The organism is Pseudomonas sp. fls2-241-TYG-175, assembly GCF_030209155.1.
Taxonomy (GTDB): Bacteria; Pseudomonadota; Gammaproteobacteria; order Pseudomonadales; family Pseudomonadaceae; genus Aquipseudomonas; species Aquipseudomonas viridiflava.
Map to the genome: position 1 here is coordinate 1 of NZ_JARVSO010000023.1, position 56,682 is coordinate 56,682.

Here is a 56,682-nt window from a genome sequence, read left to right on the forward strand (position 1 = left end):
CTCAAGCACGCCGATCATGCCCATGCTTGTGCTCAGCGTTATACCCGAGTCTTGCCGCCTCCCACGGGGTATGCATACAGTCAGTCACTTTCGTCTTGGCGCCCGTTTTGCGCGTCTTGCGGACTTGTGTATAACGATGAGAGCTCTGCGTGGAAACGCCTTTCGAGACCCTCCGCGTCCAGCTGCGTCACGCCATACATAACCGTTTAAAACTATTACCCTTTTCCCGCTGTCTCTGAACTATCGCCCTTCAGAGCATCTTCAACCGCATGAGCAGACCCAACGATTTCGCTCAGCGATGGTTTCGGGCCCGAGGCTGGAAGGCGTTCGCGTTTCAAAAGGAAGTCTGGGCAGCCGTGAAACAGGGCGAGTCCGGCCTGCTGCATGCCAGCACCGGCTCGGGCAAGACTTACGCGGTGTGGTTCGCAGCCCTTAACCGCTTCGCCACTACCAAAACCCCGCCCGAAGACAAACCCCGCAAGAAAAAGCCGCCCGCCGCGCCATTGAGCGTCATGTGGATCACGCCCATGCGCGCACTGGCTGCGGACACCGCACGTGCACTGGAAGCTCCGTTGGGCGAGCTGGACATCAACTGGTCTGTGGGTCTGCGCACCGGCGACACCAGCAGCAGCGAACGCGCCCGGCAAGGACGTCGTCTGCCATCGGCCCTGATCACCACGCCTGAAAGCCTGACCCTCCTGTTGACCCGCGCCGACGCCCAGCCGACGCTTTCCACGTTGCGCATGGTCGTCGTGGACGAGTGGCATGAGCTCATCGGCAACAAGCGCGGCGTTCAGCTGCAACTGGCGCTCGCCCGTTTGCGCCAATGGAATCCGCAACTGATCGTGTGGGGCATTTCGGCCACGCTCGGTAATCAGCAGCACGCGCAGGAGGTGTTGCTGGGCGAAGGCGGCGTCACGGTTCAAGGCAAGGTCGTCAAACAGCTGCAGGTCGATACGCTCCTGCCGCCGTCCATTGAACGTTTCCCGTGGGCCGGACACATGGGCCTGCGCATGCTGCCGCAGGTGGTTGCAGAGGTAGAGAAAAGCGCCAGTTGCCTGCTGTTCACTAACACTCGCGCACAGTCGGAAGTCTGGTATCAGGCGCTGCTCGAAGCACGCCCGGACTGGGCAGGACTGATCGCCCTGCATCACGGCTCACTGGCCCGCGAAGTACGTGACTGGGTAGAACGGGCATTGAAAGAAGGCTCGCTCAAGGCTGTGGTATGCACTTCCAGCCTGGACCTGGGTGTGGACTTCCTGCCCGTAGAGCGCGTGCTGCAGATCGGCTCCCCCAAAGGTGTTGCACGTCTGATGCAACGTGCCGGCCGCTCGGGGCACGCGCCTGGCCGCCCTTCGCGCGTCACGCTGGTGCCAACCCACAGCCTCGAACTGGTGGAAGCGGCCGCCGCCCATGACGCCGTAGCGGCGCGAATGATCGAGCCAAGAGAATCGCCTCACCAACCGTTGGATGTGCTGGTGCAGCATCTGGTCAGCGTGGCGCTGGGCGGAGGCTTTGTGCCGGATGAGTTGTTGGCGGAAGTGCGCACCGCCTGGGCGTACCGGGACCTGAGCGACGAGCAGTGGCAGTGGGCGCTGGCCTTCGTGCGCAATGGCGGCCACTCACTCACCGCCTATCCAGACTACCGCCGCGCCGAGCCGGACGAACACGGCATCTGGCGCGTGCCCGATGCGCGACTCGCACGTCGCCACCGAATGAGCGTCGGCACCATCGTCAGCGACGCCACAATCAACCTCAAGTACTGGAAGAAAGGTGGCGGCGGCGGTTCGCTTGGCAGCGTCGAAGAAGGCTTCATCGCCCGCCTCAAGCCCGGCGATGGCTTTCTGTTCGCAGGTCGGCTGCTGGAGCTGGTCAGGGTCGAGAACATGACCGCCTACGTAAAACGCGCCACCGGCAAGAAAGCCGCCGTGCCGCGCTGGAATGGCGGGCGTATGCCGCTGTCCAGCGAGCTGGCGGACGCTGTGGTGGAGAAATTCGACGCTGCCGCGCATGGCCGTTTCGAAAGTCCCGAGATGCAGGCCGTCAAACCACTGCTGGAAGTGCAGCGCCAGTGGTCCGGATTGCCGCAACGCGACACGCTGCTGGCCGAGACGCTCAAGTCCCGCGAGGGCTGGCATCTGTTTCTCTATCCGTTCGCCGGGCGCCATGTGCACCTGGGGCTGGCGAGCCTGCTGGCCTGGCGTCTGAGCCGACACCAGCCGCTGACGTTTTCGATAGCCGTCAATGATTACGGGCTGGAACTGCTGAGTGCCAGCGAGCTTGATTGGGCGCAGGTGCTCGATGACGATCTGTTTTCGGAAGTCGATCTGATGGCTGACATCATCGCCAGCCTCAACGCGGGCGAACTGGCGCTGAGACGCTTTCGGGAAATCGCTCGCATCTCGGGCCTGGTGTTTTCAGGCTATCCCGGCGCGGCCAAGAGCAACCGTCAATTGCAGGCCTCCAGCGGGCTGTTTTTCGAGGTCTTCAAACAGTACGACGCCGGCAACATGCTGCTGACTCAAGCGGAGCAGGAAGTGCTGCGCCAGGAGCTGGATCTGGTCCGGCTGGAAGAGACCCTGCGCCAGATCAACAGCCGCAGGCTCGATCTGCATACGATCAAGCGTGCCACCCCGCTGGCGTTTCCGTTGCTGGTGGAGCGCTTTCGCGAAAGCCTCAGCTCGGAAAAACTGGCCGACCGCATTGCTCGCATGGTGCGCGACCTCGAAAAAGCCGCAGGGCCGGAGCCTGAACGATGAAACCCTGCATGGCCATCACGCTGGCAGACGAGGAGTTATGGTTGCTGGCAGACAAGGCCATCTATTACCCGGCCGAACACGCCCTGCTGATCGCCGACGCCCACTTTGGCAAGGCAGCGGCCTACCGCAAACTGGGCCAGCCTGTGCCGCATGGCACGACCCAGGAGAACCTGCGACGTCTGGATCAATTACTGGATGAGTATCGCTGCGAACACCTGATCTTTCTTGGCGATTTTCTGCACGCTCCCGAATCCCACGCGCTGAGTACGCTCAGTACGCTGCACGAGTGGAGAGAACGCAGGTCAGGACTGAAGATCACCTTGATCCGCGGCAACCACGACAAGCGCGCTGGAGATCCGCCATCCAGCCTGAACATCGATGTAGTACCGGAACCGCTGCTGCTCGGCCCGTTCGCCTTGCAGCATGAACCGGACCCGCATGCGACTCATCACGTTCTGGCCGGGCACGTTCACCCGGTCTACCGGTTGCACGGACGAGGGCGACAGAGCCTGCGGCTGGCGTGTTTCTACTTGGGCGAGCGAATCAGTCTGCTGCCAGCGTTCGGGGAGTTCACGGGCGGATTCAATATTCAGCCAGCCATCGGCACGACCATTTATGTGATCGGCGACGGCGCGATCTGGCGTGTGGCCTGAGGCGAGTCAAATGGCTTGAAAACGAAAAACGCCCGCTGCCTGTCGAAAGGCAGCGGGCGTTCAGGAATCAGGCTACAGGCGCGGGTGGCGGCTCATCCGGCAAGGTAGGTTCACCGGGCTCCGCAGGTTGCGGGAACGGAGTATCAGGATCCGGTTGCCCCGGAACACCGCCTCCCACCATGTTCAGCTCTGTGTGAGCCATCAGAGACCAGGCCAGCAGGCCGATCTCGTTGAGTGGAGGAGATGTTTCCTGTTCAGAGGTTTTGAACGTTGTCTTCATAGGTCACTCCTGATCAATGGCCTTCGCCTACAACTGTAAACGAATGCATGTGAGGCAATAGAGTGCGAAAACGAACATTAATTCCATTCAGGGCCAGGAAACAACGGCAAAATCAGGTGCGTGGCAGTGTGACGCCACGCTGGCCCTGGTACTTGCCGCCACGGTCCTTGTAGGAAACCTCACACTCTTCGTCCGACTCCAGAAACAGCATCTGTGCCACGCCTTCGTTGGCGTAGATCTTCGCGGGCAACGTCGTGGTGTTGGAGAACTCCAGCGTCACGTGGCCTTCCCACTCAGGCTCGAGCGGCGTCACGTTGACGATAATCCCGCAGCGCGCGTAGGTGCTTTTTCCCAGACAGATGGTCAGGACGTTGCGCGGAATCCGGAAATATTCGACGGTGCGAGCCAGTGCGAACGAGTTGGGCGGAATGATGCAGACGTCACTCTTGATGTCGACAAAACTTTTTTCATCGAAGTTTTTCGGATCGACAGTGGCCGAATTGATGTTGGTGAAGACCTTGAATTCGTCGGCGCAACGCACATCGTAGCCGTAGCTCGACACACCAAAGGAGATCAGCCGGTTGGCACCTTCGCCACGCATCTGACGCTCGACGAAGGGCTCGATCATGCCGTGTTCCTGCGCCATGCGGCGAATCCACTTGTCCGATTTGATGCTCATGGCGATGTCCTGATTTGCGAGGTGAAAAAGATGTTGGGCATCTTACCGGGCCTGCGCCACGTGTTCAAAGGCAACATATGCATAGCTGGCGAGACCTGGGCCGCCGTTTCGAAGCGAATGGAAATAATCATCAATAGACCATTGGCACGTCCGACAAAAAGGGTTAAGGTGGCGTCACTGTGTTGCTTGTGTCACTGAGAATCTCTACACGATGTTGAATTTCGATCCAACCATCTCCATGAATTTTCCAGCTCTTTGCACTCAGTCTCGGCCAGGGCTCTTCCTACGCCGCAGTTAACTTTGTCCAAGGAGATATACTATGTCCAATCGCCAAACTGGTACCGTTAAGTGGTTCAACGATGAAAAAGGCTTCGGCTTCATCACTCCACAATCCGGTGACGACCTGTTCGTGCACTTCAAAGCTATCCAATCCGACGGCTTCAAAAGCCTGAAAGAAGGCCAACAGGTTTCTTTCATCGCTACCCGCGGTCAGAAAGGCATGCAAGCTGAAGAAGTTCAAGTTATCTAACTTGTACTGATTCGCTTAAAAACCCCGCCCTCAAAAGCGGGGTTTTTTATTGCCTGCGATTCGAGCAAAGGCTTGGCTGCCGACTTGAATGGGGCCGAACAGGCCGACCCACACTCTATATTTTCTTACCGATCAGTCGTCACTGACAGAGATCGTCGGCATCGCCGGACTGGCCGCTTCCTGCAAAACGATCCGCGCGCCGACATGGCGAGCCAATTCCTGATACACCATCGCAATCTGACTCTCCGGCTCGGCAATCGCTGTCGGCTTGCCGCCATCGGCCTGCTCGCGAATCAGCATTGACAACGGCAATGAGGCCAGCAACTCGACGTCGTACTGCGACGCCAGCTTCTCTCCCCCACCCTCACCGAACAGATGCTCGGCGTGTCCGCAATTCGAGCAGATGTGCACTGCCATGTTTTCCACGACACCCAACACCGGAATATTGACCTTGCGGAACATCTCGACGCCCTTACGCGCATCCAGCAAGGCAAGATCCTGCGGCGTGGTAACGATGACGGCGCCAGCCACCGGGACTTTCTGCGCCAGCGTCAGCTGGATGTCACCGGTACCTGGCGGCATGTCGATAATCAGATAATCCAGGTCATTCCAGGCAGTCTGGGTAACGAGTTGCAGCAAGGCGCCCGAAACCATCGGACCGCGCCACACCATCGGCGTGTTGTCGTCTGTGAGGAACGCCATCGACATGACTTCGATACCGTGCGCCTCGATCGGCACGAACCATTTCTGGTCCTTGATCTTCGGCCGCGTACCTTCGGGGATACCGAACATCACGCCTTGGCTCGGGCCATAGATGTCCGCATCGAGAATGCCCACCCGCGCACCTTCGCGAGACAGCGCCAGCGCCAGGTTGGCTGCCGTGGTGGATTTACCGACACCGCCCTTGCCCGAGGCAACAGCCACAATATTCTTCACATTGGCCAGACCCGGGATCTGACTCTGCGCCTTGTGGGCGCTGATCACGGTATCGATTTCGACTTTCGCTGCCGAAACCCCGTCGATATTCTCGATCGCGGTCTTCAACACATGCGCCCAGCCGTTCTTGAACAGGTCAGCGGCATAGCCCAGCTCAAGCCGCAGGGTGACGTGTGATCCGTCGATGTCGATGGCCCGCACGCAACCAGCGCTGAGCGGGTCCTGATTCAGATAAGGGTCGGTGTACTGGCGAAGAATCGTCTCCACCGTCGCGCGATTGACAGCGCTCATGGGCTCGCTCCGAAAAAAGACTGACTAAAACAGGCGGCTATCCTACCTGTTCTGTCGTGTGCCGACATGGTTTCGCTGCACATCCGGGCGCATTCCCACAGCGGCACGAGGTGAAAAAAATTGCTCAGACCTTTATAGTGGCCGACCTCCGTTCCAATTCAAGTAGCCGAGCCCAATGTCCGAGCCACGCAAGATTCTCGTTACCAGCGCCCTGCCCTATGCCAATGGTTCCATCCACCTTGGCCACATGCTCGAGTACATCCAGACCGACATGTGGGTGCGGTTCCAGAAGCACCGCGGCAACCAGTGCACCTATGTTTGCGCAGACGATGCCCACGGCTCGGCAATCATGCTGCGCGCCGAAAAGGAAGGCATCACGCCTGAACAGCTGATCGCCAACGTCAAGGCCCAGCACAGCGCCGACTTCGCCGACTTCCTGGTGGATTTCGACAACTTCCACTCGACGCACTCGGACGAAAACCGCGAGCTGTCGAGCATGATCTACACCCGTCTGCGCGATGCCGGGCATATCGCAACGCGCTCGATCACGCAGTACTTCGATCCTGAAAAGAAGATGTTCCTGGCCGACCGCTTCATCAAGGGCACCTGTCCGAAATGTGGCACCGAAGACCAGTACGGCGACAATTGCGAAAAGTGCGGCGCCACCTATGCGCCCACCGACCTGAAAGACCCGAAATCGGCGATTTCCGGCGCGACGCCCGTGCTCAAGGATTCCAAGCACTTCTTCTTCGACCTGCCCGCCTTCGACGCCATGCTCAAGGGCTGGACACGCAGCGGAACACTGCAGGACGCCGTCGCCAACAAGATCGCCGAATGGCTGGACAGTGGCCTGCAACAGTGGGACATCTCCCGCGATGCGCCGTACTTCGGTTTCGAGATTCCTGACGAGCCGGGCAAATACTTCTATGTCTGGCTGGACGCACCGATCGGCTACATGGCCAGCTTCAAGAACCTGTGCGCACGCCGTCCGGATCTGGACTTCGATGCCTATTGGGCCAAGGACGCGACTACCGAGTTGTACCATTTCATCGGCAAGGACATCGTCAATTTCCACGCCCTGTTCTGGCCCGCCATGCTGGAAGGCGCAGGGCTGCGCAAGCCGACCGCCATCAATGTCCATGGCTACCTGACCGTCAATGGTCAGAAGATGTCCAAATCCCGTGGCACATTCATCAAGGCACGCACCTACCTTGATCACCTGTCCCCTGAGTACCTGCGCTATTACTACGCCTCGAAACTGGGCCGTGGCGTAGATGACCTGGACCTCAACCTGGAAGACTTCATCCAGAAGGTCAATTCGGACCTGATCGGCAAGGTCGTGAACATCGCCAGCCGTTGTGCCGGCTTCATTCACAAGGGCAATGCCGGTGTCATGGTGTCTGCCAATGCCGCGCCGGAACTGACCGACGCCTTCCTGGCTGCCGCGCCGAGCATCGCTGATGCTTACGAAGCCCGCGATTTCGCCCGCGCCATGCGCGAAACCATGGCCCTGGCCGACCGCGCCAATGCCTACATTGCCGAAAAGGCGCCCTGGGCGCTGGCCAAGCAGGAAGGCAAGCAGGACGAAGTGCAGGCCGTCTGCGCATTGGGCATCAACCTGTTCCGCCAGCTGGTGATCTTCCTCAAACCGGTGCTGCCGAAGCTGGCGGCCGACGCCGAGGCGTTCCTCAACGTCGCACCGCTGACCTGGGATGATCACAAGACACTGCTGGTCGACCATCAGCTCAATCCGTTCTCGGCCCTGATGACCCGGATCGATCCGGTCAAGGTGGAAGCCATGACAGCTGCATCCAAGGAAGATCTGACTGCGAGCGCGACTGATACAGCGCCCCAGGGTAACGGCGAACTGGCCAAGGATCCTCTTTGCGCGGAAATCGATTTCGATGCATTCGCGGCAGTGGACCTTCGCGTCGCATTAATCCTCAAGGCCGAACACGTGGAAGGCGCGGACAAACTGCTGCGTCTGACACTCGATATCGGTGACGAGCAGCGCAATGTGTTCTCCGGCATCAAGAGCGCTTACCCGAACCCGAGCGAGCTGGAAGGTCGCCTGACCATGATGATCGCCAACCTCAAGCCCCGCAAAATGCGCTTCGGCATTTCGGAAGGCATGGTGATGGCGGCAGGTCCCGGCGGCGAAGAAATCTACCTGCTCAGCCCGGACAGCGGCGCCAAGCCCGGCCAGCGCATCAAGTAACACCCCGCAAAGCCCGGTATCCGCTGATCGTTTACGGATGCCGGGCTTTTGCATATCCGCAAGAATGATCTCCTGACCTCTACTCGCTACAGTCTGGTCCTATCGGCAATCGCATGAACCTGATCCAGCACATTGACGCCCTTCTTCCGCAGACACAGTGCGGCAAGTGCGGGCACCCCGGTTGCAAGCCTTATGCGCAGGGCATCGCCAGTGGCGAAGCAATCAATAAATGCCCACCCGGTGGTGATGAGACCATTGCTCAGCTGGCCAGCCTGCTGGCGGTTCCGGTTTTGCCGCTGGACACCGAACGCGGATCGGCACCTGCCCAGGTCGCCTTCATTCGCGAAGCCGAATGCATTGGCTGCACGAAATGCATTCAGGCCTGCCCGGTCGACGCGATTGTCGGAGCCGCCAAACTGATGCACACGGTGATCGTCGACGAGTGCACAGGCTGCGATTTGTGCGTGGCGCCCTGCCCTGTGGACTGCATCGATATGCATCCATTGCCTTTGGCGCAGATCATCCCCATGGATGTCATTCCGATTGTGGGCGACGTGACGCTTGATGCGCAGCAGCAACAGGCTCGTTTGCGCAAGCGCGATCACGCCCGTCAGCGATTCGAATCGCGCAATGCACGGTTGCAGCGCGAGCAGGAGCGGCGGCATGCAGAGCGCCTGGCGCGCTCGCAAAAGTCTGCGTCAGGTTCAGAGGCATCCTCAGCCGCAATGCTGCGGGTGCAGACGGCCAAAACGGGTACGGGCGATGAAGCACTCAAAAAGGCGCGAGCCGCCGTTGCCATGAGCCGTGCTCAATTGAATAAATCCTTCAAGGCGTTTGGTCACCCGCCTATCGCCGAACAAGCCGCACGCCTCGTGGTGCTGCAGCAGGAATATGAAGCCGCAGAGCGGACACTGGAAAAGCTTTTGTCGACACAGGATGTGGAACCGACCCGGCCAATCGCGAAGCTCGATGCAAGTGCAGTGACGCGTGCCAGGATCCAACAGGCGATGGCGCACGCGAACCTCAAGAAAGCGCAGGCGGCCGACGCTCTGCCAGAACAACTGGCAAGCCTGGAACAAGCCTTGACGCTGGCCGCTCAGGCGCTTGCGTCAGCAGAACAGGCACTCGCACGGTCTCAGGACCCATCAACCTGAAATAACAGCGATGCTCAGGTTTGGCAACTTGAGCAATACAGTGACACATTACCGCGCCGACACCCGTGCTTACCTCATGACCTGCCCCAAGGAAACGCTTCGCCCATGAATGCCGCAAAACGCCTCGAAATTTTCCGCAGGCTTCACGAGGACAACCCGGACCCCAAAACCGAGTTGGCCTACACCACGCCGTTCGAGTTGCTGATATCGGTGATTCTGTCGGCACAGGCAACCGACGTGAGCGTCAACAAGGCGACCGCCCGGCTGTACCCTGTCGCCAACACACCCGAGGCAATTCATGCACTCGGTGTCGATGGACTGTCCGAATACATCAAGACCATTGGTCTGTATAACAGCAAGGCCAAGAACGTCATCGAAACCTGCCGCCTGCTCATGGAACGGCACAACGGTGAAGTCCCCGAGACCCGCGAAGCCCTTGAAGCGCTGCCCGGTGTAGGACGCAAGACCGCGAACGTAGTGCTCAACACTGCATTCCGTCAGGTGGCGATGGCCGTAGACACCCACATCTTTCGGGTCAGCAACCGAACCGGCATCGCGCCCGGCAAGAACGTTGTAGAGGTCGAAAAGCAACTGATGAAGTTTGTGCCCAGGCATTACCTGCTGGATGCGCATCACTGGCTTATCCTGCACGGCCGCTACGTATGCCAGGCGCGCAAGCCCCGCTGCGGGAGTTGCCGCATTGAAGACCTTTGCGACTACAAATTCAAAACCTCTGACGATTGATCCAGATAGATTCCAGCGAGTGAATCGATTGAAAAAATCTTTTTTACCCGCCACAGCTTTGTCGATATAAGGAGCGCCAATAGAGCCGAAGCCTGGAGTCACTTCATGAGTACTGGCAAAGAGCAATTAGACGTCGAGGATGATTTCGTCGCTGTTGATGCGGACGAAGTCGAGCAGGTAGCCGTGGAGCCAGCAAAGACCAATTTGAGCAAACGGCGCACCATCGACAATCTTCTGGAAGAACGTCGCTTGCAAAAACAGTTGGCGGACTACGATTTCGATCTGTAGCGCTCTCAGCGGGCAAGGCAGCCCACCGGGTTTAACGTGATGGCGTGAAAGCCCCTCGCGAAGAGAGGCTTTATTTCCGTGAATTCCCGATAGATGTCAACGCTCGATGTCCGCCAGCATTATTGGCTGGATACCCGCCCTGCGCCACCTCATACCAGTCCATTCCGCTGCGCCAGTTCGATCAGATCGACAAGCGAGTGCGCATTGAGCTTGAGCAGCAGTCGAGTCTTGTAGGTACTCACAGTCTTGTTGCTCAGAAACATGCCATCGGCAATTTCCTTGTTGGTCTTGCCTCTCGCCAATTGCTGCAGAACCATCATTTCACGCCCGGACAGGCGATCAACCATTTCCGACTCACTGGCGTTGCCCATGCTGGATCGAACCGTGTGCAGTGCCTGGTTGGGAAAATAGCTGTAGCCCGACAACACCGCCTTGATGGCACTCAATAACTCGGTCAGATCCTGCTGCTTGCAGACATAGCCGGCGGCACCTGCCTGCATGCAACGCATGGAAAAGTGACCGGGAGCCTGTGACGTCAGGATCAGGACCTTGAATGGCAGGGTCATGGCAGACAGCCGAGCGATGACTTCGAGGCCGTCGAGTTTGGGGATACCTATGTCGAGGATGACAATATCAGGCAGATGCTCACGGGCCAGTTGCAGTGCGTCCACTCCATTGTCTGTCTCCGCAATGACCTCATAGCCATGACGCTCCATCAGCATGCGTACAGCAAGGCGAATGACAGGATGATCATCCACGATCAGCACTTTATTCATGGGCAGTCCAATTTTCGCTATTCGAATTTTCAGAGTCAGCACAATAGCTTAGTCGTTTAGTGCTTTGCATGGCGCTCCCCCCCGAGTACCAACACCCAAAGACCGTTCATACATTTACTGCGGAATATTCCTACAAAACTCGAGACGAACGAGCTCTTTCTTATCTTTTTCACAGAGCCTTCCTTATCGGAATTCGATAACAGTATGACTAGCCGGAGCAGCGGAATAGAGCACCTGCGTACCGGACAGGATGTATAGCGAACCCGACCGTTAATCGATTACTGACTGATTTGAGCGTCACTTCAATTAAAACCAATCCGTACGGGTCGCCGTAAGATGCCCCTGAACCAGCGCAGTGCCATCATCCAGGGGCAGATGCATTTCTCCTTAGATTTTTGTCTTCTGAAAACGCTTGCGCTTGCAACGTGCCGAACCCTTTTACGGCCGTCGATTTCAAGCATGACGATAGCATCTGTTCCCGGCTTCCGAGCCAGAGTGTCTTTCGGTTGAAAGCAGTGAGACTGGATGTAACAGAACACTACTCTTCGAACCCTGCTCCGCCAGGCCTACCCTCATCTCCAGGGCAATGTCCTGACTCTGTTGAAAATCACACAAAAAAATGATCTTTTTGTATATATATATGTTTAGAGGGAGAGCCTACATTAAATCCAGAAACGTCCTACACACTCCTACTACCTCTACCCAGGCCTCCCTGACCCGTCTCCTCTAACGTCACATGCCTTTACCGATAGCCGACAGTAAATCACATAAACAGATGCCATCGCCATTTCTTACAAAAACTTTAGTACTTCTCTTGCCTTTCACATCGAAAATGGCTCATTCGACAGAAAGCTAATACTATATTTTTGCTCAACGCCATAGCAAAAGCATCGAAGAGGAAAAATACTACAAAACTCACAGACGGCATCAGAACGCATGTAAGACACTGACTGAATGCCCAATTGGATTCATGTAAAGCGCCGCTTTTTCACTTGCAAATCTTATTACCAGTCGTTACTTTTTTAAGAGCAAACTCATTAAAAGGATGATGAAGCCCCTGCACTACTACTGCAGACGTCACACAATTCCTCATTAATGACACTTCACACTACATATATAAATTCCGTTTATTGAAAGTTGAAGACAACTGAGCGACATGGATAGGGCCTATCCGCAACATCAGCGCCTTGACGACACCCACACGCGTCTTGTAACTCGCTGAGTGCGGTCATGTGTATAACCATGTTCAAAAAGGATTTGCCATGAACAAGAAATTTTCACGAGCCACGTCAAAAGACCCGACCGGTCTCGACTTGATTTCGGCAGTGGAGGCATTCGTCGCCAACGGCGGTGTGATCGCGATAATACCTGACGATGAAACGGCAGACACCACGCGTGGCGTGAAGGCTGACAACAATCCCGTCGTAGAGACTGAAGCAGACGTCGTGTCCAAAGTGGCGCTGTTGAAAAGTCTGGTCGCCAAAGGTGCCGGGTTTTCTTCTCTTCAGTATTCACTCAGGATGAACAGGAAAGACATACGCAAGTTGGCCATTGATCATGGCGTTAAAATAAACTGCAGCCGCCCCGTCGAACACAGGGAACGTGAAAGGCGACATGAGGCAACAGACATTGACGACGTGGTAGCCGGTCATGTCATGCACTATTACAGCCTTGGCTATACCGTGTCCGAGATTGCGCACGTTCTTGATTTGAGTCTGCGCCAGGTCTTGAACATCGGTAAAGCGTATCGACTTGAATTGAGGCAGGAGCGAAACCCGGACATACCCTAGACGCCGCTGGCCACGCGACAGGCGCCCGCCCGCGGTGGATCGAAACGCCTTCATTGTCAGGAGTCCATCCACGCCATCATCCGGGTGATAGCGGACATAGACATTAACAATACATAGGTAACGCACCCGACGGGCCGAACCGAGTAGAAAATACTTAAAGTGCATCAATTTGAATGGCGCAAAAACCGATTGCTCATCCCCGAAAAGAAAGTGATTGCCATGATGCAATTATCCATTTGCGTACACCTCTTTTTACAGGAGACTGTCCATGCCCCACCTTGCCCGAATCATGAACCCTATCAGCATCATCGCATTGTTTGCCGGTCTATCGGAAGCCTCGGCTACTGCCGTACTGCCTTACCTGAATAATGAAGACCGACACGTTTATGTCTGGTTTTTGATTGTCTTTCCGTCGTCACTGGTTGTCATGTTCTTTCTGACCATCAACTTCAACCGCAAGGCGCTTTATCCTCCCTACCGCTCAGTCAATCCCGACTTCCCGATTGTTGGAGCGCTGTTCTGCAGGCGTTGTAACGAACCTGTCGGCACTGCGTGTACACCGTACAACCCCACTGATGACTTTGACAGACCGCACAGCGAATCGCAAAGGAGGCGAAACGGACACCGGACTTCAAACAGGTTTCGCATTGTCGGCAAGCTTGTTCAAGAAAGTCATATCTCGTCTGTCTGGAAACGGCGCCATTAACTGAACGGCTACACGTGACAGTGGGACCCATTCGTCAGGCACTGGAAGCGATTTCGATTTAACACTTATGAGGCATAGACCATGTCGGAATTAAAAGAGTATCGATACATCGAAAAACAGCTCGACCAGCAACTGCAAAAACTTGAGCGTTTCAGAAAAGACGGTCGACTGGCAGACGAATTGGCATTGGAAAGAAAGCTTTCCCTATTGCTTAATCGTTACAGCCTGAAGAAAAAGGAGTTGATCAACTTTTTGAGCTCACCTTATGTGCTTTCGAAAAGCTGCGGAGGCGAACAAAAAGCGGCCAATGGAAACAAAGGTGGGAAATCGCCCAAGACAGGAGAAACCAGGCATTGAACGCCTGCACCGACTGAAGGTTCGGTAGACATATCAGAATGCAGCCCTCGAAAGGGCTGCATTTTCAAGCGAGAGACCGCATCAGAACAGCTTGCGGCCTTTGTTTGCGGCGATACGCATCCGCAGGGCGTTGAGCTTGATGAAGCCTGCAGCGTCAGCCTGATCGTAGGCACCAGCGTCGTCTTCAAACGTCGCGATGTTGGCGTCGAACAGGGAATCGTCGGACTTGCGGCCGGTAACGATCACATTGCCCTTGTACAGCTTCAGGCGCACAACACCGTTCACGTGAGCCTGGGACGCATCGATCATCTGTTGCAGCATCAGACGCTCAGGGCTCCACCAGTAGCCGGTGTAGATCAGGCTGGCGTACTTGGCCATCAGCTCATCCTTGAGGTGAGCGACTTCGCGGTCCAGGGTGATCGACTCGATCGCACGGTGGGCGCGCAACATGATGGTGCCGCCAGGCGTCTCGTAGCAGCCACGGGACTTCATGCCCACGTAACGGTTTTCCACGATGTCCAGACGACCGATACCATTTTCGCCGCCGATGCGGTTCAGGGTGGCCAGTACGGTCGCCGGGGTCATTTCAACGCCGTCCAGCGCGACGATGTCGCCGTTGCGGTAGGTCAGTTCCAGATAGGTCGCGACGTTCGGCGCGTCCTCTGGAGACTTGGTCCAACGCCACATGTCTTCTTCGTGCTCGGTCCAGGTGTCCTCCAGCACGCCACCTTCATAGGAGATGTGCAGCAGGTTGGCGTCCATGGAGTACGGGGACTTTTTCTTGCCGTGACGCTCGATTGGAATGCCATGCTTCTCGGCATAGTCCATCAGTTTCTCGCGCGACAGAAGATCCCATTCACGCCATGGAGCGATCACTTTCACGCCTGGCTTGAGTGCATAGGCACCCAGTTCGAAACGCACCTGGTCGTTGCCTTTGCCGGTTGCGCCGTGGGAAATGGCGTCAGCGCCGGTTTCGTTGGCGATCTCGATCAGACGCTTGGCGATCAGCGGACGGGCGATGGAAGTACCCAGCAGGTACTCGCCTTCATAGACGGTGTTGGCACGGAACATCGGGAACACGAAGTCGCGAACGAATTCTTCGCGCAGGTCGTCGATGTAGATTTCCTTGACGCCCATGGCCTGCGCCTTGGCGCGTGCAGGCTCAACTTCCTCGCCCTGACCCAGGTCAGCGGTGAAAGTCACCACTTCGCAGTTGTACGTGTCCTGCAGCCACTTGAGGATTACCGAAGTATCCAGACCACCGGAATACGCGAGAACTACCTTGTTTACGTCCGCCATGCCATCACTCCACCGCGTTGTACGGAAAACCGACGATTCTACCGTTCAAAGCAGGAAATTTACAGGGGCGCGACAGCTTCTGACGACGAGGCGACAGGTTTTGTCAGCCTCGCGACAGAAAGGAGAGGTCTCTCAGGAGGTATGCGCAGCGCTCGCCGACGCCACTGGAACCGGCCGTTCTTCAGGCGCTACGCGTTCAAGGTGCACGTTCACACGACGGTTACGGGCGCGGTTGGCATTGTTGGTGTTGGGGGCGAGTGGATACCGCTCGCCATGAAAGCGCAGAGTGATCTGCTGCTCTGGAATGCCCTGGGCTTTCAGGTAATCCATGACCGCCAGTGCGCGACGACGTGACAGGTCGCGGTTGGTCAGGCGATTGCCGCTGTTGTCAGAATGCCCGTCCAGTTCGACGTGGTTGACCGTCGGGTCTGCCTTCAGATAGGCAACCATGTTGTCCAGCCGGGCTTTCGCGGCAGCGTCCAGTTCGATCCCGCCACCGGGAAAGCCGACTTCGGCCTGTTTGACCTGATCGAAATTCATCGGCAGCAGCTTGGCAGTGCAGGCCTGATATTCAGTGAAGGCCTTGCTGAACTTGACCGGCAGCAGACGCACCTCCATCTGTCCGCCGTCACGGGAATAATGACGAATCAACGGCGTGCGCCCTTCCATCAGGCCGTTGATCAGACGTCCGGCCTGAGCGTGAGAGGTGTTGAACGGTATTTCGCCATTGCTGACGCGCACCGACCCTAGATTGATATCGCCACGGCCTGGCTGCCACGGTGCCGCAGCGGCCAACAGCGTGGCGGAACCGTTACCCAGCATATTGTAGGAAGCCTTGAGCCGGAATGTGGCCTGCTCACCCGCGCGGCGCACGAACTCACCCACACCGAAGTCGGTGATGGGTTGAGTCAGACGGCACTCGAACTGATCGCCTTCGACTTTCCATTCGATGCTTTCCAGACGCGTCTGGAAATTGACAGCCATCGCTGGAAGGCTGGCGAACACGCTGAGCAGGGCTAGATATCGCTGGCGCACGGGAGGCTCCACTTGAAATGATCGCGAAACGAAATACGGTTTCTATGTCGGGCTATCGGTAACTTCCTACAAAACTTGATAGCGAGTGCCTGAGAGAGTCTTTTCCGGTAGCATTCCCTGCGAGTTTGACCCGCCTGGAATCCCCAATGTCTGACCGCCTGACCCTTCTGCGTCCCGACGACTGGCACATCCATCTCCGTGACGGAGCTGTTTTGCCCCATACCGTCGCTGACGTAGCGCGCACCTTTGGCCGCGCAATCATCATGCCCAACCTCGTGCCGCCCGTTCGCAATGCGCAGCAGGCCGATGCCTATCGTCAGCGCATTCTCGCTGCACGCCCGGCCGGCAGCCGCTTCGAGCCGTTGATGGTGCTTTACCTCACCGACCAGACAACGCCCGAAGACATTCGCACGGCCAAGGCCAGCGGTTTCGTCCACGCCGCCAAGCTGTATCCGGCCGGCGCCACGACCAACTCCGATTCGGGCGTGACCAGCATCGACAGGATCTTCCCTGCCCTTGAAGCCATGGCCGAAGTCGGCATGCTGCTGCTGGTGCACGGCGAGGTCACACGTGGCGAGATCGACGTATTCGATCGCGAAAAAGTCTTTATCGACGAGCACCTGCGTCGCGTCGTCGAGCGTTTCCCGGCACTGAAAGTGGTGTTCGAACACATCACCACTGGCGAGGCCGTGCAGTTCGTCAACGAAGCATCGGCCAATGTTGCGGCGACCATCACCGCGCATCACCTGCTTTATAACCGCAATCACATGCTGGTCGGTGGCATTCGCCCGCACTTCTATTGCCTGCCGATCCTCAAGCGCAACACTCACCAGACGTCCCTGCTGGATGCTGCCACCAGTGGCAACGGCAAGTTCTTTCTGGGCACCGATTCCGCTCCGCATGCGCAACACGCCAAGGAAGCGGCATGTGGCTGCGCCGGTTGCTACACCGCTTACGCCGCTATCGAAATGTACGCAGAAGCCTTCGAGCAACGTAACGCGCTGGACAAACTGGAGGGCTTCGCCAGCCTTCACGGTCCGGCGTTCTACGGCCTGCCTGCCAACCAGGACACCATCACGCTGGTGCGTGAAGAGTGGACCGCCCCTGCCAGCCTGCCGTTTGGCGAGTTGTCCGTAATACCGCTGCGTGCAGGTGAAAAACTGCACTGGCGCCTGGAGGAAAACGCGTGAGTGAAGATCATTTCGACGACGAACCGGAAGGTCATGGTGGTGGCGGTGTTGGATCGCGTCACCCGATGGCGGCCCGCTTTCGCGGCTACCTGCCGGTCGTCATCGACGTAGAAACCGGCGGCTTCAATTCGGCCACCGATGCGCTGCTGGAAATTGCGGCAGTCACCATCGGCATGGATGAAAGAGGATTCGTGTTCCCGGAGCACACTCATTTCTTCCGCGTAGAGCCCTTCGAAGGCGCCAACATCGAAGCAGCTGCGCTGGAGTTCACCGGCATCAAGCTTGATCACCCGTTGCGCATGGCAGTCAGCGAAGAAACCGCCCTGAACGATATCTTCCGCGGCGTGCGCAAGGCCCTCAAGGCCAACGGCTGCAAGCGCGCGGTGCTGGTCGGCCACAACGCCAGCTTCGATCTGGGCTTCCTCAACGCAGCCGTCGCGCGCCTGGACATGAAACGCAATCCGTTTCACCCGTTCTCAAGCTTCGATACGGCAACGCTTGCGGGCCTGGCCTACGGTCAGACCGTGCTGGCCAAAGCCTGTCAGGCTGCCGGTATCGACTTCGACGGCCGCGAAGCTCACTCGGCCCGCTACGACACGGAAAAGACGGCAGAGCTGTTCTGCGGCATCGTCAACCGCTGGAAGGAAATGGGCGGCTGGGAAGACTTCGACGACTGAGTCACCCCGCTTATGAACAGACCGGCCCAGTGCCGGTTTTTTCATGCCTGTCGTGCAGAAAAACAGGCGATAAGCTTCCGGGATTTACCACTCATCGCCCTACCTGAATCGAACCTAAAACAGTTTTGACAAGCATTCTCATTACCATTAAGCTCCGGACCACCCAGCCATAAACCAGCGATGGTCCATAGCTTATGTATGTTTGTCTCTGCCAAGGTGTTACTGACGGTCAAATCCGGGAAGCAATTCTGGAGGGCTGCTGCAGTTATCGCGAAGTTCGCGAGACGCTGGGTGTTGCAAGTAAGTGTGGGAAATGTGCCTGCCTGGCGAAGGAAGTGGTGCGTGACACCCTGACCGAGCTTCAAAGCAGCCACGCTGCCCTGGCCTATACGACAGAATTTACTGCGGCCTGATTACCCTATTTCAAAGAACCGGACTCGATGTCCGGTTTTTTTATGCCTGTAATTCAATCGCTTAGCGTCAAGATGCGGAACTCAAACATTCTTATTCCTATTTAAATTCACTTATTATTCAATAACTTAGGTTTGACAGACATTCGCGTGCAGCTCACACTCGCGGCTTATATACACAAGCCATCGGCAGGACCACGAACATGAAAGGCGACATTACAGTCATCCAGCATCTCAACAAGATCCTCGGTAACGAGCTGGTCGCCATCAACCAGTACTTTCTGCATGCACGCATGTATGAAGACTGGGGTCTGAAAAAGCTCGGTGCGCATGAGTATCACGAGTCCATCGACGCGATGAAGCATGCTGACAAGGTCATCAAGCGCATCCTGTTTCTGGAAGGCCTGCCTAACCTGCAGGACCTGGGCAAGATCCTGATCGGCGAGCACACCAAGGAAATGCTGGAGTGTGACCTCAAGATCGAACAGAAAGGCCTGGCTGATCTGAAAGCCGCCATCGCTCACTTTGAAACCGTTGGCGACTTTGGCAGCCGTGAGCTGCTGGAAGACATCCTCGAGCCCAAGGAAGAGCACATCGACTGGCTGGAAACCCAGCTGGGTCTGATCGACAAAGTGGGTATCGAAAATTACCTGCAGTCGCAGATGGGCGACTGATACGTCGATCCGCTGATACGAAAAAAGCCCGCCTCCATTGGAGAGCGGGCTTTTTCTTGTCTGTAGAACGGCTTGATGAACCGGCGCGTAGTGCTACCGATCCATCAAATCACCGTCTTACTCGGCCTTGGCGGCCGACGCAGTCTTGACCAGCTCTTGAAGCGAGCCGTCAGCCATCATCTCGGTGATGATGTCGCTGCCGCCAACCAGTTCACCGGCAACCCACAGTTGTGGGAAGGTCGGCCAGTTGGCGTACTTGGGCAGATTGGCGCGGATTTCGGGGTTCTGCAGGATGTCGACGTAAGCGAATTTTTCGCCGCACGCCATCAACGCCTGGGAAGCCTTGGCCGAAAAGCCGCACTGTGGCGCGTTTGGAGCGCCTTTCATGTAAAGCAGAATGGTGTTGTTGGCAATCTGCTCTTTGATCGTTTCGATGATATCCATGAAGCACCTCGGCTGAATTTTCCGACTCAGTTGTCGGCACGGTGGCGCATTGTAACGGAATCCCGAGTCAGACGCTCTGTCTTGAACCTCAACACGCAGCGACCTGCACCGGTACGCCATTCAGCGCCGCGTTGCCGGAAAGCACATCCAGCTGACGCTCGTCAGTCAGGTCATTGGCGCTGACACCGGGCTGATTCCGCGCAATTTCCATGCGCACACCGGCACGTGCGTGGCCCCAGCCGTGAGGCAGGCTGACCACACCGGGCATCATGTCCAGACTGCCCACGACCTCAACCTCGATCATGCCGACCCGCGAGCTGACGCGCACCTGCTGCCCGTCGTTCAGACCTCGACGGCTCAAGTCGTCGGGATGCATCAGTAACTGATGACGCGGCTTGCCCTTCACCAACCGATGATAATTGTGCATCCAGGAATTGTTGCTGCGCACGTGGCGACGTCCGATCAACAACAATTGGTCCGGCTGCGGCACGGGGGCGGCTCTGAAGCGGGCCAGGTCGGCCATGATGACGTCGGGCGCTGCCTGAACATGGCCGTTGGCGGTCTTCAGGCGCTCGCTGAGGTTCGGTTGCAGCGCTCCCAGATCAAGACCGTGGGGATGATTGTCCAGCGTCGCCAGCGAAAGCTTGTGAACTGATGCATCGCCATAACGCCCGCTGCGCAGGCCATGATCGATCATCTGCGCGGGCGGCAGGGTCGGCTTCAGGTCTTTCTGCGTCCTGGCGGCAAATGCCCTGGCCAGGCCGACGAAGATTTCCCAGTCATGCAGTGCGCCTTCGGGCTTGTCGAAGATCGCTCGATTGAAGCGGGTGACGTTGCGCACCGCGAGAGTATTGAAGGTCGTGTCGTAGTGGTCATTCTCCAGCGCGGAGGTGGACGGCAGAATCAGATCGGCATAGCGAGTGGTTTCATTGATATACAGGTCGATGCTGACCATGAACTCCAGCCCTTCAAGGGCTCTTTCAAGCTGGCGCCCGTTCGGCGTCGACAACACCGGGTTGCCTGCAACCGTCACCAGCGCACGCACCCGCCCCTCCCCTTCATGCAGCATCTCCTCGGCCAGCGCCGAGACCGGCAGCTCGCCGCCGTATTCAGGCAGACCGGACACGCGGCTCTGCCAGCGATTGAAATGGCCACCCGACGTAGAGCCCACGATGTCCACCGCAGGCTGGGTGCAGAGCACGCCACCGACGCGGTCAAGGTTGCCGGTCACCAGATTGATGAGCTGCACCAGCCAATGGCACAGGGTCCCGAATGCCTGGGTCGAAACACCCATGCGTCCGTAGCAGACAGCTGTCTCGGCGGCTGCGAAATCCCTGGCCAGCTGACGGATCTGTTGCGCGTCGATGCCACAGCGCAGACTCATGGCCTCGGCACTGAAATCGGAAATGGCCTCCCGCACCTGATCGAGTCCATCGACAGGCAAATGGCTGTCACGGGTCAGACCTTCTTCGAACAGCGTATGAAGCAACCCGAACAGCAATCCAGCGTCGCCGCCGGGGCGCACGAACAGGTGCTGATCGGCAATGGCGGCGGTCTCGCTGCGTCGCGGGTCGACAACCACAACCTTTCCGCCGCGCTTCTGTATGGCCTTCAACCGTTTTTCAACGTCGGGGACGGTCATGATGCTGCCATTCGAAGCCAGCGGATTGCCGCCCAGGATCAGCATGAAATCGGTGTGATCGATGTCCGGAATCGGCAGCAGCATGCCGTGGCCGTACATCAGAAAACTGGTCAGGTGATGGGGCAACTGGTCCACAGACGTTGCGGAAAAGCGATTGCGCGTCTTGAGCAGACCGAGAAAGTAATTGCTGTGGGTCATCAACCCATAGTTATGAACGCTAGGGTTGCCCTGATAGACCGCCACGGCATTCTGACCATCGCGTTGCTGGATGGCTGCCAGTCGCTCGGCTACCAGCTCGAACGCGTCCTGCCAGGCAATCGGCTGCCATTGATCACCTGAACGCAGCATGGGCTGGCGCAGACGATCAGGGTCATTCTGGATGTCTTGCAGCGCAACGGCCTTGGGGCAAATGTGGCCGCGGCTGAAGCTGTCGAGCGGATCACCCTTGATCGAAGTGATTCTGCGCGTCGCGTCAGGCTCAAGCGTGGTTTCGATAGTCAGGCCGCAAATGGCCTCACACAGATGACAGGCACGGTGGTGTTCGGTCCGGGTCATCGCAGCCTCATAGTGGTGTCGTGGCAATCCGATCGATTGCGGAACAATCACTATGGTGCGTGTAGACGGCCTTCGCCACTCGGCTTCGCATCATGAATCAGGGGCCATCAGGCCGACGGATGCTTCGTCGGTCAACCGCCGATCGGTGTGACAACCTTGCGCTGCAGCTGGATTTCGGTCACGGTTTCGATCTGTTCCTGGGCCAGGTGCACGCCGGTCAGGTCGCCGATCAGACGCCAGTGCTCATCGAGCCCCGAGCTGATGGTCGCCATGCGATCGATCATGCGGCGTCCGGCGGTGCGCGTGACTTCGTCTTCGCTACGCAACAGTTCAAAGGACATGGAGGTCATGGATGCGGTGAGGTGGGTCAAGGTACGGGCAGTCAGCCCGAGCAATTCCGTTAGTTGACGCTCTTTAGAATCCATTCCCGATCTCCCAATCAATGATGATACCAACGAGGCTTTATAACCTACGGCCGTTGTTTAGGAAACGGTCATTATTCAAGGCGCGTGAAGCACGTCGCATTCGCTGCCGGACTGTTGCAGGATTGGTACTAATTGCCAATCCCGCTTTGGGCAGTGTACAAATGCTGCCTTTGGACAGCGAAGCGATGGCTAAAGGCCTGCTCCAGAGTAGTCCGTTTTCAGCGCGATGCAGGATTTAATATAAAGCCTGAAGCACGGCACCCCGATTCACACCGCTATCCAAAATAAAGCATGCTATTGGTAAGACGCGACATTTTTTTATACTATCGCGCCTCTCTTATTCGTCGCCTCGCGCGGCTTTCGCCGCAGTGTTCGCCCGTTTTCTCGATAAAACCCGGCTTTGAAACACTGCGGTCTGTTGCAAAAAAGGTAGTTAATCATGAACGCCAGGCACTTTCTCTCGATGATGGATTACACCCCAGACGAACTGCTGGGCCTGATCCGTCGTGGCGTAGAGCTCAAAGACCTGCGAAATCGCGGCGTGCTTTTTGAACCCCTGAAGAACCGGGTGCTGGGGATGATTTTTGAAAAATCCTCGACACGTACCCGTCTTTCCTTCGAAGCCGGCATGATCCAGCTAGGCGGCCAGGCCATCTTTTTGTCCCATCGCGACACGCAACTGGGCCGTGGCGAGCCGGTTGCCGACAGCGCAAAGGTCATGTCCCGCATGCTCGACGCGGTCATGATCCGTACCTATGCCCACAGCAATCTGGTGGAGTTCGCTGCCAATTCCCGTGTGCCGGTGATCAACGGTCTGTCCGATGACCTGCACCCGTGCCAGTTGCTGGCCGACATGCAGACCTTTCTCGAGCATCGTGGCTCGATCAAGGGCAAGACCGTGGCGTGGATCGGTGACGGCAACAACATGTGCAACAGCTATATAGAAGCGGCGATCCGGTTCGACTTCCATTTGCGCGTTGCCTCCCCGCTGGGTTACGAGCCCAATCCCGAATTCATGGCGCTGGCCGGGGATCGCGTGACGATTGTTCGTGACCCGAAGGCAGCGGTCGAAGGCGCGCATCTGGTGAGCACCGATGTCTGGACCTCGATGGGCCAGGAAGAGGAAACCGCCAAGCGCATGGCCCTGTTCGCACCGTTCCAGGTAACGCGCGCGCTGCTCGACCTCGCTGATAAAGACGTGCTGTTCATGCATTGCCTGCCAGCCCACCGGGGTGAGGAAATCAGCGTCGATCTGCTGGACGATCAGCGTTCTGTGGCGTGGGATCAGGCGGAAAACCGTCTGCATGCGCAGAAGGCGCTGCTGGAATTTCTCGTCGCGCCATCCTGTCAGCCAGCATGACTCAGGCCTTGCTGCTGAACCTGCGCAATCTGGCGTGCGGCTATGACAACCAGCGTGTGGTGCAGGATCTGAATCTGCACCTCAACGCTGGTGACATCGGCTGCCTGCTGGGCTCTTCAGGCTGCGGCAAGACCACGACATTGCGCGCAATTGCCGGTTTCGAACCGATCCATGCGGGCGAAATCACGCTGGCGGGCGAAGTGATCTCCCGTCCGGGGTGGACGCTGGCACCGGAAAAGCGCCGCATCGGCATGGTGTTTCAGGACTACGCCCTGTTCCCCCACCTGAGCGTCGCTGACAATATCGCCTTCGGCATCCGCAAGCATCCGCGCCGTGAAAAGGTGACGGCTGAGCTTCTGGAGCTCGTCAATCTCGCCGGACTGGGTAAACGCTATCCGCACGAACTGTCCGGCGGGCAGCAGCAACGCGTCGCTCTCGCCCGGGCGCTGGCACCGGAGCCGCAGTTGCTGCTGCTCGATGAGCCGTTTTCCAATCTGGACGGCGAATTGCGCAGGCGCCTGAGCCATGAGGTGCGCGATATCCTCAAGGCTCGCGGCACCAGCGCCATTCTGGTGACCCATGATCAGGAAGAAGCCTTCGCGGTCAGCGATCACGTCGGTGTTTTCAAGGAAGGCCGGCTGGAGCAATGGGATACGCCCTATAACCTGTACCACGAGCCGCAGACCCCCTTTGTCGCCAGCTTCATTGGCCAGGGGTATTTCATTCGCGGTCAGATGATCGACCACGAATCGGTGCAGACCGAACTGGGTGTTTTGCGCGGCAACAGGGCTTATCCGGGCGTCAGTGGCAGCGCAGTGGACGTGCTGTTGCGCCCGGACGACATTGTTCATGCACCGCAAAGCGCGCTGAAGGCGCGGGTCATCGGTCGAACCTTTCAGGGCGCATCAACCCTGTATCGCCTGCAATTGCCGACCGGCAGCCAGCTTGAAGCGATTTTCCCCAGCCACGCCGATCACCTGACCGGCGAGCAGGTCGGCATTCAGGTCGCCGCCGATCATCTGGTGCTGTTTGCCGCGCCCGGCAGTGTCGCCACACATGCGGTCAATGGCTGAGTCGTCGACTCACTCACGACCGATGGCGGCGAAGGTCGCGCTGGTGTGAGCCGCCAGCACCTGCGCTGACAGTTCCACTTCCAGCCCTCTCCTGCCCGCACTGACAAAGATGGTCTCGAAGGGTGTGGCTGTTTCGTCGATAAACGTGCGTAGGCGCTTTTTCTGACCCAGCGGACTGATACCGCCCAACAGATAACCGGTCGAGCGTTGCGCTGCGGCCGGGTCGGCCATTTCAGTTTTCTTGGCGCCAGCGGCGTGAGCCAGCGCCTTCAGGTCCAGCGTTCCGACGACCGGCACCACCGCGACCAGCAACTCGCCCTTTTCGGTACTGGCCAGCAGCGTCTTGAACACGCGCGCCGGTTCCAGATCCAGCTTTTCGGCCGCCTCCAGACCGTACGATGCAGCCTTGGGATCGTGTTCGTAGCTGTGGACGCGGTGTTCGGCACGAACTTTTTTCAATAAATCCAACGCGGGGGTCATTCATCACTCCGGACAGATCAAGGTGAGCGCTACTTTAAGCCAAATAATCGGGAAGCGCCTTGATCCATAAAGGCTGCAACCTTGATGGCTATTTAAAACCATCAAGACTTTTCCTACAAAACATGCAGAAACAAACTAAGACCTGACCGTGATATTTTTCAGTGACCGTTCAGTTCCGACCTTTGACAGGGTTCTTTCTTGTCTATATTTTTTCGTTTACGAATATTAACAAACGCTGTTTTTCGGTATAACTCGCAACCGTGACCAGCATTCCGACGAATCCTGACACGCCGCAATAACGAGCATCCGTGTCTGCATACGGTGCCGCGACAAAAACAAAAATGAGGTATTCATGACCATTGCAACCCGACAACCGACGATTTCCGCACAATGTACTGCTGAATTCCTGGGCACAGCCCTGATGATTTTTTTCGGGACCGGATGCGTTGCAGCGCTCAAGGTCGCGGGTGCTTCTTTCGGACTTTGGGAAATCTGCATCATCTGGGGGATGGCCGTCAGCATGGGCATCTACCTCAGCGCAGGTATTTCCGGCGCACACCTCAACCCGGCGGTCAGCATTGCGCTGAGCCTGTTTGCCGGTTTCGAAAAACGAAAACTGCCTTTTTACATCGCTTCCCAGATTGCCGGTGCGTTCTGCGGCGCAGGCCTTGTGTACCTTCTGTACGTCAGCCTCTTTTTCGACTTCGAACATGCACACCACATCATTCGTGGTACCGAACAGAGTCTTGAACTGGCATCGGTGTTCTCGACCTACCCCAACCCTGCCATTTCCGTGGGTCAGGCCTTCCTGGTCGAGATGGTCATCACCACCATTCTGATGGGCGTGATCATGGCGCTGGGCGATGACAACAACGGTCTGCCACGCGGCGCGCTGGCGCCTCTGCTGATCGGTCTGCTGGTCGCGGTGATCGGCAGCGCCATGGGTCCGCTGACCGGGTTTGCGATGAATCCTGCTCGCGACTTCGGCCCGAAAATGATGACGTTCATTGCTGGCTGGGGTGAGATAGCATTCACCGGCGGTCGTGACATACCTTATTTCCTGGTTCCGATTTTTGCGCCCATTCTGGGTGCCTGCCTCGGCGCCGCCGGCTACCGCATGCTGATTGCGCGCCATCTGCCCGGTGCCGATCCTGTTGTAAACGAAAAAGACCTCAAAAAAGACACCAGCGCGGTTCGCGGCAAGGCTCAAGCGTCATCTTGAATTCCACCCCAATAACGCAAGGCAATCGACATGACTGACACACAGAACAAGAACTACATCATTGCCCTTGATCAGGGCACCACCAGCTCGCGGGCCATCATCTTCGACCGCGATGCCAATGTGGTGAGCACTGCCCAAAGCGAATTCGTCCAGCATTATCCGCAGGCTGGCTGGGTCGAGCATGACCCGATGGAAATCTTCGCCACCCAGACCGCGTGCATGACCAAGGCGCTGGCCCAGGCCGATCTGCACCACAACCAGATTGCCGCTATCGGTATCACCAACCAGCGCGAAACCACCGTGATCTGGGAGCGTGACACAGGCCGCCCGATCTACAACGCAATCGTCTGGCAATGCCGCCGCAGCACTGAAATCTGCCAGCAGCTCAAGCGCGACGGCCTTGAGGAATACATCAAAGACACTACTGGTCTGGTCATCGACCCGTACTTCTCCGGTTCCAAGGTCAAGTGGATCCTGGACAACGTCGAAGGCAGCCGCGAGCGCGCCCGCAAGGGTGAGCTGATGTTCGGCACCATCGATACCTGGCTGATCTGGAAATTCACCGGCGGCAAGGTTCACGTCACCGACTACACCAACGCTTCGCGCACCATGCTGTTCAACATTCATACCCTGGAATGGGATCAGCGCATGCTCGACGTGCTGGATATCCCGCGCGAGATCCTGCCCGAGGTCAAAGCCTCGTCCGAGGTCTACGGCCACAGCAAGAGCGGCATCCCGATTGCCGGCATCGCGGGCGACCAGCAGGCGGCGTTGTTCGGCCAGATGTGCGTCGAGCCGGGTCAGGCGAAAAACACCTACGGCACCGGCTGTTTCCTGCTGATGAACACCGGCAAGAAAGCGGTGAAATCGGCTCACGGCATGCTCACCACCATCGGCTGCGGCCCGCGTGGCGAAGTGGCCTATGCGCTGGAAGGTGCCGTGTTCAACGGCGGCTCGACCGTGCAGTGGCTGCGTGACGAACTGAAGATCATCAACGACGCGCTGGACACCGAATACTTCGCGAGCAAGGTCAAGGACAGCAACGGCGTTTACCTGGTGCCAGCCTTTACCGGTCTGGGTGCACCCTACTGGGACCCGTATGCACGTGGCGCGTTGTTCGGCCTGACCCGCGGCGTGAAAGTCGATCACATCATCCGTGCAGCGCTGGAGTCCATCGCCTATCAGACCCGTGACGTGCTGGACGCCATGCAGCAGGACTCCGGCGAACGCCTCAAATCCCTGCGTGTGGACGGCGGCGCCGTAGCCAACAACTTCCTCATGCAGTTCCAGGCAGACATCCTCGGTACTCATGTAGAACGTCCGCAGATGCGCGAAACGACGGCACTGGGCGCGGCGTTCCTGGCGGGTCTGGCCATCGGTTTCTGGAGCAGCCTGGACGAGTTGCGCAACAAGGCAGTGATCGAGCGCGTTTTCGAACCGCTGTGCGAAGAAGCCCATAAAGAGAAGCTGTACGCAGGCTGGCAAAAAGCAGTGGCCCGCACCCGTGACTGGGAACCGCACGAAAACGAGGAGTAAGCCTGCCGGTCTGGCGAGGAGCAGGATTTCCGGCTGACAGAGCCCATGTCCCTGCGGCATGATGGGCGCCATTTGCAGTGGGCGCCCAAGGAAAAACAATGAACCTGCCTCCCCGCCAACAACAGATCCTCGAACTGGTCCGTGATCGCGGCTACGTCAGCATCGATGAAATGGCGACGCTGTTCGTCGTGACCCCGCAAACCATCCGTCGAGACATCAACCAGCTTGCGGAAATGAACCTGCTGCGTCGCTACCACGGCGGCGCGGCCTATGACTCCAGCATCGAAAACACCGCCTACGCCATGCGGGCGGACCAGATGCGCGATGAAAAGCAGCGGATTGCCGAAGCGATCGCAGCACAAATCCCCGACAACGCCTCGCTGTTCATCAATATCGGTACCACCACCGAATCCATCGCTCGCGCCCTGCTCAATCACAACAACCTGAAAATCATCACCAACAACCTGCATGTCGCATCGATCCTGAGCGCCAAGGATGATTTCGAAGTGCTGCTGGCAGGCGGCAATGTGCGCCGTGACGGCGGCGTGGTGGGTCAGGCCAGTGTCGACTTCATCTCGCAGTTCAAGGTCGATTTCGCACTGGTCGGCATCAGCGGTATCGACGAAGACGGCAGTCTGCTGGATTTCGATTACCAAGAAGTCCGCGTGTCGCAGGCGATCATCGCCAATGCACGCAAGGTGTTGCTGGCAGCCGATTCCAGCAAGTTCGGGCGCAATGCAATGGTCAGGCTCGGGCCGATCACCCTGATCGACTGCCTGGTCACTGATGAACCACCTGTGCCAGCGCTGCAGCAGTTGCTGAACCAGCACAAGATCCGGCTTGAGGTGGTTTGATCACGATGACTGATCGTGCCCATCGCGCGTGGGCATGCAGCCCGGGACGCTACGCGTCCCATTGGGTCAGTTCTGACCCACCACCGCTGGACGCGGAGCGTCCTTGGAGGCATTCCCACGCAGAGCGTGCGGAACGATCAGTGTAAGCACTATGACCGATCATGCCCAAGGCGACTGACTCGCGAGCTCTCTACCCCGCCGCTCGCAGCGATGATCGCCGATTCATGAACGCCGCCAATCCCGTCCTACAATGTTCATATTTGTTCTTTTCTACGTTCGTCATCAGTAATTTCAATCAATAGTCGCTGGCGAGGGGATTTTTATTGAGCTATGATTTTCGAAAGTGAACATTAATGTTCAGATTCGCCTTTCGAGCACCGCTCAAGCATCCTTCAGGAGGCCAACAATGCCCCAGACCCACGCGACATCCGCCGCCCCTCTTTCCGAGGTCTACGACATCGCCGTAATCGGTGGTGGCATCAATGGCGTCGGTATTGCGGCAGACGCCTCCGGGCGCGGCCTGTCGGTCTTCCTGTGCGAGAAAGACGACCTTGCCAGCCACACCTCGTCGGCCAGCAGCAAGCTGATCCACGGTGGGCTGCGCTATCTGGAACACTACGAATTCCGTCTGGTACGTGAAGCACTGGCAGAGCGCGAAGTGCTGTTGGCCAAGGCACCGCACATCGTCAAGCCCATGCGTTTCGTCCTGCCGCACCGCCCGCACCTGCGTCCGGCCTGGATGATTCGTGCCGGCATGTTCCTTTACGATCACTTGGGCAAGCGTGAGAAGTTGCCTGCTTCGCGCACGATTCGTTTCGGCGCCGACAGCCCGCTGAATTCCAGTATTACCCGTGGTTTCGAATACTCCGACTGCTGGGTCGACGACGCCCGCCTGGTCGTGCTCAATGCCATGTCAGCCCGTGAAAACGGTGCCCACATTCATACCCAGACACGCTGCGTCAGCGCCCGTCGCGTCAAGGGCCTGTGGCACCTACATCTGGAACGCAGCGACGGCAGCCTGTTTTCAATTCATGCCAAGGCGCTGGTCAACGCGGCCGGTCCGTGGGTGGCCAAGTTCATTCGTGAAGACCTGAAGCTTGAATCGGCCTACGGTATTCGCCTGATTCAGGGCAGCCACCTGATCGTGCCGAAGCTGTACGAAGGCGAGCATGCGTTCATTCTGCAGAACGAAGACAAGCGCATCGTGTTCACCATCCCGTATATGGATCACTTCACCATTGTCGGCACTACCGACCGTGAGTATCAGGGCGATCCGAACAAGGTGGAAATCACCGACGGCGAGATGGACTACGTGCTGAAAGTGGCCAACGATCACTTCAAGAAGCAACTGACCCGCTCAGACGTGCTGCACACCTACTCTGGTGTGCGCCCTTTGTGCAATGACGAATCCGACAACCCGTCTGCGATTACCCGTGACTACACGTTGTCGCTGTCCGGTGGTGCAGACGAAGCGCCAATCCTGTCGGTGTTCGGCGGCAAGCTGACCACCTACCGCAAACTTGCCGAATCGGCCATGGCGCAACTGGCACCGTTCTTCAAGCAGATGAAGCCGAGCTGGACCGCTACATCCGCACTGCCGGGCGGCGAAGACATGACGACGCCGGAAGCGCTGGCCAGTGAACTGACCCGCCGTCACACCTGGTTGCCGACACCGATCGCCAAGCGTTGGGCGATCACCTACGGCAGCCGCAGCTGGCGCCTGCTGGAAGGCGTACAGAGTCTTGAAGACATGGGCCAGCATCTGGGTGGCGGCTTGTATGCCCGAGAGGTTGATTACCTGTGCGATCAGGAATGGGCCACCAGTATCGATGACATCCTGTGGCGCCGTACCAAGCTGGGTCTGTTTACTACGCCTGAAGAACAGGCAGCGGTGAGCAATTATCTGGAAACGGTTGCACGCAACAAGGCGGCAATTGAAGCGGCCTGATCAGTCGCAGCGCTTGGTTCGAACGATACCCGGAAAACCAGATAACTTGTGTAAGGCGGCTGTGGCGTCAAACTAGCCGCCTTTTCTCACACAGCCACGGAAGAAACCCGGTTTTCTGTGGGAGGCGCCACCACGTCTTCGACGTAGCGCTGTCGCGCGGCAAACTCAGTGGGAGCGGACTTGTCCGCGAAAAGGCCAGTACATTCGACGAATATTCATCGTCTGAAATACAGTATTCGCGGACAAGTCCGCTCCCACAAAATCCAGTTTCTTCAGTAGGTTACAGGTTGTTTGATAAGAGGGGGCTTGCCCGCGATGCAGTCGACGCGGTCTATCAGAAAAAACGCGTCATTGTTCATCGTCGGCAAGCCGCCTCCCACGGTTCGATGTTAGTGATGCTGACGGCATCCGCCGCTGCCTATGATGCCCTTCACATCCTCCCGCATTACTTCCACTCTCTGCCCCAGTCCATTCGGTTTTCCGAACATCCATCGCTGCAAAATTCGGCATCCCGGACGAGCCCCTGCCGCCCAACACACCGCTTCCAGATAAAACCCCTTTACTTTCAGCCAGTTGACCATCCTCAAAAGCCTGGCACGACTCATGCTCTACACTTTGCATCGACCGCTTCGACATTAGCGTGTGTCTACCCAGGACGCCGTTGAAGCCATCGTCAAAGAAGTGGATGTCCCTCAAGGCGTCCTATCAATAAAAATGAAATCGAGGATTCATCGATGCGCATCGTTCCCCATCTGCTGGGCGCAGCAATCGCTGCCGCTCTGATCAGCACTCCGGTTTTCGCAGCAGAACTGACTGGCACTCTGAAGAAGATCAAAGAGTCCGGCACCATCACCCTCGGCCACCGTGACGCGTCCATTCCGTTCTCCTACATTGCTGACGCTACCGGCGTGCCAATGGGCTACTCCCACGACATCCAGCTGAAGATCGTCGAAGGCATCAAGAAAGAACTGGACATGCCTGACCTGAAGGTCAAGTACAACCTGGTGACGTCCCAGACCCGAATCCCGCTGGTTCAGAACGGCACCGTCGACGTGGAATGTGGCTCGACCACCAACAACGTCGAGCGTCAGCAGCAGGTTGATTTCTCGGTCGGCATCTTCGAGGTCGGCACCCGCCTGCTGTCCAAGAAAGATTCCAGCTACAAGGACTTCGATGACCTGAAAGGCAAGAACGTCGTGACCACCGCCGGCACCACGTCCGAGCGCATCCTGAAGGCCATGAACGCCGACAAACAGATGGGCATGAACGTCATCTCCGCCAAGGACCACGGCGAGTCCTTCCAGATGCTGGAATCGGGCCGCGCCGTCGCGTTCATGATGGACGACGCCCTGCTGGCAGGCGAAATGGCCAAGGCCAAGAAGCCGGATGACTGGGCCGTCACCGGTACCGCACAGTCCTACGAAATCTACGGCTGCATGGTTCGCAAAGGCGATGCTCCTTTCAAGAAGGCCGTGGACGACGCCATCGTTGCAACCTACAAGTCGGGCGAAATCAACACCATCTACAACAAGTGGTTCCAGTCCCCGGTCCCGCCAAAAGGCCTGAACCTCGAATTCCCGATGAGCGAAAAAATCAAAGAGCTGATCAAGAATCCGACCGACCAGGCAGCCGAAACCGCTAAAGCACTCGAAGAAAAGAAAGCCTGAGCAACCGGTTCAGCCTCGCTGAACTGACTGCACCCCGAGCGGGCTGAATCACCCGCTCGGGAACCGACACTGCGTGCATCTCGATAGCAATAGAACAAGAGGGGGAGACCCTGATGAATTACAACTGGGACTGGGGCGTGTTCTTCAAGTCCACCGGCGTCGGCAGCGAGACCTATCTGGACTGGTTCATATCCGGTCTGGGCTGGACTATCGCCATTGCAGTCGTCGCCTGGATCATCGCCTTGATACTGGGTTCGATACTGGGTGTCATGCGCACCGTACCGAGCCGCCTTGTGTCAGGCATTGCCACGACCTACGTGGAAATCTTCCGTAATGTGCCACTGCTGGTGCAGCTGTTCATCTGGTACTTCCTGGTACCCGACCTGCTGCCTGCAAACCTGCAGGAGTGGTACAAGCAAGACCTCAACCCGACCACCTCGGCATTCCTGAGCGTTGTGGTCTGTCTGGGCCTGTTTACTGCTGCACGGGTCTGCGAACAGGTCCGCACCGGCATCCAGGCGCTGCCAAAGGGCCAGGAATCAGCCGCCCGCGCCATGGGCTTCAAGCTGCCGCAGATCTACTGGAACGTGCTGCTGCCTCAAGCCTATCGCATCATCATTCCGCCACTTACCTCCGAATTCCTGAACGTGTTCAAGAACTCTTCGGTGGCGTCGCTGATCGGCCTGATGGAGTTGCTCGCGCAGACCAAACAGACCGCCGAGTTTTCCGCGAACCTGTTCGAAGCCTTCACGTTGGCCACCCTCATCTACTTCACGCTGAACATGAGCCTGATGCTGTTGATGCGTGTGATCGAGAAGAAAGTCGCCGTGCCCGGCCTGATTTCCGTGGGAGGTAAATAATGGACTTCACTGGAATCGTTCCGGCCCTGCCGGGCCTGTGGAACGGCATGGTCATGACCCTGAAGCTGATGGCGATGGGTGTGGTCGGCGGTCTGTTGCTCGGTACCGTGCTGGCCTTGATGCGACTGTCTTCGAACAAGCTGCTGGCCAACGTGGCCGGCGCTTACGTGAACTACTTTCGCTCCATCCCGCTGCTGCTGGTGATCACCTGGTTCTATCTGGCCGTGCCGTTCGTGCTGCGCTGGATCACCGGCGAGGACACGCCGATCGGTGCGTTCACCTCCTGCGTCGTGGCCTTCATGATGTTCGAGGCGGCCTATTTCTGCGAAATCGTGCGTGCCGGTGTGCAGTCGATTTCCAAAGGCCAGATGGGCGCGGCCCAGGCGCTGGGCATGAACTATAGCCAGATGATGCGCCTGATCATCCTGCCGCAGGCGTTTCGCAAGATGACGCCCCTGCTGCTGCAACAGAGCATCATCCTGTTTCAGGACACCTCTCTGGTTTACACCGTCGGCCTTGTGGACTTCCTCAACGCCTCGCGGGCCAGCGGCGACATCATCGGCCGCGCTAACGAGTTCCTGATCATTGCCGGTCTGGTGTATTTCACGATCAGCTTTGCCGCCTCCTTGCTGGTGAAGCGTTTGCAAAAAAGGTTCGCCGTATGATTTCCATCAAAAACGTCAACAAGTGGTATGGGGACTTCCAGGTACTGACCGATTGCAGCACCGAGGTCAGCAAGGGCGAAGTGGTCGTGGTCTGCGGTCCTTCCGGTTCCGGCAAATCGACCCTGATCAAGTGCGTGAACGCTCTGGAGCCATTCCAGAAAGGCGACATCGTGGTCGATGGCACGTCGATCTCCGACCCCAAGACCAACCTGCCGAAACTGCGCTCGCGCGTCGGCATGGTGTTCCAGCACTTCGAGCTGTTCCCGCACCTGACCATCGTCGAAAACCTGACCATCGCCCAGATCAAGGTGCTGGGTCGCAGCAAGGCCGAAGCCACTGAAAAAGGCCTGAAACTGCTGGACCGTGTCGGCCTGTCCGAGCATGCCCACAAGCACCCGGGCCAGCTTTCCGGTGGCCAGCAGCAGCGTGTGGCGATTGCCCGTGCGCTGGCGATGGACCCGGTGGTCATGCTGTTCGATGAACCGACCTCGGCACTCGACCCTGAAATGGTCAACGAAGTGCTCGACGTGATGGTGCAACTGGCTCACGAAGGCATGACCATGATGTGCGTGACCCACGAAATGGGCTTCGCTCGCAAGGTCGCCAATCGTGTGATCTTCATGGACAAGGGACAGATCGTCGAAGACTGCCCCAAGGAAGAGTTCTTCGGTGACGTCTCCGCACGTTCCGAACGCGCCCAGCAATTTCTCGCCAAGATCCTCCAGCACTAAGCATTAGGCTGACAGCGGCCCGTGGTACACGGGCCGCTGTTCGGCTCAGGACGACTGTGATGAAATGCGACCCCACTCTTTATCGCGCCGCGCCGCCATCACTCGCCGTGAAACCCCGCCTGATTCGCCAGCTGTTCCTCCCGCCCCTGATCTTCGTGCTGATGATCGGGCTCGGTTACGCTGCGTATCTGGTCAGCGAAAACAATGGCATCAAGAGCCTGAGCGAAAGCGGCGAACGCCAGTTGGAACTGCATGCTCGCACCGTCGAAAGCGAGATCAGCAAATACACTTACCTGCCCAGCGTTCTGGAACTGGAATCCAGCGTTTCGCAGTTGCTTAACGAGCCAAGTCCCGAACTGCAGCAAGAGGTCAATCGCTACCTTGAAGGCCTGAACCGCCGCAGTCGCAGCCGCGCCATCTACGTGCTCGACACCACCGGCCGCGTTCTGGCCACCAGCAACTGGCGCGACAGCGACAGTTATCAGGGCGAAGACCTGTCCTTTCGTGCCTACTTCCAGGATGCCGTGCGCGGCCTGCCCGGACGCTTCTACGGAATCGGCACCACCACCGGCGAATCCGGCTATTACCTGGCCCACGGTCTGGAAGAGAAAGGCCGGATCATCGGTGTCGCGGTGATCAAGGTCCGACTCGAAGCCCTTGAAGAGCGCTGGCAGCGGGCACGCCTGGAAGCCTTCGTCAGCGATGAAAACGGCATCATCATCCTGTCGAGCGATCCGGCCCGCCGATTGAAATCGGTGCGTCCGCTGACACCGGACATCAAGGAACGACTGGCGCGCAGCCTACAATATTACTGGTGGCCGCTGAACGAACTGGTGCCATTGGAACGCGAGTCACTGTCCGAAAGCGTCGAAAAGCTCACCTTTCCTGCCAACGCCACGGTTGACCGCGAGCACACGCAGGTCAGTTATCTGGCGCAGACACGCCCATTGAACGATAGCCCCTGGCACCTGACGCTGCTCACCCCGCTTGAAGACCTGCGCAGGGAAGCCGCCAGCCAGGGCATGCTAGTGGCCGTGGCCTGTGCGCTGGTGACGTTTTTACTGATTGCCTGGAACGAACGCCGCAAGGTAATCGCGACTCGACTGGCCGCACGCGAGGCGCTGGAAGCCGCCAACAATGAGCTGGAGCGCAAGATTGCCGAGCGCACCGAGCACCTGCGCGCCAGCAACGAACGCTTGAAGGCGCAGATTCGTGAGCGACGACAGGCCGAGGACACACTGCGCAAAGCCCAGGATGAACTGGTGCAGGCCGGCAAACTCGCCGCCATCGGCCAGATGTCTACCAGTATCGCCCACGAATTGAACCAGCCGCTGGCGGCGTTGCGTACGCTGTCCGGTAACACGGTGCGCTTTCTGGAGCGCGGCGCGCTGGAAACTGCCAGCGCCAACCTGCGCACCATCAACGATCTGGTGGACCGCATGGGTCGCATCACGGCCAGCCTGCGCGCCTTCGCCCGACGCGGCGACGACAAGGGCCAGGCTCAGTTGTGCAAGGCTCTGGACGCCGCACTGCAGTTGCTTGCCGTACGCATCGAACAATCCGCGCTGCGGCTGCACCAGGATTTTGCCGATGCCACGCTCGCCATCGACCAGACCCGTCTGGAACAGATCCTCGTCAACCTGATCGGCAATGCGCTCGACGCCATGCATGCACAGCCCAGCCCCGAACTGTGGATCGAAGGGGCGATTGCCGAGGGTCGCTATCGCCTGCTGGTGCGCGACAACGGCCACGGAATCGACATGGAAGCGCGCAAACATCTCTTCGAACCCTTCTTTACCACCAAACCCGGCGAGCAAGGCCTCGGGCTTGGCCTGACCCTGTCGGCAAGTCTGGCGGCTGCGGCGGGCGGCAGTCTGAGTGCCGAGCATCCGGGCGATGGCGGCACCTGCTTTGTCCTCTGCCTGCCATTCATCGAAAGCGCTCCAACCGAACCTCGCCAGGGCGAGCCGACATGAGGCAACACCCATGAACATCAACAACGACCTGACCGTCCTGATCGTTGAAGACGATCCGCACGTGCTGCTGGGTTGTCAGCAGGCACTGGCGCTGGAAGATATCGTCAGCGAAGGCGTTTCGAGCGCCGAAGAAGCCTTGCTGCGCATTGGCGATAATTTTGCGGGTATCGTCATCAGCGATATCCGCTTGCCAGGTATCGACGGGCTGGAATTGCTGACCCGCCTCAAGGCGCGCGACAGCAGTTTGCCCGTGGTGCTGATTACCGGGCATGGCGACATCTCGATGGCCGTCAATGCCATGCGCGATGGAGCTTATGACTTCATGGAGAAGCCCTTCTCGCCCGAGCGTCTGGTGGACGTCACGCGTCGCGCGCTGGAACAGCGCGGACTGGCACGGGAAGTCTGGTCGCTGCGCAAGCAACTGGCCGAACGCGACTCGCTGGAAGGCAAGATCATCGGCCGCTCACCGGCCATGCAGAACCTGCGTGCCCTGATCGCCAACGTGGCTGATACCTCGGCCAACGTGCTGATCGAAGGTGAAACCGGCACCGGCAAGGAACTGGTCGCCCGCTGCCTGCATGATTTCAGCAGGCGCAAAGCCAGTCAGTTCGTGGCGCTCAATTGCGGAGGACTGGCGGAAAGCCTGTTCGAATCGGAAATCTTCGGCCATGAGGCCAACGCCTTTACCGGCGCAGGCAAGCGCCGGATCGGCAAGATCGAGCACGCCGACAACGGCACGCTGTTTCTCGATGAAGTGGAAAGCATGCCAGTCAACCTGCAGATCAAACTGTTGCGGGTCCTGCAGGAGCGCACGCTGGAACGTCTGGGTTCAAACCAGAGTGTGGCAGTGGATTGCCGGGTCATTGCCGCCACCAAGTCCGATCTGAATGCGCTGGGCCGGACCAACCAGTTTCGCAGCGACCTGTATTACCGCCTGAACGTCGTGACACTTGAGCTTCCGCCGCTGCGCGAGCGCCGCGAGGACATTCTGCAACTGTTCGAGCATTTCCTGCAGTTGTCCTCGCTGCGTTTCGACCGTGAGCCGCCGGAACTGGATCGCCAGACCGTATCGAGCCTGATGAGCCATGACTGGCCGGGCAATGTGCGGGAGTTGCGCAACGTTGCCGAACGCTTTTCGCTGGGTTTGCCGGCCTTCAAACAGACCGGCACCGTGATCGAGAATCAGAGCCTGGGCTTTGCCGAAGCGGTGGAGGCCTTTGAGCGCAACCTGCTCAGCGAGGCCCTGCAACGCAGCGGCGGCAATCTCAGCCAGGCCAGTCAGGAACTGGGCATGGCCAAGACCACGCTGTTCGACAAGGTCAAGAAATACGGGCTCTGAGCCGTTAAGTCGCGGCGCAATTGCGCCTTTCAAGCAGGAGAATTCATTGGATCTGGTACTCAAGGCCCTGTTGGGCGGCGCGGTGGTGGTGATCCTCGCGGCACTGGCCAAGACCCGCAATTATTACATTGCAGGCCTGGTGCCGCTGTTTCCGACCTTCGCACTGATCGCCCACTACATCGTCGGCAAGGGCCGCTCGCTGGACGATCTGAAAACCACGATCCTGTTCGGCATGTGGTCGATCATTCCCTACTTCGTCTACCTCGCGGCGCTCTACCTGCTGGTGGACCGCCTGCGTCTTGAAGCCTCACTGGCGCTGGCCGCCGTCGCCTGGCTGATCGCTGCGACGCTGCTGGTGACGGTGTGGGTCAGAGTTCATGGGTGACGGCGTAAGGCTTTACCTCACTTCGCCTCGCTGAGAATCTGCCGGATTGCACTGACGAACACGTCAACCGGCTGACCGCCCGAGACGGCGTACTGGTCGTTGAACACGATGGTCGGCACCGAACTGACGCCGCGAGAAGTCCAGAGCTGTTCGGCCTCGCGTACTTCATGTGTGTATTCGTTGTTGTCCAGAACGGCTTGGGCACGTACGCGGTCAAGGCCCACTTTCTGCGCCACATCTGCCAGGGTTTGGTGATTGGAAGGGTCTTTCAGATCGCTGAAATACGCTTCGAACAGCGCGTCTTTCAACGCATGCTGCTTGCCTTCAAGCTCGGCCCAGTGCAGCAGGCGGTGGGCGTCGAACGTGTTGTAGATACGCCGCTCGCCCTGGGCAAAGACAAAGCCCTGCTCGGCGCCGCGCTCACGGATGGTGTCGTGAATGCCTTCGATCTGTTCCGGTGTCGAACCGTACTTTTCGGCGATGTGTTCCTTGATGTCCTGCCCTTCGGCCGGCATGTTCGGGTTCAGCTCGAATGGCTGGAAATGGATTTGCGCCTGTACTTCATCGCCCAGTTCAGCCAGCGCCTTGTCCAGCGCCCGCAGGCCGATGACGCACCAGGGGCAGGAAACGTCGGAAACAAAATCGATTTTCAGTGCAGTGCTCATGCTGGCCCTCGCTCAATCGGCAAAAGCAACACGATACACCTCTGCCCATCCCTTTCAACCGTGTCCGGTTTTACAACTGCGCCAGGCTGCGACCGTCTTCGTGCTGCGCCTTCAGGTAAGGCAGCACTGCACCGAGCAACGGGGCCTTGAACGCTTCCTGAAAACGGTGCGCAAGTCCCGGAATCAAACGTAGCTGACTGCCTTGGATATGCGCCGCCACATGCACACCGTGCATCACCGGCAACAGCGGGTCGGCCGTGCCGTGTACGACCAGCACTGGCAAGCGCAGCCGGTTGAGCAGTTCCACCCGGCTGGGCTCGGCCAGAATCGCCATGATCTGACGCTTGACCCCTTCCGGGTTGAACGCTCGGTCATAGGACACCGCCGCCTGATGCAGCAGTTGCGCACGATCATCCTTGACCTCCGGGCTGCCCAGCGCCGCCAGCAGATCGGCCTGTTGTTCGATAGCCACCTCCCGATTCGGCGCGCCACGGCGGGCCAGAAGCTGCATCAGCGCGGGGCTCGGCATCGGCAGCCCCTGGGCGCCGGAACTGGTCATGATCAGCGTCATACTCTCGACCCGCGAAGGGGCAAGATCTGCCAGATGCTGGGCAATCATCCCACCCATGCTGGCACCGAGCACGTGGAACTGCCGAATCTGCAACGCATCCATCAGACCCAGCGCGTCATCGGCCATGTCGGTCAGCGAATAAGGCGCGGACACCGGCAGACCCAGCTTGTAGCGCAGCACTTCATACGTGAGGTTGGCATCGGCAGGCTGTTGCACCCAGGTCGACAGACCGACATCACGGTTGTCGTAACGAATCACGCGGTAACCCTGCTGACAGAGCGCAACCACGACTTCATCAGGCCAGTGAATCAGTTGCCCGCCCAAACCCATGACCAGCAGCAAGGCAGGGTCGGATTCACTGCCGATACTCTGGTAGGCAATACGGACGTCTTTAAGGTCGGCCACGTGCACAGGAACATTGACATCGCATCGATCAGCCGCAAAGGACTGCAGGCCGCACAAAAGCGCGGCCAGAAAAATTAAAACCCGCATGAAAAACACCAAAAAACAGATCCCCAGTAGGCAACGAGTCTGATGATGTTTTGCAAAGCGCGCTGCCACAGTTACGTGACAATTTGATGAAGGGTGCTCAACGGTCGTTTACGGACCTCAACAGAACCTGATCAGGCACAGGCCAGCAGCAGGTTGTCGCCAAACCGGGCACGCGCTTCCTGAACCAGCTCGACCTGATCGCTGGCGCTGCCAAGGGACAGGACCTTGTAGGTCGGCAGGCGATCAAACACCGGCGCCAGTTGCTCAGGCACGCTGACGCTGTCGATGTGCAGGCCGGTGACCGGCAACAAGGCGGCTACACCAAGATTGTCCTTCAGGTCACCACGGTAGGTCGCGACCAGTTTCTTCAGCGGCGAGTACTGAAGGATGTGGTACGCGCGCTCGAACGCGTTGCGCCACTCCAGCGGCAGGTCCAGGGTCAGGATCGGCTCATCGATCTGCACCCACTCGACGCCTCGGGCAGCCAGCCGACCGAAAATCTCGCCGTAGGCCGGCAGCAATCGTTCCAGCAGGTCGAGCTTGTCGAGGCCCTGTTCTGCCTGAGCGAACCAGAGATACGTCAGCGGGCCGATGACAGAGGGTTTGTGTCCCTGCGCTTCGGCGTCATGAGCATCCTTGAGCAGCGGCTCCCAATCCGGCTGGAAACGCTGCTCCTGAATAAGATGGGGAACCAGCGAAGAAAACTGCTCAGCCAGCCACTGGACTGGCGTGTGTGAAAAGGATTCATCACGCTGCCAGCACGCCCGCAGAGCCTGTTGCAATTCACGATCAGCGCCGATGCGCAGCGAGTCAGGGGTGTGTGCCAGAGCCACGAGGCGTCCTCCATAAAAGATGGCGCTATTGTCGACAGCGGAAGCATCATGAGACAAACTCATTTTTTTCGTGTTGATCACAAATACTATTCATGGAGCACTGACCGTGCTTGAGATACGCCACCTCAAAACCCTCCACGCCCTGCGTGAAGCCGATAGCCTCGTGGAAGCGGCCGAACGCCTGCATCTGACCCAGTCGGCGCTCTCACATCAGTTCAAGGAACTGGAAGAGCGCATGGCCATGCCGCTGTTCGTGCGCAAGACCAAACCGGTTCGGTTCACCAGTGCCGGTCTGCGCCTGCTGCAATTGGCCGACTCGCTGCTGCCTCAGCTTCGCGCTGCCGAGCGGGACATCGCGCGGCTGGCGGGCGGCACGGCGGGTCGCCTGCACATGGCCATCGAATGCCACAGCTGTTTTCAGTGGCTGATGCCGACCATCGACCAGTTCCGTGATGCCTGGCCGGAAGTGGAGCTGGATCTGTCCTCCGGTTTCTCGTTCGCCCCGCTGCCCGCGCTCGCCCGTGGCGATCTGGATCTGGTGGTGACTTCGGACCCGCTGGAGTTGCCCGGCATCACTTACGTGCCGCTGTTCACCTACGAAGCAATGCTCGCGGTGGCCAATCAGCACGCACTGGCGAGCCGACCCTACGTGGTCCCTGACGACCTGCTGACTGAAACGTTGATCACGTACCCAGTGGAGCGCGACCGGCTGGATATCTTCACGCGCTTTCTGGAGCCAGCCGACATCGAGCCCGCGCAAGTGAGGACGTCGGAACTGACCGTGATGATGATGCAACTGGTCGCCAGCGGCCGTGGCGTATGCGGCATGCCGCACTGGGCGCTGCACGAGTACAGTTCGCGCGGCTACGTCAAAGGCAAGCGGCTGGGGGAGAAGGGATTGTTCGCAACGCTTTATGCCGGTATTCGCGCCGACATGCTGGACGCGCCCTACATGCGCGATTTTCTGCTGACCGCCAAGGACACGTCATTCTCGACGCTGGATGGTGTCAGCGCGGTTCGCTGACACCTTGCCTGCAACTCAGACGACCTGGGCCTGCCGCTGCCTGTAGAGCGGCAGAATCAGGTCGCGGGTCAGCGGCGCCAGATGCAGCTCCACGTCAGTCTGCGTGCCGACCCAGATCACTTCCTCGATCTCGGCAGCAGGTACGGCCTGCGCATCGGTCATCACCTCGAACAAATGGCAATGAACCTCAAAGCCAGGCTCATTGGCGGCAGGCGCGGTGAACTCGCCGAGGAACGCGGCCTGTTGCGGATCAATGATCAGCCCCAGCTCTTCCTCCAGTTCTCTGGCCAATGCCACGGCTGCGGCTTCGCCTGGCTCGATCTTGCCGCCCGGCTGCATGAACGCCTGGGTGCCGCGCTTGCGCACCAGCAGGGTCTTGCCATCCGGAGCGATCAGCAACGCTGCCGCGATAGTAATGATCTTCATGCAAAAATATCCGTCTTTAGCAGTCGCGACTCGTCGGCGCGTTCCAGGGCCAGCGTGATCAGGTGATCGATCAGCCCGGCGTAGGAAAGACCGCTGGCCTGCCACAACTTGGGGTACATGCTGATGGAGGTGAAACCGGGGATGGTGTTGACCTCGTTGATGATGATGTCGCGCGCTTCGGTAACGAAGAAATCGACCCGAGACAGCCCCGCGCAACCAAGCACCTTGTAAGCGGTCAGCGCGACATTGCGCACCTCGTCGCTCAGATCGACCGTCAGCTCGGCCGGAATCGCGATGCGTGCCTGATCGCCGTTGAGGTATTTGGTGTCGTAGGCGTAGAACTCGTCGTTGGCGACCACTTCACCGCACACGCTGACCTGCGGGTCGCGGTTGCCCAGCACCGCACATTCCACTTCACGACCCACGATGCCCTGCTCGATCAACAGTTTGTGATCGAACTGGAAACCCAGCGCCAGCGCGGCCTCGAAACCAGCTTGGTCCATGACCTTGCTGACACCGACCGAGGAGCCCTGGCTGGCCGGTTTGACGAACATCGGCAGACCCAACTGACCGGCTACCTCAGCAAACTGAACCGTCTGACCGCGGGTCAGAACCACGAATGGCGCGACGGCAATCCCTGCATCGCGCAGCAGACGCTTGGTCACGTCCTTGTCCATGCAGGCAGCCGAGCCGAGCACGTCAGGGCCTACAAACGGAATCGCCAACAGGCGCAGCAGGCCTTGCAGCGAACCATCTTCGCCAAAGGCGCCATGAATCAGCGGAAACACCACGTCGATACGCGACAGTTGCTCACCGGACTCAACCTCGACGAACTGCCCGTCAGTGCTGCCCGGCAGAAGTGCCAGACGCTTGCCCGCAGTGCTCAGGCTGATCTTTGCCGGGTCGCCCGCGTTGAGCAGGTAATCACCTTCGTCGAACCGCAACCAGTTGCCCAGTTTGTCGACGCCGATCAGGGTCAGCTCATAGCTTTCACGATCAATTGCGTTGATCACGTTGCGCGCGGACTGCAACGAAACTTCGTGCTCGCTGGATTGCCCACCGAAAATGATGGCCACTGACTTTTTCAAAGCGGGTACTCCTGTTTTTCAGGCCGCGAAGATAAAAGCAATTCCCGCCAATAGTCCAGAGGACGAGTGGTCGCAACCCACATTCCCGGCAAAAAAAATCCCGGTCGAGGGCAATCCTGTGCGGATGGCCCCTGACCGGGACGGGTGATGGATCATTGACCTGCCGAAGCGTCTTTCTTGCTGCCAGAACCAAAGGTGGCAAAACGCTTGTTGAAGCCTGCGATCCGGCCTTCGCTGGTGGTCTTGCGTTGCTGGCCGGTGTACATCGGGTGCGATGCACTGGACACGTCGAGAGCGACGTAGGGGTACGTATTGCCGTCGGTGTGCTGCTGCGTGCGCTCTGTATCGACGGTGGAACCGATCAGAAAGTAGGCGTCGGCTGCAGTGTCGTGGAACAGCACGGTACGGTATGCGGGATGGATATCGGGTTTCATGGATGCCTCCAGGCAGCAGGTGATTTAAGCGTTATACAGTAACATAACGATATTTCCAGATGATAATGATTCCTGTCGATTGACTGCATCGGCGGGCTTGATCGAGGCCCGTGTTTCACTGCGATTGCTCGCTGGGTACGTCAACAGGAATGAAGTCCTGTGCAACCCTGCGATGCTGGTGGTTACGTCTCGATGCTGCAGAACGCCTTGCAGGAAGTGATCAGGGCCAGCACTCCACCGGACCCACGACCGCTTCATGCACAAGGCAGATGAACTAGGTTTCGTGGCGCTCGACCTGAACGAACAGGCCCTCATCCAGCACCTGCGCTGGACCAGCCTTGAAGGTCGTGAAGAGGTGTATGCCGCGACCGCACGTCTGCGACATCTCAAACCCCGCGTGCTGGAAAGCTGAACGAACGCTGCGGCACAGGCAAAAGCCATCACCGGCACGTCATTTACTGCTCACACCGATAGCGGCAATCCGCTACATTCCAAGGGCGCTTCCTGTCGACCCGCTCGTGCGAGCAGGCCGGGGGCGCAGACACTCCGGCAGCCCCGCATTCCTGCAAGTCGTCACAGGCAGGCGAAGACGGAGCGCCCAGCGTAGAAAACCGCCATTAGTCCAAGGATGTCGTATGAGCCTCTCGCTACTCAGTCGTTATGCCGTTTTCGTCGGATGCGTACTTTTCACACTGTTCAGCCTGCCGCTCTGGCACCACGAGTGGCTGTGGCCGTTCACGCTGCTGACCGCCGTCCTGAGCGTCGTGGGCATCATCGACCTGCTGCAGTCACGGCACTCGGTTCGTCGCAATTACCCGATCCTGGGCAACATCCGCTACGCCGTTGAAGCAATACGCCCCGAAATCCGCCAGTACCTGCTCGAGTCCGACAGCGACGCCCTGCCCTTCTCGCGGGCCCAGCGCTCGCTGGTGTACTCGCGCGCCAAGAACGAATCGGCAGACAAGCCCTTCGGCACGCTGATCGATGTGTATCAGACCGGTTTCGAATTCATCGGCCACTCCATGCGCCCTGCTCCGTTGAGCGACCCCAACAGCTTTCGTGTACTGATCGGCGGCCCGCAGTGCTCGCAGCCCTATTCGGCATCGATCTTCAATATCTCGGCCATGAGCTTCGGCTCGCTCAGCGCCAACGCCATCCGTGCCCTGAACAAAGGCGCCAGGCTGGGCAACTTCGCCCACGACACCGGCGAAGGCAGCATCAGTCCTTATCACCGCGAACACGGCGGCGACCTGACCTGGGAACTGGGCAGCGGCTATTTCGGTTGTCGCACGGCGGATGGCCGCTTCGACCCCGAGAAGTTCGCGGCACAGGCTACCAATCCGCAGGTGCGCATGATCGAAATCAAGATGAGCCAGGGCGCGAAACCCGGTCATGGCGGCATCCTGCCCAAACATAAAGTGACTCAGGAGATTGCAGATACCCGCGGCATACCCATGGGCGAGGACTGCATTTCGCCGTCCCGACACAGCGCGTTCTCCACGCCTTTCGAGCTGATGCAGTTCATTGCACAGTTGCGTGAGTTGTCGGGCGGCAAGCCGGTCGGCTTCAAGTTCTGTCTGGGTCATCCATGGGAATTCATGGGCATCGCCAAGGCCATGCTCGACACCGGAATCTACCCGGACTTCATCGTCGTCGACGGTACCGAGGGCGGGACCGGTGCCGCGCCAGTCGAATTCACCGATCACATGGGCACACCGATGCGTGAGGCACTGCTGTTCGTGCATAACACGCTGGTTGGCCTGAACCTGCGCAGCCAGATTCGTCTGGGTGCCAGCGGCAAGATCGTCAGTGCTTTCGACATTGCCAGCGTGCTGGCAATTGGCGCCGACTGGGCGAACTCCGCACGCGGCTTCATGTTCGCCATCGGTTGCATCCAGTCACAAAGTTGTCACACCAACAAATGCCCGACCGGCGTTGCGACTCAGGACGCGCTACGTCAGCGGGCGCTGGTGGTGCCGGACAAGGCCGAGCGGGTGTACAACTTCCATCGCAACACCCTCAAGGGGCTGGCTGAAATGCTTGCGGCGGCAGGCCTGGATAACCCTTCGCAACTGGAAGCCAAACATCTGGTACGACGCATGTCAGCCACAGAAATCAAACTGTTCTCGCAAACCCACGTCTTCCTGCAACCGGGGCAGTTGCTGAACGGCGTGCAAGACGACAGCTTCTATTCAAGGATGTGGCGGATGGCCCGCGCCGACAGTTTCGAACCGGCCGATGAAGTGGCGTAGGACTGCATCTGGAGACATTCTGTAATAGCCTGATTTTGCAATTGGCATGATTTAACGCCACCCTGCCGCGCCGCCGAGAGAGACAGACTGGCGGCGCGGAACCTCAGCCCTGTGCGGCTCATCTTATTAGCAACTTTCAAGAGTCCACCGTTATGACTAACGGACGCGATCATCGAATCGACTTCTTTCGAGGCCTGGCCCTGATCTTCATCTTCTGGGATCACGTGCCGGACAACCCTCTGGCCCAACTGACCGTGCGCAATTTCGGCTTCAGTGATGCGGCGGAGATCTTTGTGTTTCTGGCGGGCTATGCGGCCATTCTGGCCTACGGGCGCATTGCACGGCGCGAAGGGCTGCTGGTTGCAGGCGTGCGGATCCTGCGGCGCACCTGGGTGCTGTATGTGGTGCACATCTTTCTGCTGACCCTGCTGATGGGCATCGTGTTCGTCGCCAACAACCACGTCGAAACCCGCGACATGGTGCAGCAAATGGGCCTCGAATATTTCGTCGGCAATCCGCAACAGGCATTGGCCGACGAACTCCTGCTGCGCTTCAAACCCAACCTGACCGACCCGCTGCCGCTCTACATCGTACTGCTGCTTGCCTTGCCGCTGATCCTGCCTTTGATGCTGCGCAAGCTGGAACTGGCGGTGGGGCTGTCGATTGCGCTGTACATGATGGTGCCGCTATTTGGCTGGAATCTGCGCGCTTACGAAGGCGGCGGTGTCTGGTACTTCAATCCGGTCGCTTGGCAGTTGCTGTTCGTGCTCGGGGGCGCCTGCGCGCTGCGGGCTGAAACGTACGTCGCCAAAGAACGCCGCCCGTTGCATAGGCAACCGTTATTCATCGTATCTGCCGTTTATGTGCTGATCGCAGGCGCACTGACTTTCAGCGAAAAATGGCCGGGCCTGCACACAGTACTGGTGTCGACGCTACAAGTGGAAGCCTTCTACCCCATCAGCAAGACCGACCTCGCACCGGTTCGCCTGCTGCACTTCCTGGCGCTGGTCTACGTGGTTGCCCGCCTGCTGCCCACCACCAGTACCTGGCTCGATAACTGGCCCGCCCGCCAGACCTGCCGCATGGGCCGCTACTCACTGGAAGTCTTCTGCCTGGGCGTACTGTTGGCACCTTTGGCCGACATGGCCAATGCCCTGGCGGGTGACACCTGGCCGATGCAAGTGACCACCGCAGTGATCGGGTTGGGACTGATGATGCTCATGGCCAACGGACTCGAACTCAACAAACGCTTCGACAAAGCGCCCCGCCTGTTGCCCACCTGAGAACAGCCTCACACTCAACAGCCCTTTCGGAAGTTTCCTACTGCTTTATCAGGCCAAGTTTTTCTGGACATGGCCGTTATCCGGTATGAACTCAACGGGAGGGCAATGCCTTGAATATCAATACCGTGACAAGCTATGTAAGCACACTAACGTCTGAAAGACCGTTCCAGAATAGGGAGGTAGGAAATATCAGTAGGGATATCGTCGCCCTGTCGATTCCCCCAGAAAATCTGATGCTGCCATTCAAAGCTGTCCGCGATCCGAATGAGGAGTTTTACCATTACGAAAAAGCGCCTTGGCTGACCGAACAAGCCCAAGGCGATATGGACAACTACCTCACGCATATTTCCAGTGAATTTTTCGAAGTTAGCCGACAAGAATTTCTGAAGGAGGAAATCGGGAGGTTTCAAGAATCCGTCTGCAGAATGTTCGACGACTTTCACGACTTCAAGCAGCAGCTTTCCTACCTCAACCCGGAGCTTACCAAAAAACACTACGGTTTCACGCTCGGCTTCGATGAACACATCAAGGTAACCGACCCGGACGGTGTATTGACGCCCGCCGAGCATACTTACCTTACCGAGGAGCTTAACAAGCGTCAGCCGCTCAAGGATGCGCTGGTCAACAATGCCAAGAGCATCATGACGCTGCTGGACCATTACCCGGAAAAATTCGGCACTGAGCACACACTCAATCTTGAAGGCTTCAGCAAGGTTATCGATTACGGCCAGGTATTCAGCCGCAATACCATCGGCAATTTCATGGACACCATCATCTACCAGATCGAACGTAATGCCCCTAAACGCGAGGTCGTGGAGGGCGCGCAGGTGGATGTTCACGTTTGAATTGAGAAAGGCTTCACTACGAAACATCGTTTCGGAAATGCCCTACAGCGTTATCAGACCAAGGTTTACCCTGACTGCCGTTATCAAGGAAGCGTCATCCATTCAACAAGGAGCGAGACATGAATATCAACAGCGCTATTGTAATGCCATTGAAACCTTACATGCCAGCGCCTGACCGTGTACCTCAGGCGAACGAACCGGCACCATCCGACGTACTGACGGATCAGCAAAAGAAAGAAGCTTTTGCAAAAGAGTTTTACACGAGGGAGGAAGAGCCATGGAAGGGGAAGTTCTTCAGATATAGCGATGACACCGTGAAAAATGAAATGCGCGAGATGACGAAAGATCGATATTTAATTTTTACAGAACTGGAGGTTTGTAATGAACTAGGCAACCAATACGCATTTTTTAATCTCTTTAAAGCGCAGGTTTCAGATACACGGCCCGATTTGGCAGAGAAAAGCTTCAGCTTCACTCTTGGCGACGACGCGGAGATCAAAATACTGGACTCCGGAAAAAGTCTAAGCGATGACGACTTGAAGTGGTTGACCAGAGCCATCAACTCCGACGTCGACTTCAAAAGCTCGGTCAGACAAGGTGCGAAGCTTATCATGAGCCTCATTGACCACGACCCCAAAAATTTTTCGGGGAAAACCAACCTTACCCTCTTAAACTTTCAGGATATTGTCGACCTCGGGAAGGTACTCTCAGACCCAATCGACATGACAGAAGGATGGATGAAGCAAGTAAAGGAGCATGACGAGAAAAACCGGGACTCCCTGATCGATACCTACGCGTAGGAGCTCCAAAACGCTCTCCGCAAGCGAGAAGCTCGTAGAGCAACCATTGATAGATAGCACGCTTAACTTGAGAAAACGGTCACACCACAGCGCACTCTCGGAAATGTCCTACAGGGTTATCAGGCCAAGGTTTTTAATTCACTGCCGTTATCAAGGAAGCGTCATCCATTCAACAAGGAGCGAGACATGAATATCAACAGCGCCACTCCAATGACCATGAAACCTTACATGCTAGCGCCTGACCGTGCACCTCAGACGACCGAACAGGTGCCATCCGACGTAATGACGGATCAGCAAAAGAAAGAAGCTTTTGCAAAAGAGTTTTACACGAGGGAGGAAGAACCTTGGAAAGGAAGGCTCGTCAGATATAGCGATGACACCGTAAAAAACGAAATGCGCGAGATGACGAAAGAGCAGTATTTAACTTTTGCGAGCATGGAGGCTAGCATTGAACTCAGCAACCAATATTCATTTTTTTGCTACTTCAAAGAACATATTTTAGATGCGCGGCCTGACCTGGCAGAGAAAAACTTCAGCTTCACTCTTGGCGACGACGCGGAGATCAAAATACTGGACTCCGGAAAAAGTCTGAGCGATGACGACTTGAAATGGTTGACCAGAGCCATCAACTCCGACGTCGACTTCAAAAGCTCGGTCAGACAAGGTGCGAAGCTTATCATGAGCCTTGTTGACCACGACCCCAAAAACTTTTCAGGGAAAACGAACCTCACCCTTTTAAATTTTCAGGATATTATCGACCTTGGGAAGGTGATTTCAGACCCAATCGACATGACTGAAGGATGGATGAAGCAAGTAAAGGAGCATGACGAGAAAAACCGGGACTCCCTGATCGATACCTACGCGTAGGAGTTCCAAAAAAAGACGCTCTGCAGCCAAGCGGAGCGCCCTTTTTAAAATTTACGGCCTTGCATGCAAATTGGTTAGCCAGCGCTTACACAAATGCCCTAGCTTAAACGTGTAAACTTTGTCTTCCAGACGACCCGTTAAAATATTGCTAGCGCTGTAATCCCCCTTCCCGTAAAGCGTACTCCATGTAAATCTGGTCTTGTCGGTGAATTCATAAATATCGTTTGCTGGCCAACCTCCTTCACAACGGTTGAATTCAATCAGCCGTGATATCTTCCCTTCTTTATCGGATGTAAAGATTTCATGAATCTCTTCTTTAGTGCCCGTAGTCAGTGAAAATTTTAGCTGGCCACCCTCCAACGGATACGCCTTACTGTCCGTAAAAGTTGCCTCCAGCGTCGCCTCTTTGAACGCCTGAGTCGCAAGAAATCCTTCTAGGTACGGCTGAAAAGCCGAAATCGGCAAAATGCCTTTCTCGTTGAGCAGGTCGTAATTCATGTGAGGAAACGATCCGAACACGATTCTGTACTTAGTGCTCTCAAAATTGGCCCCATCAACGGCGGAGACGCGGACGTTGACCTGAGAACCGGGGTTCAAGCCAGATATCTTATAAGCGCCTGCATAGGGCTTACGCTTCCACTCGCCGCCATCAACTTGATATTCAACTTTCCAGAGTTTGTCGTATTGACTGCCGGGCGTTGCCAACAAAACATTCTGACCGCGAATCGCAGTAAAGCTGTACTGATGGACCGCCGAAGTACTCTCCAGTGTCTGGGTAATCTCGTGAATCTTGTCGGAGAGCACGACCACGCCTGGAGTTTCCGCACGCAGCGTCGATGTTTCCTGTTGAGCATCCGGCACAACACCTGCAACATCGCTTTCGCCCTGTGCAAATGCATGGCAGGACATCGCCAGAAACAGTCCAGACAAGAGCAAGCGGCCTGTAGCGCTTTTATTGTTATCCATCTTAAATCCTCAACTTCAATCCGTTAATTTATGTCAGGCATCATTGCCACTGACTGCCTGGACGTAATCAGTTGAGTCGCTGAAGATCAATACCAAAAACAACTTTACGGAAACATCCTACACATTAATAACTCGCAAATTTTATATATATACCGCAGATCGGCCTTTCCTGGTTTCCACTGGCTCGAATCTGGCTGACTACCCCTTAACGCCTGCAACGCCCTCTAAATTCCTCCTGACAATTTCTCCTGCAATCCCGCCCAGCGTCTAAGCTTGTCTCAGGTGCGTTAACAGGGTGACGGGCCATCGACTATGGGCGTATTCAGGCATTCCGATAGCAGGCAAGATGTGATTTCCGCTGACCGTCAGGATGACCCACGCGCGCCGAAGCATCCCCCTCGTAAACGTTACGGATGGCGGGTGTTCTGGGTGGTCGTGGCATTGGGAGGTGTAGCGCTGGGTGCAGCGGTGGCGGTCGAGAGCCGCAGTTCCAGGCTTCAGGCCCGGGAGTTCAGCCGTTTTGCCGCCAACCTCAGTTACTCGGTGCAGCCTGGACCGAGCACGGATGTTGTGTACCCGGGTGACGGGCCTTTCGACAAACGTCTGGGATATTCCTCGCTGGACGACTTCCTGCCGCGTCTGCTGAAGCGCGATTACGTGATCACCCGACAGGTGCGCTTTTCACCCGAGTTGATGCGTTACAGCCAGCGCGGTTTCTTTGTGCCCTATCAGGAAAAGATTCAGGCGGGGCTGTCGATCACCGACTGTCGGGGCGCGCCACTGTATGAGTTCCGCTATCCACAGCAGTTTTACCCAGCCTTCGCCGACATTCCGCCAGTGGTGGTGCACAGCCTGCTGTTCATCGAAAACCGCGACCTGCTCGACCCGCAGCAGCCGCTGGCCAACCCGGCAGTGGACTGGCCGCGCTTTGCCAAGGCGGCGTGGTCGCAGATCGCGAGAATGCTGTCACTGCCCGGCCAGTCGGCAGGCGGCAGTACGCTGGCCACGCAGTTGGAAAAGTACCGTCACTCGCCGGACGGACTGACGCAATCGGGCTCGGAGAAGATCCGGCAGATGATCTCTGCCAGTGTCCGGGCCTACCAGCCGGGCGCGCAGACGCTGGAGGCGCGCCAGCATGTGGTTCGGGATTACCTCAACAGCGTGCCGTTGTCGGCCGTGCCCGGGCATGGCGAGGTACACGGTCTGGCCGAGGGGCTGCGGGTCTGGTTCGGTGCGGACTTTGCCAGAACCAACGAAATTCTCGCGTCCAGTCCTGCCGACAGCAAAGGCCTGGCCGAGAAGGCGCTGGCCCTGCGCGAGGTGCTGTCACTGGTGATTGCCCAGCGCCGCCCTTCTCACTATCTGGCCAAGGGTCGACTTGAACTGGCAGAGCTTACCGACAGCCACATTCGCTTGCTGGCGCAGGCCAACGTCATCGATCAACCCCTCGCCGACGCAGCGCTGGCGGCGACGGTCACTTATCGCGACTGGGTGCAGCAGCCTACGATTCAACCGATCGAAACCAACAAGGGCATCAGCGTTGCGCGTACCCGTCTGTCGAACCTGCTGAATCGGCCCCTTTACGACCTGGACCGTCTCGACCTGTCGGCCACCAGCACCCTGCACGGCCAGTTGCAGACTCAGGTCAGCCAGTACCTGCGTGATCTGGCCGACCCGGAGTTCGCCCGCAGCATGGGGCTGATGGGCGAGCGGCTGTTGTCGCCGGCCAGCACCGCGCAGGTGCGCTACAGCTTTACCCTTTTCGAGCGCGGCGCCGATGGCTCGCGGGTCAGGGTGCAGACCGACAGCACCGACCAGCCCTTCGACATCAACGAGGGCAGCAAGCTGGAGCTGGGCTCGACCGCCAAGATGCGGGTGCTGACGACCTATCTGGAAATCATTGCCGAGTTGCATGGGCGCTACGCCGACATGAGCGTTGCGCAGCTGCGAAAAGTCCCGATTGAAGAACCGGATCGCCTCACGCGCTGGTCAGTGGATTATCTGCTGCAGAACAAGGACCGCGACCTGTCGAAGATGCTCGCGGCGGCGCTGGACCGTACGTACTCGGCCAGCCCCGGAGAAGCCTTCTTCACCGGCGGCGGTATGCATCGCTTCAACAACTTCAGACATGAAGACGACGGACGCATCCCGACCTTGCGCGAATCGCTGCGCGAGTCGATCAACCTGCCGTTCATTCGCCTGATGCGCGACGTGGTGCGCTACAGCACCTATCAAGCGCCCAGCAATAGCGCGGCGTTGCTCAAGGACGACGACAACCCGCGTCGTCAGGAATACCTGAGCCAGTTCGCCGACCGTGAAGGCACTGTGTTCCTGCTGCGCTTCTGGAAACGCTACAAGGACAAGACCACGCAGGAACGCCTCGACACCTTTCTGGATGGCATTCATCCCACCGCCATTCGCCTGGCTGCCGTGCATCGTTACCTGCTGCCTGGCGCCGACCGCACGACCTTCAATGCCTTCGTTCGTGCGCACCTTGAAGACACGAGAGCGACGTCGAAACTGACCGAAAAACGTCTGGCGGATCTGTATGACAGTTACGGCCCCGGCGCCTATGACCTGCCCGATCAAGGCTACGTCGCGCGGGTACATCCGCTGGACCTGTGGCTGGTGGGCTATCTGCTCAAGCATCCCGACGCCCAGTTCAAGGACGCCGTGGCCGCCAGCCGTTTCGAGCGCCAGGAAGTCTATGGCTGGTTGTTCAAGAGTCGGCACAAGGGTGCGCGCGACAGCCGCATCCGCACGATGATGGAGGTCGAGGCGTTTCTGGACATCGAGCAGCGGTGGCAGCGTGTGGGTTATCCGTTCGACCATCTGGTGCCTTCGCTGGCAACCGCCATCGGCAGCTCCGGCGATCGTCCGGCCGCACTCGCCGAGTTGATCGGCATCATCCAGAACGATGGCATCCGCCTGCCCGCGGTACGCATCGACAGCCTGCATTTTGCCGCCGACACGCCTTACGAAACCGAACTGACCATCAACCCGGAACTGGGCGAACGGGTGTTGCCATCCGAAGTCGCCGCAGCCATGCGCGAGGCGCTGTCCCAGGTGGTGGACGGCGGTACGGCGAAACGCGTGCAGGGCACGTTCAAAATGCAGGATGGCAGCGTGCTGGCGATGGGTGGCAAGACCGGCACCGGGGATAACCGGATAGAGAGCATCGGCGCAGGCGGACGCATCCTCAGCTCGCGGGCCGTCAACCGCACGGCGACGTTCGTGTTCTACATCGGCGACAACCATTTCGGCACGCTGACGGCTTTCGTTCCAGGCCGTGCTGCCGAAGGCTTTCGCTTCACCTCGGCACTGCCAGTGCAAGTCCTCAAGGGCATGGCGCCGATATTGACGCCATATCTGGAAGATCACGGAAAGGCGATGTGCAGCTCGCCGTCTACCGGAGAAATCACAGGGACGTGAGTCCGTTACCGTTCGTCATCCACTTTTGCAGAACCATTTAGATATATCTTAAGGTATATCTAACTTGTACAGACAGAGAGATGAAGACCATGCGTGATGACGCTCATCACCCCCACCCTCGCCCCCCACACGCTCGTGAAGACCGAGACGGTTTTGAAAAACGTCCCGGCCGTGAACGCGGTGGACGCGGCCCGCGTGTGTTTGCCCCGGGCGATCTGAAATTACTGCTGCTGGCGCTGATCGCCGAGCAGCCCGCCCACGGCTATGACCTGATCCGCAAGATCGAAGGTCTGTTCGATGGCGCCTACTGCCCAAGCCCCGGCGTGATCTATCCGACCCTGACCTTTCTGGAAGAAAGCGAACTGGTCACCGGCGACGCTCAGGCGGGCAAAAAGCTGTACACCGTGACCGAGGCCGGTCGCACGTCCCTGCTGGAACAGACCGTTGCACTGGACGGCGTACGCACCCGCATCGAGGTCAGCAAGCGCTCGCTGCGGGGCCACGACCGACCGCCGGAAATCCACGAAGCGGTGCACAACCTGCGCCACGCCATGCACATGCACGACGGCCGCTGGAGCCCGGAAGAAATCATTCGGGTCCGCGACCTGCTCAACAACACCGCCAAGGCCATCGTCGATGGGCCGCAATCAGCCTCGGAGCCGTCGCAATGACTTCAGACCACACGACCCAGGAACAATCGATCCACCGCGTCATGCATGAAATCAAACGTCGCAAGCTAAAAGTGCTGCGCGTGACTCAACTGACGCCGCTGATGCGCCGCATCACCTTGCAAGGCCCGGAGCTGAGCGGCTTCATCAGCCTGGGCACCGACGACCACGTCAAACTGTTCTTTCCACGCACGCCCCAGGAGCAGGAGGCGCTGGAAACCCTGACGCCTGGCAGCGACAAGGACGCGCCACGCCCACCGATGCGTGACTACACGCCGCGTCGCTATGACGAAGCCACGGGCGAACTCGATATCGATTTCGTGCTGCATGGCGAAGGCCCGGCCGCCACCTGGGCAGCGCAGGCTGAACCGGGACAGTTCCTGCACATTGCCGGCCCCAAGGGTTCGATGGTGGTGCCGGACATGTTCGACAGTTACCTGTTGATCGGCGATGAAACCGCCATTCCGGCCATCGCCCGTCGTCTGGAGTCGCTGCCGGCCAACCGCGCTGCGCTGGTGGTGGTCGAGGTGGCGAACGAACAGGAACAGCAGGTATTCCGGAGCGCGGCCCAGGTCGATGTGATCTGGATTGTGCGCGGCGAACAGAACCTGATCGATGTGACGCGTCGTCTGGAAATGCCCGAAGGCAGGCTCTACGCCTGGGTGGCCACGGAATCCGGCCTGTCGCGCAAGCTGCGTCGGGTATTGCTGGAGGAGTTCGGGCTCGACGAAGCGTTCGTCAAGGCCGCCGGTTACTGGAAGCTGGACGGCGAAGACACGTAAATCGAAATGGTCTGGCGCGCTTGGCTGCGCCAGACTAAGCAGCGGTCCTCTTCATTTCTGACGACGCGACGCCCAGCGATCCATACCCACCAGTATCAACGCGATCACCACGAACCCCAGCAACACACCCAGCGCGTTGATGAAGGCTTTGGTGAAACCGATCGTGCCGATATCGATGAACGGGTACATGTAATCGCCGATCACATCGCCGCGCAGCAGGATGTAGGCGAAGTACACAATCGGGTACAGCGCCCATAACAACACATGCTTCAGGCGCAACAGCCCCTTGGGCACGCACAGCCACCAGTACGCCAGAAAGGTCAGCGGCATCACGTCATGCAGCAATTCGTCGGCGATGAACTGCCAGCCTTGCGGGTGCCATAAATGGCGCAACAGGATGTTGTAGGCAATGCCGACCACGGCGATGCTCACCGCGATGCCGCTGCACACCACAGGATCGCGAAAGAACCTGTGCCCCGCCGACTGTCGCTGGCTGAGCGCACAGCTCAGCGCGACCGCCACCAGCGTATTGGTGAGCACGGTAAAGAAGCTGAAAAACCGGACCAGTCCTCCCAGCAAGCTGGCGTGATCCATCCAGCGGCCGATCAGAATCAGATACAGCTGAATCGCAAGCCCCGACCAGCCCA

At 58.1% G+C, this 56,682-nt stretch carries 55 protein-coding genes (1 of these 55 only partly in view); 37 read left to right on the forward strand and 18 right to left on the reverse strand.

Annotation, left to right across the window (positions count from 1 at the left end; genetic code table 11):
• Positions 1-269 precede the first annotated feature (269 nt).
• Together QRN20_RS16805 and pdeM are read left to right on the forward strand one after the other, a co-directional pair.
• A complete protein-coding gene (locus QRN20_RS16805; protein ID WP_122429711.1) occupies positions 270-2,759 on the forward strand; it encodes a ligase-associated DNA damage response DEXH box helicase in 2,490 nt (829 codons plus the stop codon).
• Positions 2,756-3,412 (forward strand): ligase-associated DNA damage response endonuclease PdeM, encoded by a 657-nt coding sequence (gene pdeM, locus QRN20_RS16810; protein WP_122429710.1) that lies wholly within the window; start codon positions 2,756-2,758, stop codon positions 3,410-3,412. Before QRN20_RS16805 ends, pdeM begins: the two co-directional genes overlap by 4 nt.
• A 67-nt stretch (positions 3,413-3,479) precedes the next feature.
• Here the strand turns inward: pdeM and QRN20_RS16815 are convergent, their stop codons facing one another.
• Positions 3,480-3,692: a hypothetical protein gene (locus tag QRN20_RS16815; RefSeq protein WP_029243717.1), complete on the reverse strand. Its 213-nt coding sequence runs from the start codon at positions 3,690-3,692 to the stop codon at positions 3,480-3,482.
• A gap of 112 nt (positions 3,693-3,804) precedes the next feature.
• A complete protein-coding gene (dcd, locus tag QRN20_RS16820) occupies positions 3,805-4,371 on the reverse strand; it encodes a dCTP deaminase (RefSeq protein ID WP_004881882.1) in 567 nt (188 codons plus the stop codon).
• 319 nt (positions 4,372-4,690) lie between these two features.
• Here dcd and QRN20_RS16825 point away from each other — a divergent pair, with 319 nt between their 5' ends.
• A complete protein-coding gene (locus QRN20_RS16825) occupies positions 4,691-4,900 on the forward strand; it encodes a cold-shock protein (RefSeq protein ID WP_002554837.1) in 210 nt (69 codons plus the stop codon).
• 132 nt (positions 4,901-5,032) lie between these two features.
• Here the strand turns inward: QRN20_RS16825 and apbC are convergent, their stop codons facing one another.
• Positions 5,033-6,127 carry an iron-sulfur cluster carrier protein ApbC gene (gene apbC, locus QRN20_RS16830; protein WP_043306223.1) on the reverse strand — a complete coding sequence of 365 codons (1,095 nt, stop codon included), beginning with the start codon at positions 6,125-6,127 and terminating at the stop codon, positions 5,033-5,035.
• A 175-nt stretch (positions 6,128-6,302) separates the two neighbouring features.
• Here apbC and metG point away from each other — a divergent pair, with 175 nt between their 5' ends.
• The 4 genes from metG to QRN20_RS16850 all read left to right on the forward strand — a co-directional run bounded on the left by metG (position 6,303) and on the right by QRN20_RS16850 (position 10,531).
• Positions 6,303-8,345 (forward strand): methionine--tRNA ligase, encoded by a 2,043-nt coding sequence (gene metG / locus QRN20_RS16835; protein ID WP_122429709.1) that lies wholly within the window; start codon positions 6,303-6,305, stop codon positions 8,343-8,345.
• 113 nt (positions 8,346-8,458) lie between these two features.
• A complete protein-coding gene (gene rsxB, locus QRN20_RS16840) occupies positions 8,459-9,499 on the forward strand; it encodes an electron transport complex subunit RsxB (protein ID WP_122429708.1) in 1,041 nt (346 codons plus the stop codon).
• A gap of 105 nt (positions 9,500-9,604) precedes the next feature.
• Positions 9,605-10,243 (forward strand): endonuclease III, encoded by a 639-nt coding sequence (gene nth, locus QRN20_RS16845; RefSeq protein WP_029244606.1) that lies wholly within the window; start codon positions 9,605-9,607, stop codon positions 10,241-10,243.
• A 105-nt stretch (positions 10,244-10,348) separates the two neighbouring features.
• Entirely contained in the window at positions 10,349-10,531 is a 183-nt protein-coding gene (locus QRN20_RS16850; RefSeq protein WP_004881877.1) for a PA3496 family putative envelope integrity protein, read from the forward strand.
• A 149-nt stretch (positions 10,532-10,680) separates the two neighbouring features.
• Here QRN20_RS16850 and QRN20_RS16855 read toward each other — a convergent pair whose 3' ends face one another.
• A complete protein-coding gene (locus tag QRN20_RS16855) occupies positions 10,681-11,307 on the reverse strand; it encodes a response regulator transcription factor (RefSeq protein ID WP_004881876.1) in 627 nt (208 codons plus the stop codon).
• A gap of 1,262 nt (positions 11,308-12,569) precedes the next feature.
• On the opposite strand from QRN20_RS16855, the gene QRN20_RS16860 reads away from it, so the two are divergent.
• The 3 genes from QRN20_RS16860 (at position 12,570) to QRN20_RS16870 (ending at position 14,160) form a co-directional block, all read left to right on the forward strand.
• Complete coding sequence (locus tag QRN20_RS16860; RefSeq protein ID WP_029244607.1) at positions 12,570-13,097, forward strand: hypothetical protein; 528 nt, start codon at positions 12,570-12,572, stop codon at positions 13,095-13,097.
• 268 nt (positions 13,098-13,365) lie between these two features.
• A complete protein-coding gene (locus tag QRN20_RS16865; RefSeq protein ID WP_058431776.1) occupies positions 13,366-13,803 on the forward strand; it encodes a hypothetical protein in 438 nt (145 codons plus the stop codon).
• Positions 13,804-13,884: 81 nt separating this feature from the next.
• Positions 13,885-14,160 (forward strand): hypothetical protein, encoded by a 276-nt coding sequence (locus tag QRN20_RS16870; RefSeq protein ID WP_057409518.1) that lies wholly within the window; start codon positions 13,885-13,887, stop codon positions 14,158-14,160.
• 81 nt (positions 14,161-14,241) lie between these two features.
• Here the strand turns inward: QRN20_RS16870 and QRN20_RS16875 are convergent, their stop codons facing one another.
• Together QRN20_RS16875 and QRN20_RS16880 are read right to left on the reverse strand one after the other, a co-directional pair.
• Positions 14,242-15,459, reverse strand: coding sequence for an argininosuccinate synthase (locus QRN20_RS16875; protein WP_004881872.1), 1,218 nt, complete (start codon positions 15,457-15,459; stop codon positions 14,242-14,244).
• 132 nt (positions 15,460-15,591) lie between these two features.
• Positions 15,592-16,494, reverse strand: a complete 903-nt coding sequence (locus QRN20_RS16880) for an OmpA family protein (protein ID WP_285360829.1) — start codon at positions 16,492-16,494, stop codon at positions 15,592-15,594.
• Between the two features lie 146 nt (positions 16,495-16,640).
• Here QRN20_RS16880 and pyrC point away from each other — a divergent pair, with 146 nt between their 5' ends.
• The 4 genes from pyrC (at position 16,641) to bfr (ending at position 19,445) form a co-directional block, all read left to right on the forward strand.
• Complete coding sequence (gene pyrC, locus QRN20_RS16885; protein ID WP_004881870.1) at positions 16,641-17,684, forward strand: dihydroorotase; 1,044 nt, start codon at positions 16,641-16,643, stop codon at positions 17,682-17,684.
• Positions 17,681-18,361, forward strand: coding sequence for a ribonuclease T (gene rnt, locus QRN20_RS16890; RefSeq protein WP_004881869.1), 681 nt, complete (start codon positions 17,681-17,683; stop codon positions 18,359-18,361). The genes pyrC and rnt overlap by 4 nt, the downstream gene beginning before the upstream one ends.
• Before the next feature lie 194 nt (positions 18,362-18,555).
• Positions 18,556-18,774 carry a bacterioferritin-associated ferredoxin gene (locus QRN20_RS16895; RefSeq protein WP_004881868.1) on the forward strand — a complete coding sequence of 73 codons (219 nt, stop codon included), beginning with the start codon at positions 18,556-18,558 and terminating at the stop codon, positions 18,772-18,774.
• 200 nt (positions 18,775-18,974) lie between these two features.
• The gene (gene bfr / locus QRN20_RS16900; protein WP_004881867.1) at positions 18,975-19,445 is read left to right on the forward strand and encodes a bacterioferritin; all 471 of its coding nucleotides are present in this window, start codon (positions 18,975-18,977) and stop codon (positions 19,443-19,445) included.
• A gap of 117 nt (positions 19,446-19,562) precedes the next feature.
• Here bfr and grxD read toward each other — a convergent pair whose 3' ends face one another.
• The 3 genes from grxD to plzR form a co-directional block, all read right to left on the reverse strand.
• Positions 19,563-19,889, reverse strand: a complete 327-nt coding sequence (gene grxD, locus QRN20_RS16905; protein ID WP_004881866.1) for a Grx4 family monothiol glutaredoxin — start codon at positions 19,887-19,889, stop codon at positions 19,563-19,565.
• Between the two features lie 88 nt (positions 19,890-19,977).
• Complete coding sequence (locus QRN20_RS16910; protein WP_029244611.1) at positions 19,978-22,086, reverse strand: molybdopterin oxidoreductase family protein; 2,109 nt, start codon at positions 22,084-22,086, stop codon at positions 19,978-19,980.
• A gap of 131 nt (positions 22,087-22,217) precedes the next feature.
• Positions 22,218-22,511, reverse strand: coding sequence for a PlzR type 4 pili assembly inhibitor (gene plzR, locus QRN20_RS16915; RefSeq protein WP_025993861.1), 294 nt, complete (start codon positions 22,509-22,511; stop codon positions 22,218-22,220).
• Between the two features lie 439 nt (positions 22,512-22,950).
• Here plzR and argF point away from each other — a divergent pair, with 439 nt between their 5' ends.
• Positions 22,951-23,871, forward strand: a complete 921-nt coding sequence (gene argF / locus QRN20_RS16920; protein ID WP_285360830.1) for an ornithine carbamoyltransferase — start codon at positions 22,951-22,953, stop codon at positions 23,869-23,871.
• A complete protein-coding gene (locus QRN20_RS16925; RefSeq protein ID WP_058431773.1) occupies positions 23,868-24,944 on the forward strand; it encodes an ABC transporter ATP-binding protein in 1,077 nt (358 codons plus the stop codon). Before argF ends, QRN20_RS16925 begins: the two co-directional genes overlap by 4 nt.
• Before the next feature lie 9 nt (positions 24,945-24,953).
• Here the strand turns inward: QRN20_RS16925 and ybaK are convergent, their stop codons facing one another.
• Positions 24,954-25,424, reverse strand: a complete 471-nt coding sequence (ybaK, locus tag QRN20_RS16930) for a Cys-tRNA(Pro) deacylase (RefSeq protein WP_029244613.1) — start codon at positions 25,422-25,424, stop codon at positions 24,954-24,956.
• 352 nt (positions 25,425-25,776) lie between these two features.
• Here ybaK and QRN20_RS16935 point away from each other — a divergent pair, with 352 nt between their 5' ends.
• The 11 genes from QRN20_RS16935 (at position 25,777) to QRN20_RS16985 (ending at position 38,607) form a co-directional block, all read left to right on the forward strand.
• Positions 25,777-26,646: an MIP/aquaporin family protein gene (locus QRN20_RS16935; protein ID WP_029244614.1), complete on the forward strand. Its 870-nt coding sequence runs from the start codon at positions 25,777-25,779 to the stop codon at positions 26,644-26,646.
• Positions 26,647-26,676: 30 nt separating this feature from the next.
• A complete protein-coding gene (glpK, locus tag QRN20_RS16940; RefSeq protein WP_004881859.1) occupies positions 26,677-28,182 on the forward strand; it encodes a glycerol kinase GlpK in 1,506 nt (501 codons plus the stop codon).
• A gap of 98 nt (positions 28,183-28,280) precedes the next feature.
• The gene (locus QRN20_RS16945) at positions 28,281-29,036 is read left to right on the forward strand and encodes a DeoR/GlpR family transcriptional regulator (RefSeq protein WP_004881858.1); all 756 of its coding nucleotides are present in this window, start codon (positions 28,281-28,283) and stop codon (positions 29,034-29,036) included.
• A gap of 406 nt (positions 29,037-29,442) precedes the next feature.
• A complete protein-coding gene (gene glpD, locus QRN20_RS16950) occupies positions 29,443-30,984 on the forward strand; it encodes a glycerol-3-phosphate dehydrogenase (RefSeq protein ID WP_058431771.1) in 1,542 nt (513 codons plus the stop codon).
• Positions 30,985-31,718: 734 nt separating this feature from the next.
• Positions 31,719-32,651 (forward strand): glutamate/aspartate ABC transporter substrate-binding protein, encoded by a 933-nt coding sequence (locus QRN20_RS16955; protein ID WP_025993868.1) that lies wholly within the window; start codon positions 31,719-31,721, stop codon positions 32,649-32,651.
• 113 nt (positions 32,652-32,764) lie between these two features.
• Complete coding sequence (locus QRN20_RS16960) at positions 32,765-33,511, forward strand: amino acid ABC transporter permease (protein WP_004881855.1); 747 nt, start codon at positions 32,765-32,767, stop codon at positions 33,509-33,511.
• Positions 33,508-34,176 carry an amino acid ABC transporter permease gene (locus QRN20_RS16965; protein WP_069144716.1) on the forward strand — a complete coding sequence of 223 codons (669 nt, stop codon included), beginning with the start codon at positions 33,508-33,510 and terminating at the stop codon, positions 34,174-34,176. Before QRN20_RS16960 ends, QRN20_RS16965 begins: the two co-directional genes overlap by 4 nt.
• Complete coding sequence (locus tag QRN20_RS16970) at positions 34,173-34,907, forward strand: amino acid ABC transporter ATP-binding protein (protein ID WP_004881853.1); 735 nt, start codon at positions 34,173-34,175, stop codon at positions 34,905-34,907. The genes QRN20_RS16965 and QRN20_RS16970 overlap by 4 nt, the downstream gene beginning before the upstream one ends.
• Positions 34,908-34,966: 59 nt before the next feature.
• The gene (gene aauS, locus QRN20_RS16975) at positions 34,967-36,883 is read left to right on the forward strand and encodes a two-component sensor histidine kinase AauS (RefSeq protein WP_122501670.1); all 1,917 of its coding nucleotides are present in this window, start codon (positions 34,967-34,969) and stop codon (positions 36,881-36,883) included.
• A 10-nt stretch (positions 36,884-36,893) separates the two neighbouring features.
• The gene (gene aauR / locus QRN20_RS16980; protein WP_029244618.1) at positions 36,894-38,222 is read left to right on the forward strand and encodes a two-component response regulator AauR; all 1,329 of its coding nucleotides are present in this window, start codon (positions 36,894-36,896) and stop codon (positions 38,220-38,222) included.
• A 46-nt stretch (positions 38,223-38,268) separates the two neighbouring features.
• Positions 38,269-38,607, forward strand: a complete 339-nt coding sequence (locus QRN20_RS16985; RefSeq protein ID WP_004881850.1) for a GlpM family protein — start codon at positions 38,269-38,271, stop codon at positions 38,605-38,607.
• A gap of 17 nt (positions 38,608-38,624) precedes the next feature.
• Here the strand turns inward: QRN20_RS16985 and QRN20_RS16990 are convergent, their stop codons facing one another.
• The 3 genes from QRN20_RS16990 to QRN20_RS17000 form a co-directional block, all read right to left on the reverse strand.
• The gene (locus QRN20_RS16990; RefSeq protein WP_029244619.1) at positions 38,625-39,272 is read right to left on the reverse strand and encodes a DsbA family oxidoreductase; all 648 of its coding nucleotides are present in this window, start codon (positions 39,270-39,272) and stop codon (positions 38,625-38,627) included.
• 70 nt (positions 39,273-39,342) lie between these two features.
• Positions 39,343-40,335: an alpha/beta fold hydrolase gene (locus QRN20_RS16995; RefSeq protein ID WP_080665360.1), complete on the reverse strand. Its 993-nt coding sequence runs from the start codon at positions 40,333-40,335 to the stop codon at positions 39,343-39,345.
• Between the two features lie 131 nt (positions 40,336-40,466).
• Entirely contained in the window at positions 40,467-41,168 is a 702-nt protein-coding gene (locus QRN20_RS17000; protein ID WP_122499816.1) for a uroporphyrinogen decarboxylase/cobalamine-independent methonine synthase family protein, read from the reverse strand.
• Between the two features lie 106 nt (positions 41,169-41,274).
• Between QRN20_RS17000 and metR the strand changes: the two genes are divergently transcribed.
• Positions 41,275-42,192 carry a transcriptional regulator MetR gene (gene metR, locus QRN20_RS17005; RefSeq protein WP_025993876.1) on the forward strand — a complete coding sequence of 306 codons (918 nt, stop codon included), beginning with the start codon at positions 41,275-41,277 and terminating at the stop codon, positions 42,190-42,192.
• A 15-nt stretch (positions 42,193-42,207) separates the two neighbouring features.
• On the opposite strand, the gene QRN20_RS17010 is transcribed toward metR, so the two are convergent.
• The 3 genes from QRN20_RS17010 to QRN20_RS17020 form a co-directional block, all read right to left on the reverse strand.
• Positions 42,208-42,618, reverse strand: a complete 411-nt coding sequence (locus QRN20_RS17010; protein WP_058431768.1) for an NUDIX hydrolase — start codon at positions 42,616-42,618, stop codon at positions 42,208-42,210.
• A complete protein-coding gene (ddlA, locus tag QRN20_RS17015) occupies positions 42,615-43,706 on the reverse strand; it encodes a D-alanine--D-alanine ligase (RefSeq protein ID WP_122499812.1) in 1,092 nt (363 codons plus the stop codon). The genes QRN20_RS17010 and ddlA overlap by 4 nt, the downstream gene beginning before the upstream one ends.
• Positions 43,707-43,858: 152 nt before the next feature.
• Complete coding sequence (locus QRN20_RS17020) at positions 43,859-44,140, reverse strand: type B 50S ribosomal protein L31 (protein WP_004881843.1); 282 nt, start codon at positions 44,138-44,140, stop codon at positions 43,859-43,861.
• A 256-nt stretch (positions 44,141-44,396) separates the two neighbouring features.
• Here QRN20_RS17020 and QRN20_RS17025 point away from each other — a divergent pair, with 256 nt between their 5' ends.
• The 6 genes from QRN20_RS17025 (at position 44,397) to QRN20_RS17050 (ending at position 50,187) form a co-directional block, all read left to right on the forward strand.
• Positions 44,397-44,552 (forward strand): hypothetical protein, encoded by a 156-nt coding sequence (locus tag QRN20_RS17025; RefSeq protein WP_162863622.1) that lies wholly within the window; start codon positions 44,397-44,399, stop codon positions 44,550-44,552.
• A 223-nt stretch (positions 44,553-44,775) separates the two neighbouring features.
• Positions 44,776-46,392 carry an FMN-binding glutamate synthase family protein gene (locus tag QRN20_RS17030; protein WP_122413865.1) on the forward strand — a complete coding sequence of 539 codons (1,617 nt, stop codon included), beginning with the start codon at positions 44,776-44,778 and terminating at the stop codon, positions 46,390-46,392.
• Between the two features lie 152 nt (positions 46,393-46,544).
• Complete coding sequence (locus QRN20_RS17035) at positions 46,545-47,675, forward strand: OpgC domain-containing protein (RefSeq protein ID WP_122517363.1); 1,131 nt, start codon at positions 46,545-46,547, stop codon at positions 47,673-47,675.
• A 233-nt stretch (positions 47,676-47,908) separates the two neighbouring features.
• Complete coding sequence (locus QRN20_RS17040) at positions 47,909-48,520, forward strand: hypothetical protein (RefSeq protein WP_240996176.1); 612 nt, start codon at positions 47,909-47,911, stop codon at positions 48,518-48,520.
• Between the two features lie 119 nt (positions 48,521-48,639).
• Positions 48,640-49,320 carry a hypothetical protein gene (locus QRN20_RS17045; protein WP_122499808.1) on the forward strand — a complete coding sequence of 227 codons (681 nt, stop codon included), beginning with the start codon at positions 48,640-48,642 and terminating at the stop codon, positions 49,318-49,320.
• Between the two features lie 186 nt (positions 49,321-49,506).
• Positions 49,507-50,187 (forward strand): hypothetical protein, encoded by a 681-nt coding sequence (locus QRN20_RS17050; protein WP_122499806.1) that lies wholly within the window; start codon positions 49,507-49,509, stop codon positions 50,185-50,187.
• Positions 50,188-50,238: 51 nt separating this feature from the next.
• Here QRN20_RS17050 and QRN20_RS17055 read toward each other — a convergent pair whose 3' ends face one another.
• Entirely contained in the window at positions 50,239-51,153 is a 915-nt protein-coding gene (locus QRN20_RS17055; RefSeq protein WP_285360831.1) for a fibronectin type III domain-containing protein, read from the reverse strand.
• 312 nt (positions 51,154-51,465) lie between these two features.
• Here QRN20_RS17055 and QRN20_RS17060 point away from each other — a divergent pair, with 312 nt between their 5' ends.
• From QRN20_RS17060 to QRN20_RS17070, 3 genes are all read left to right on the forward strand, one after another.
• Positions 51,466-54,585, forward strand: a complete 3,120-nt coding sequence (locus QRN20_RS17060) for a transglycosylase domain-containing protein (RefSeq protein ID WP_285360832.1) — start codon at positions 51,466-51,468, stop codon at positions 54,583-54,585.
• Between the two features lie 80 nt (positions 54,586-54,665).
• The gene (locus QRN20_RS17065; protein WP_088234696.1) at positions 54,666-55,256 is read left to right on the forward strand and encodes a PadR family transcriptional regulator; all 591 of its coding nucleotides are present in this window, start codon (positions 54,666-54,668) and stop codon (positions 55,254-55,256) included.
• Entirely contained in the window at positions 55,253-56,035 is a 783-nt protein-coding gene (locus QRN20_RS17070; protein WP_088234695.1) for a siderophore-interacting protein, read from the forward strand. The genes QRN20_RS17065 and QRN20_RS17070 overlap by 4 nt, the downstream gene beginning before the upstream one ends.
• A gap of 51 nt (positions 56,036-56,086) precedes the next feature.
• On the opposite strand, the gene QRN20_RS17075 is transcribed toward QRN20_RS17070, so the two are convergent.
• Positions 56,087-56,682, reverse strand: partial view of a Pr6Pr family membrane protein gene (locus QRN20_RS17075; RefSeq protein WP_043306246.1) — the 3' portion only. The gene runs 64 nt beyond the window's last position; only the last 596 of its 660 coding nucleotides appear in the window; its start codon lies off the right edge, out of view — the gene reads right to left on this strand; it ends in the stop codon at positions 56,087-56,089.

Bases quoted from the DNA above. Each gene is read 5' to 3' on its own strand.
- aauS (WP_122501670.1), top strand. From the start codon at position 34,967: ATGAAATGCGACCCCACTCTTTATCGCGCCGCGCCGCCATCACTCGCC.
- pyrC (WP_004881870.1), top strand. From the start codon at position 16,641: ATGTCTGACCGCCTGACCCTTCTGCGTCCCGACGACTGGCACATCCAT.
- ybaK (WP_029244613.1), bottom strand. From the start codon at position 25,424: ATGACCCCCGCGTTGGATTTATTGAAAAAAGTTCGTGCCGAACACCGC.
- QRN20_RS17055 (WP_285360831.1), bottom strand. From the start codon at position 51,153: ATGGATAACAATAAAAGCGCTACAGGCCGCTTGCTCTTGTCTGGACTG.
- QRN20_RS16945 (WP_004881858.1), top strand. From the start codon at position 28,281: ATGAACCTGCCTCCCCGCCAACAACAGATCCTCGAACTGGTCCGTGAT.
- QRN20_RS17050 (WP_122499806.1), top strand. From the start codon at position 49,507: ATGAATATCAACAGCGCCACTCCAATGACCATGAAACCTTACATGCTA.
- metG (WP_122429709.1), top strand. From the start codon at position 6,303: ATGTCCGAGCCACGCAAGATTCTCGTTACCAGCGCCCTGCCCTATGCC.
- QRN20_RS17065 (WP_088234696.1), top strand. From the start codon at position 54,666: ATGAAGACCATGCGTGATGACGCTCATCACCCCCACCCTCGCCCCCCA.
- QRN20_RS17025 (WP_162863622.1), top strand. From the start codon at position 44,397: ATGCACAAGGCAGATGAACTAGGTTTCGTGGCGCTCGACCTGAACGAA.
- bfr (WP_004881867.1), top strand. From the start codon at position 18,975: ATGAAAGGCGACATTACAGTCATCCAGCATCTCAACAAGATCCTCGGT.
- QRN20_RS17040 (WP_240996176.1), top strand. From the start codon at position 47,909: ATGCTGCCATTCAAAGCTGTCCGCGATCCGAATGAGGAGTTTTACCAT.
- QRN20_RS16990 (WP_029244619.1), bottom strand. From the start codon at position 39,272: ATGAGCACTGCACTGAAAATCGATTTTGTTTCCGACGTTTCCTGCCCC.
- QRN20_RS16855 (WP_004881876.1), bottom strand. From the start codon at position 11,307: ATGAATAAAGTGCTGATCGTGGATGATCATCCTGTCATTCGCCTTGCT.
- glpD (WP_058431771.1), top strand. From the start codon at position 29,443: ATGCCCCAGACCCACGCGACATCCGCCGCCCCTCTTTCCGAGGTCTAC.
- QRN20_RS17035 (WP_122517363.1), top strand. From the start codon at position 46,545: ATGACTAACGGACGCGATCATCGAATCGACTTCTTTCGAGGCCTGGCC.
- grxD (WP_004881866.1), bottom strand. From the start codon at position 19,889: ATGGATATCATCGAAACGATCAAAGAGCAGATTGCCAACAACACCATT.
- QRN20_RS16860 (WP_029244607.1), top strand. From the start codon at position 12,570: ATGAACAAGAAATTTTCACGAGCCACGTCAAAAGACCCGACCGGTCTC.
- QRN20_RS16955 (WP_025993868.1), top strand. From the start codon at position 31,719: ATGCGCATCGTTCCCCATCTGCTGGGCGCAGCAATCGCTGCCGCTCTG.
- QRN20_RS16910 (WP_029244611.1), bottom strand. From the start codon at position 22,086: ATGACCCGGACCGAACACCACCGTGCCTGTCATCTGTGTGAGGCCATT.
- rsxB (WP_122429708.1), top strand. From the start codon at position 8,459: ATGAACCTGATCCAGCACATTGACGCCCTTCTTCCGCAGACACAGTGC.
- plzR (WP_025993861.1), bottom strand. From the start codon at position 22,511: ATGGATTCTAAAGAGCGTCAACTAACGGAATTGCTCGGGCTGACTGCC.
- aauR (WP_029244618.1), top strand. From the start codon at position 36,894: ATGAACATCAACAACGACCTGACCGTCCTGATCGTTGAAGACGATCCG.
- QRN20_RS16825 (WP_002554837.1), top strand. From the start codon at position 4,691: ATGTCCAATCGCCAAACTGGTACCGTTAAGTGGTTCAACGATGAAAAA.
- QRN20_RS16865 (WP_058431776.1), top strand. From the start codon at position 13,366: ATGCCCCACCTTGCCCGAATCATGAACCCTATCAGCATCATCGCATTG.
- QRN20_RS16805 (WP_122429711.1), top strand. From the start codon at position 270: ATGAGCAGACCCAACGATTTCGCTCAGCGATGGTTTCGGGCCCGAGGC.
- QRN20_RS17010 (WP_058431768.1), bottom strand. From the start codon at position 42,618: ATGAAGATCATTACTATCGCGGCAGCGTTGCTGATCGCTCCGGATGGC.
- QRN20_RS17060 (WP_285360832.1), top strand. From the start codon at position 51,466: ATGGGCGTATTCAGGCATTCCGATAGCAGGCAAGATGTGATTTCCGCT.
- QRN20_RS17045 (WP_122499808.1), top strand. From the start codon at position 48,640: ATGAATATCAACAGCGCTATTGTAATGCCATTGAAACCTTACATGCCA.
- QRN20_RS16925 (WP_058431773.1), top strand. From the start codon at position 23,868: ATGACTCAGGCCTTGCTGCTGAACCTGCGCAATCTGGCGTGCGGCTAT.
- pdeM (WP_122429710.1), top strand. From the start codon at position 2,756: ATGAAACCCTGCATGGCCATCACGCTGGCAGACGAGGAGTTATGGTTG.
- QRN20_RS16970 (WP_004881853.1), top strand. From the start codon at position 34,173: ATGATTTCCATCAAAAACGTCAACAAGTGGTATGGGGACTTCCAGGTA.
- argF (WP_285360830.1), top strand. From the start codon at position 22,951: ATGAACGCCAGGCACTTTCTCTCGATGATGGATTACACCCCAGACGAA.
- QRN20_RS16815 (WP_029243717.1), bottom strand. From the start codon at position 3,692: ATGAAGACAACGTTCAAAACCTCTGAACAGGAAACATCTCCTCCACTC.
- QRN20_RS17030 (WP_122413865.1), top strand. From the start codon at position 44,776: ATGAGCCTCTCGCTACTCAGTCGTTATGCCGTTTTCGTCGGATGCGTA.
- QRN20_RS16850 (WP_004881877.1), top strand. From the start codon at position 10,349: ATGAGTACTGGCAAAGAGCAATTAGACGTCGAGGATGATTTCGTCGCT.
- QRN20_RS17070 (WP_088234695.1), top strand. From the start codon at position 55,253: ATGACTTCAGACCACACGACCCAGGAACAATCGATCCACCGCGTCATG.
- apbC (WP_043306223.1), bottom strand. From the start codon at position 6,127: ATGAGCGCTGTCAATCGCGCGACGGTGGAGACGATTCTTCGCCAGTAC.
- QRN20_RS16875 (WP_004881872.1), bottom strand. From the start codon at position 15,459: ATGGCGGACGTAAACAAGGTAGTTCTCGCGTATTCCGGTGGTCTGGAT.
- dcd (WP_004881882.1), bottom strand. From the start codon at position 4,371: ATGAGCATCAAATCGGACAAGTGGATTCGCCGCATGGCGCAGGAACAC.
- QRN20_RS17020 (WP_004881843.1), bottom strand. From the start codon at position 44,140: ATGAAACCCGATATCCATCCCGCATACCGTACCGTGCTGTTCCACGAC.
- QRN20_RS16995 (WP_080665360.1), bottom strand. From the start codon at position 40,335: ATGCGGGTTTTAATTTTTCTGGCCGCGCTTTTGTGCGGCCTGCAGTCC.
- QRN20_RS16895 (WP_004881868.1), top strand. From the start codon at position 18,556: ATGTATGTTTGTCTCTGCCAAGGTGTTACTGACGGTCAAATCCGGGAA.
- nth (WP_029244606.1), top strand. From the start codon at position 9,605: ATGAATGCCGCAAAACGCCTCGAAATTTTCCGCAGGCTTCACGAGGAC.
- QRN20_RS16935 (WP_029244614.1), top strand. From the start codon at position 25,777: ATGACCATTGCAACCCGACAACCGACGATTTCCGCACAATGTACTGCT.
- QRN20_RS16870 (WP_057409518.1), top strand. From the start codon at position 13,885: ATGTCGGAATTAAAAGAGTATCGATACATCGAAAAACAGCTCGACCAG.
- glpK (WP_004881859.1), top strand. From the start codon at position 26,677: ATGACTGACACACAGAACAAGAACTACATCATTGCCCTTGATCAGGGC.
- QRN20_RS16960 (WP_004881855.1), top strand. From the start codon at position 32,765: ATGAATTACAACTGGGACTGGGGCGTGTTCTTCAAGTCCACCGGCGTC.